Origin of the sequence: Niallia sp. MER 6 (assembly GCF_023714395.1) — a bacterium.
Lineage (GTDB): Bacteria > Bacillota > Bacilli > Bacillales > Cytobacillaceae > Niallia.
Map to the genome: position 1 here is coordinate 1 of NZ_JAMAUK010000028.1, position 57,671 is coordinate 57,671.

Below are 57,671 nucleotides of genomic sequence, written 5' to 3' on the forward strand. Positions count from 1 at the left end.
GGAAAGTTACCGGTTGAAAAATGCACTTTCTTCAATCAAAACACAAGATGGAATTTAATGTAAACACTAGCTGCAAGCCTATGTAAATTTCGCTGCATTTTTCTGCACTTTTTGCTTGCAAAAAACATACACGGACCATATAAGTTTATGTAGGGGAAACAGGGCGTAGTGAGGGGTTAAATGGGTAAAGTAGGCTATCTTACAAAGAAATATACAAAAGGGAAATTTTATATTTATGTTAGGCAATCCTATAGAGAGAGTAACTCAGTGAAGCATAGATACTTATTCAGTTTTGGCGTTATGCCAGAAGCTCTTAATAAAATGTATAGGATATTAGAGCAAGAAGAGCCATTTCCAGAAACTTTATCAGAATCTCATTTTACCTTAGAGGATGTTTATAATTGGATTTTAACGATTGAAACAGGCGTTACCTCTAAGGGGAGAAGTTTTTTAATATAGAGCTAAATAAGTACATTTAAAACCATAGAAAGAAAGGAAAACATATGAATATACATAAGCCGAAATTAAAGATACTTTCCATAGATCATGAATTCCAAAATGATCATGAAGATAGTGCCAACCAGTGCCATAACTTATGGATAAAGGTAAGTGTTATTAATAACAAATTCTTAGAATATATCTTGTTGAAACCAAAATTTAATGGTGGAGACTTCAGCGTAAAACTGAAAGAGCGAGAGAAAAACATTAAATTAAAGATGTACCCATATAATAGTCAATTTGAAAAGATGATTTATACCACACGTACCTTTAATGAATTGTTAGAAGGGACAGTAATAACTTTTAAAAGTGTTTACCATACAAAATTGTTTTTAGAACAAACAGAAACTGTTCTAACTAAATATCTGACTAGATCTTATGTTCAATTCCAGAAAAATAAGATTCCCAATACTACTATAGGGGAACAGGATAAACTTGGTTTGATAGATGATATCGTTGAGCAATCTTTATTACATCGGATACGTTAACCAGCAACATTTCATTTATCTTAGAAAAAACACTAGCCTAATTAGGAGTACCGTTTTATGAATAAGAAATATATTAGAAATAAACTTCTTGTATTTATTGTCGCATGTATCTGTCTATTTGTTATAAGATCTTACTTCTTTTCCTTAGGTAAGGTAGATGGGGAGTCCATGTATCCAACTTTAAATGACCATGATTATGTTCTGTTGGATAAGGTTAGTTATAAAATAGGAGAACCAAAACGTTTTGATATCATCATGTTTACCCTTCCAGATAATTCCGTTTTAATCAAACGTGTTATAGGATTACCCGGTGAGATATTAGAATATAAAAATAACACTCTATACATTAATGGGAGTATAGTTAAGGAGTCTTTTTTAAAGGAAGGAACTGAGGATTTTGAAACTATGACTATCCCAGATGATGGAATTTTTGTAATGGGTGATAATAGGGACCACAGTACGGATAGTAGAGTTTTTGGAACAGTTCCCGTCTCTCATATTTTAGGGGAATCCTCTATCAAAATATGGCCATTAATAGATTGAAAGATAAATAATTTATTCTTATACCCTAGAGAAGGAAAAAGAGACAGTCTAAATAACCTGTCTCTTTTTTATTCCGGATTAAAAATGATAAAGAAATATCAAACAGTTTACGTTATAAGTCACTGACTTCTACTAATACACCTTCTGTATTAAAATATAGAATCATTGTTTAGCCATAAGACCATATAGTATATAATTCATTCCGCTAATTTCCGAAGGGTCTCCAATTTCATAAAACCTCCTCTGGTGATATATTACCATGTTTTATAACTTTATATATTGTTTTCTAAGGGTATGTGCTATTAGATGTGATTTAGTGGTAATAATAAAGTAAAAAGAGAAACGGGGAGTTTATATGTGCGGAAGATTTTCTTTAACTGAAGAGTTGGGATTACTGCAAGAGGAATTTGGATTTGATTTTCCGGAAGAAAATATTACACCTAGATATAATATTGCTCCAGGAAAAGAGATATTAGCGGTAGGTTTTAATAAATCCAACGAGAGAGTAGGGAATTTTTTGAAATGGGGATTAGTTCCAAGTTGGGCTAAAGAACCGAAAATTGGTTATAAGCTTATTAACGCCCGTATGGAGACAGTGGATGAGAAACCTTCTTTTAAACAAGCCTTTCAAAAAAGAAGGTGCCTTATTTTAAGTGATGGCTTTTATGAGTGGAAGAAAACAGAAGAGGGTAAACAACCATTCCGATTTGTGATGCAGGATAAAAGGCCATTTGCTTTTGCTGGTTTATATGAAGTGTGGAATAAGGGTCAAGAGCAATCTCTAGCAACTTGTACTATTATTACGACTACTCCAAATGATATTACGAGAGATGTTCATGATAGAATGCCTGTGATTTTAAAGCAAGAGGACTATGATGATTGGCTAAATCCTAATAATCAGGACTTAGATCAGTTGAAAGGATTACTAAAACCCTATGACGCGGTCAAAATGATGAAGTATGAGGTTTCTACTTTGGTGAATTCGCCAAAAAATGATGGGGAAGCATTGTTTGCTCCAATGAATAGCAAATAACAGTATATCTGGTTACCTACATATTTTCTCCTTCCTCAGAATATCTTCCTCAGAATATTTAAATGACAGGTGTTTATTACATAACTTACTTATCCTAAAGTGATGAACTTGAATGCTCCAGATGACGGTCTGGGGCTTAAAGTGCTGCCATAACGTATTTACTACTTATTAGAAGTATTTGTATAATACTAGTATATGATGAACGTTTTTAGAAGAGGAGATTATAATGTCTGATGATTTAATTAAATATGAAAGCTTAGCAGCTAAGAATAATTTGGATCTAGAAAGTAAGAAAACTTATTTTAGAGCTTTGGATGAAGCTTTAAAGTTAACTGAAAATAAGAATATTGCCATAACAGGAGGATATGGCGCAGGGAAAAGTACGATAATAGAATCATATTTTGAAGAAAATGCTGATAAAGCAAACAGGATGATGCGAGTATCAATAGCCACATTTCAATTGGAACAGGATACAAATCCTGCTTTGCATGAAAATCTTTTAGAACAACAAATCTTACAACAAATGTTCTATCAGGTAAATCCAAATCAAGTTCCTAATTCTAGATTTGTTAAAATTAGTGACTTAACCTTTTGGTATATTTTTAGGATTCTAGCCTTTTTATTATCGACTATTGCATTTACATATTTATTAATAAGTAATGACTGGATGAAAAGTCTTAATGAAGTTTTTATTGATTGGGTAAGTAAAGGTCTCTGGTCAAATTTATTGTTATTTTTAAGCTATGTTATTTTAGCATTAGTTCTTTATGTTCCTGCCATATATGTAACCTTAATGATTTTTAGAAAATTAGGTGTTAGTAAATTTGGAATAGCTAATGCAAACATTGAATTTAATCCTCAAGATGGTACTACAGTATTCAATAGTTACATGGATGAAATAATTTATTTATTCCGTGAGTCGAAATATAAATATATCGTTTTTGAAGACTTAGACAGATTTGAAAACGTAAAGATCTTTGAACGTTTAAGAAGTCTTAATACTACCTTAAATAATTCTGCTCAATTAAAGGATCTAGATATTAAATTTATATATGCATTAAAAGATGATGTTTTTACAAATGAAGATGAAACGGAGTTAACTTATAATCGTACAAAGTTCTTTGATTTTATTATCCCAACAATTAAAGTTATGCACAGCTCAAATGCTGAATCACTACTACTAAAAAAATTAAAGGGACATATAGAGAGCGGTAATAATTCATACAGTATAGAGGATAACCAGCAAAAATTGAGTGAACAGCTAATTGAAGACCTTGCTTTATTTATTAACGATATGCGTACTCTTACCAATATTTGCAATGAATTCGAAGTGTATCGTAATAGATTAGAACAATCAAGCGTGACTTATAATCATCTTTTTGCGTTTATAGTATACAAGAATATATATCCTAATGATTATTCTCAACTAATAGAGAATAAGGGTCTGGTTTATAAAATTTTTAATAATAAACAAGAAATCATCTCAAATCTAAAGAGGGAAATTCAATCATTACAAGAAAAAACTCAAATTGGTGTTGGTAGTATAATTACAGACAAAGAAGATATTGCAATGCTATTTGCGAAGAAACGAAACTTGTTAAATGTGAAAATATATTCAGACAGCAGTTTTATAATGAATACAAATATCTACAGTAATGCTTCTAATTATAATTATATTGGTAACCAGGTGTTTGGTAATATTGATTTACTTAATTCTGAAGGGCAAGTAAGAATCTATAATAGTGCAGATAACTTACGAGAAGAATTTCCTAATGTGGAATCTTTTACGAAAGTTAATAATATTGACTATTATAATCTCTATAAAGAGTTTGATCAGGATATAATTAAAAGAGACCAAGTAGTTAAGGACGAGATAAAAAAGATTGAAGAAAAAATTAAAGTGATTCACAGTAAGTCAATTTCAAGATTGATTAAAGAAGAAGGAATAGAAATTCACGTTGATTTATCTGAAAAAAGGTTACTATATTTTCTGATTCTAAATAATTGGTTAAATGAGTCGTACGAAGATTATCTATCTGTTTTTCATGAAGGAGCTTTAAGTGCAATTGATAATAAGTTTATTCAACTAGTTAAAATTGGTTCAAATAATGAAATGTTAACTGAACCACTGAAAAATGTTAGAAAGATATCCCAAAAAATTCGAGTTGATGATATTACTAGTATAGCGGCACTCAATATATCCTTTGTTGTACATCTACTTCACACAGAACCTAATAGTGAGAAACTTACTAAAATAATAAGGCTTTTGTATAGTGATATTGAACTGTATTTTGATAATTTAATTGATTTATTGGCTGGTTTACAAAAGAGTGAAATCAATGTTTTATTTAAAAAAGCTATATCTAGTGATATAGATGTTTGGGGAAAAGTGAGTAATACAGAAGATATTCCTATTGAACTTTTTGACGATTATGTAATTTCCTTATTAGAGAATGCTGATATTGATGATTTATACAAATTAGAGAGTGGATTGTCAACATTAAATCAAACAGCTTTTTTAAGGGACGATCGTTTGTAGTCAATGGGGCTTACATAACCTAGTGTTCCATGGATTCGAAGCTTGTTATACCAGTTAACATAGTCACTGAATTCAAGCGTTAACTGTTCTAAACTATCAAATTTCATTTGACTAATAAACTCTGTTTTAATGATTTTAAATGTAGCTTCCGCTACAGCGTTATCATATGGACAGCCTTTCATGCTTAAAGAGCGGCCAATCTGGAATGCCGCTAACGTTTGGTCAATGAGCTGGTTTTTAAACTCGCTACCACGGTCGGTGTGGAACAGCTGGATATCCCGCAGATCACCTTGAATAGAAGAAAAAGCTCGTGCGACAAGGCTCGCATCTTTGTTGGGTCCTGTACTGAAACCAATGATTTCGCGATTAAAGAGATCGACAAAGATACATACGTAATGCCATTTATTTTTGACTTTAACGTATGTTAAATCACTGACGACTACTTTTTTTACTTCTGTCTGCTGAAACTTACGTTTCAATTCGTTAGTCTGAGCCGATTCATTACAGGGAGTTTTCTGTGGCTTGAACTGTGCTACTGTATAGGAGGAAACTAGCCCTTGCTCCTTCATGATACGGCCAATTCGTCTTCTAGAAACCGTAAATCCACGCTTGTAAAGCTCCACTTTAATCTTACGCGTGCCATAGGTGTTTCGATTTTGTTTAAAAATTTCTATGACAGTGCCTGTTACGTCGTCTTCTGACTGACGTTCTTTGGCCTCATAATAATACGTACTACGTGTGATTTGTAGGACGCTGCACATTGCTGATATCGAGTATTTGTCTTTATTTTGCTTAATGACATTTACTTTCGTCCCATTATCAGCGCGGCTTGCTTTAAAATATCGTTCTCCATTCTTAGCTGTTTTAGTTCCTTGCGGAGTTCTAAAAGCTCCTGTTGTTCAGAAGAACGATTGTCTTTTTCTTTAAAAGAACCGGAGGTTTCATCCTGGTTAATCCACCGGTCAAGAGAGGACGGAGTCAGATCATATTCATCAATAATGGCTCGTTTCGTTTTTCCATTCTGGTATAGCTGCACCATTTGCTTTTTAAACTCAGGCGTGAAAGTACGGCGTTCTCGTTTTTTCATAGTGGGTTCTCCTCATCTGTTTTAGATCAAGTGTACGTGACCTTAATTTTTCTGTCCAGATAAGTGTAGACGCTCCATTCTTTGTTGAAAAAGAAAAGGGTTACTCTCATTTTGATAGTGGGTCATTTTTCAATTACACCTATAATGATGAGGGGAGAATAGAATATAATATAGAAGTAATTGAAGAATTTCTTGAAAAAAGTAATTTGTTTGCTGACTTTCTATATATAGTTCTATTCGACGCGTTAATTGCAAATGGAGATCGGCATCAAGACAATTGGGGAATCACTCGTCATGAGAAAGAAGATACGGTAGCAATTTCACCAATGTACGATAATAGTGCTTCGTTAGGTAGGGATTTATCTAGAGGTAATATTGAAAAGTTTATTAGTTCTGATAGTGAGCTTCTAAGGCACTTGTTTAAAGGTAGAGCCAAAATTGGTATGAAAGATAAACGAGGAGCAAATCATTTTGCGTTAATAAGATTCCTGAAAAGTAAATATCCAGAGAAATTTAAGGGATTATTTACTTCTCTATCTAACTTAGAAGACCATTTGGTTGAAGAAATCGTCGATATGGTACCAGAAGAAATATTAGATGTTGAATATAAAAGAGTAGTTACTAAATTTATTCAATTTAGAAGAGATATATTGTTGAATATAGGTGATGACATGGATAAAAATATAAATGAATTACTATTGGTTTGGAAAGAACCTGAGTCTCGTCAGAGATATGTGGTTGGTAAGTTAATCTATAATGGAGATGAGAACAAGTATATATTCTCTTATTTATCGGAGAACTTACAAGAGGCCGTAAGTGTTGGGTTTAAAAACTATCCAAGCTTTCCAGATTTAGGGGAAACTTACGAAAGTAAGGGACAACTATTCCCAGGGCTAATGAATCGATTGCCCAATAAAAAGCGACCAAATTATCCAGAGATACTTTTAAAGTATAATTTGGATACAACTAGTACTGTTATGGAGATACTTGGAGCAACTCGTGGTCGTTTAGGAACGGATAATTTTGAATTTGTACAGTTTATTGAGTTTATACAGAATCAACCTTTCCAAATCACATTTGATCTAGCTGCGGCGAGAAGATATGACTTTCCTAGTGTGAAAGGCGAAATTAAAGAGAACGAAGTTGTAACATTAATACGAGATATTGATAATCAGGTAGACGTAAATGCAGTTAGAGTTATATATAGAGACAACTTATGCTTAGGATATGTCCCAAGATATTACTCTGAAGATCTTGCAGCCATGTTAGAGGCTGGTGTGCAATATAAAGCAATCATAAAGAAACTTGATATCTTAAATGATAATCCTGATGAGTGGGCTAAAATAAAAGTCGAAGTAATATATGAATAATCGAAAACCCAAAGTAACTTCCTTTGGGTTTTTTTAGTTCTCTGAAATAAAACTCGTGAAAAATTGAGTCATTGGATAAATTGAATTAGACATAACCGTAAAAAACAAAGTAATATTAAGAATATACTGTTTTATGGAGAGGATAGAATGTCAGAAGAGAAAAGAGATATAACTGCCAAGGGATTTGAAGGATTATATGAGGTAACTAGATCAGGTATGATTATGAACAAAAAAACAAGCAATATAAAGGTGTTTGATGGAAATCCATATAATTTTAAAAATGTTCACTTGTATAAAGAAGGTAAAAGAACCCTATTTAGAACCTATGATTTATGGAAGGATGCTTTTGGTGAGGATGCTGCCGAATCTGAATATAAGGGTTTAAAATAAAACGTAATTAGGAGATAGTTAAAAATGTATGAAGGAAAATACTTTAAACTATTAGAATATCTAAAACATAAACAAGACGAGATACGGTTGACTATCACATTTAGTGAAATTGAGGAAATCTTGAATTTCGAGTTACCTTCATCTGCTAAAAAGTATAATGCGTGGTGGGCAAATGATAAAACACATTCCCAGGCTAAATCTTGGCTTGTTGCTGGTTGGCACACAAGCGAAATAAGACTTGGAGAAAGTATAATCTTTACCCGTATAGATAATTAGTGGACCAGCAACTTTTTCTAAGTACTACATAAAATAATGAGGATGGATATATACTAATTTTACAGCTTAGAACTACTTAGCCCTACTCATTAGAGTAGGGCAATTTGTGTTCAAAATTAATAAATCGAATAATAAAGTCTTTTTCAAAGATCTTTAGTCAAGAAACTTGTTCATTTAATAGGGAATTGTATTTGCTCCGTTGTTATATAACTATAAGGGCAGCATTCCTGTAATAAGTGAAAATGCGATTTGAAAGAAAAAAGACCTCTTGATAAGATAAATGTGTCCTCAGCTGGCCAGCTAAAAGGGACAAAATATCTACTAGGAGGTCTCACTATGAATTATAACCAAAATCATAAAATAGCTCAAATCACACCTAAAACTTTAGTAATAGGTATTGATATTGCCAAACATCATCATGTAGCTAGAGCGCAGGATTATCGTGGAATAGAGCTAGGTACTACTTGCTTTTTTGATAATACCCAAGAAGGATTTAAGACATTTATTGATTGGGTTAATCAAATAAAAGAGTCATGCGAAATGGAGTCTGTCATTACTGGAATGGAGCCTACAGGTCATTATTGGTTTAATTTAGCTCATATTCTAAAGGAGGAACAGATTAAGTTCGTCACAGTCAATCCTTTACACGTCAAGCACAGTAAAGAGCTAGACGATAACTCTCCAACTAAAAACGATGTAAAAGACGCAAAAGTCATTGCACAATTAGTCAAAGATGGTAGATACGCCGAACCAACGATACCACAAGGAGTTTTCGCGGAACTGCGTGTGGCTAAAAAATTACGCTATATTGTTGATTTTTTCTGCAACAGCGGCATTAGGTCAACAATCACCGCCAAAAGAAACAGCTATTACAAATGAAACTATTTCCAAAATGACTTCACTCTTTTTTAGAGGAGATGTTGTACCTGATATACAGGTGCAAATAAGCATTCATTTAAACAGTATCATACTGTTAATATTTGCTTTACTTTTTTTGGTTTTATTAGTACTTTCCTTTATAAATAAAAGGCATGTGATTTTATCGTTCTGTATGTGTCTCCTGTCCGTTATTAGTTTGTATATTTCATTAATGCTTAGCATGGAATAAAAACTTAATTGGAAGAAAAGTTCCTATTTCCTTCGATCAATTCAATTAATGAATTGATCTTTTTTATCTTATGGATTATTTCCCTTTTTTAATTTAGATTTTACATATTATAGAATTTTTTTGACTTTTAATAAAGACGAGTATATAATAATTATATGAATATATGTTCATATATTGTAATAAGAAGAATATATAACATCTTTTAGTTTCAAGAGTGTGCGCTAAAATACATTCATTTATTTTATTGGGGTAGTATATAATCAGATGTTTTATTAAGGAGGTATTATTATAATGGGGCATGATCATAGTCATAGTCATAATCATACAGGTGGATCAAACAAAAAGGTGCTTTTCATTTCTTTTATTATTATTACGAGTTACATGGTAATTGAAGCAATAGGAGGAGTTGTTACAAATAGTCTTGCGCTTCTATCCGATGCAGGACATATGTTAAGTGATTCCATTTCATTGTTGATTGCACTCATAGCATTTAAATTAGGGGAGCGAGCAGCTAGTCATAGTAAAACCTTTGGGTATAAACGTTTTGAAATAATAGCAGCTGTTATAAATGGAGTTACTCTAATACTTATTTCTCTTTATATCTTTTATGAGGCAATTAACCGTTTTGCCAATCCACCAGAGGTAGCAACAACAGGTATGCTTTATATTAGTATTATTGGTTTACTTGTTAACATATTGGTAGCTTGGATTATGATGCGAAATGGAGATACAGAAAACAATTTAAATATGCGTGGTGCCTTTTTACATGTTATTAGTGATATGCTTGGTTCAGTTGGTGCCATAATAGCTGCATTGCTTATCATGTTTTTTGGATGGGGTTGGGCAGATCCATTGGCAAGTGTATTAGTAGCTGCTCTTATTTTAAGAAGTGGTTACTATGTAACCAAAGATGCTATTCACGTTCTTATGGAAGGAACTCCTTCAAATGTAGACGTAGAGGACATTATTACCACAGTTAGTAAAACACCAGGAATACACTCTATTCACGACCTACACATATGGTCCATCACAAGTGGTTTGAATGCAATGTCTTGCCATGCTGTCGTTGATAAGCAATTAACTATCGCCGAAGGTGAAAATATTCTTCGGAAAATAGAACATGCACTTGAACACAAGGGGATTACTCATGTAACCATCCAAATGGAAACTTTAGCACATAACCATGAAAATTCAATCCTTTGTGAAGCAAAAGGTGAACCAGCCCATGATCATCATCATCATTAATTAGAAAAGAAGGGAAAACGTTATGTTTTCCCTTGTTATATATTAAGGGGGATAAATACAATGTTGGACACACTAGTTATTGGAGCGGGCCAGGCTGGTATTTCCATGGGTTATTATTTAAAAGAAACGGGTATGAATTTTCTTATTTTAGATAAAGGAAAAGAAATAGGGGAGAGTTGGAAGTCCAGATATGATTCCTTGATTTTATTTACTCCTAGAATATATAGTTCTCTACCTGGTTTTGCAATGGAAGGAGATAAGCATGGGTTCCCTACAAAAGATGAGGTAGCTTCTTATTTGAAACAATATGTTAAAAAGTTTGAACTACCTATTAAATTTCAAACAGTAGTAACAAGTATAACAAAACAAGAAGAGGAATTTGTAGTATGTACAAATAGAGATACGTACACGACACGTAATCTAGTTATTGCCACAGGTCCCTTTCAAACACCTATGATACCGTCATTCTCCAGTGATTTATCTAATGAGATTTATCAAGTGCATTCTTCTCAGTATAAAAATCCACAGCAGTTAAAGGATGGGAATGTCTTAGTTGTAGGCGGTGGAAATAGCGGTGCTCAAATAGCAGTTGAACTATCCGAAGAAAAAGAAACATACTTGGCACATAGTAATAAATTAGTATTCTTGCCATTAATTTTTAAACAAAAAAGCATTTTCTGGTGGTTTGATAAATTGGGAATTTTAAGTGCAAGTAAGAATTCTTTATTGGGAGGGTTCATCCAAAAAAAGGGTGATCCTATATTTGGATTCGAACTGAGAGATGCCATTAAACGAAATAAGGTGAAATTAAAAGAAAGAGTAATGGTTATAAATCGCGATAAAGTAATATTTAAAGATTTATCATCACTAGAAGTTAACAATATTATTTGGGCTACTGGTTTTACAAATTCATTACCTTGGCTGAACATAGATGATTTATACAATAAGGATGGAAAACTAATTCATCAACGAGGCGTTACCAATATTAAAGGTCTATATTTTATAGGTTTACCGTGGCAGCATAGACGTGGTTCTGCTTTACTTCAAGGAGTTGGATACGATGCAGAATATATAGTTGCAAAAATAAAATAGAAAAGTTGTTTAAGGGAAGAGGATGGACTTTACTTGTATAAGATAAAGTGGGTAGAGTCCTTAATAAAAAATAAATTAATTGACAAAGAAAATGTTTTTCAGATATCCTTTATATATGCATATCTGTTCATGTAAGAATATATTTATGTATAGGAAAAGAAGGTGGGGGAAGTGATGAGGAAAGAAGTTCTCTCTTTGTTATCGGATGAGAATATAAAAGGAGTTTCTCAACTATGCAAGGTGTTAACCAATCCAACAAGAATAAAAATCTTATCTTTAATTTACAAAAAGGACTTAACGGTTAACCAAATTTCCGATCGACTTAAAATGTCTAACTCAATGGTTTCTAACCAGATAAACTACTTGAAAAATATAAATTATATCGAGTGCAAAAAAGGTACAGAGAACTTTTATAGGCATGACGATGAGAAATTAATTGTTACCATTAATCGACTTTTAGAGCAATCTTGTTAAAAAGGTTGCTATTAAAATAAATAAAAAATATAAAGAAACCTGATAATCCCAGTGGACTATCAGGTTTCTTTATTAATTACTCATCGTTCTCAAATTTTTTATAAATGTATTGAGAAGGATCGATAGGGGTAAAGTTCTTAGGTGTATAAAATCTTAATAAATCACCATTAACCACTTGGTCTGAAAGGGATAGGATGTTAGCAACCTTTTTTTGAGTTTCAATGGCTTCTTCAATTTTATCAGCTTCTAATAACTCTCCTGTCTCCGAGTTATAAAAATTGTCATCAACTGAGGAAATGGTTGGGCTAACAAATTCACCGTTTCTAAAAGGTACAAGTTGATTATGTTCTTCTGACAGTAAGTCTGAACCAAATTGAATATACTCTTTTGTATCCATACCAAGAAGGTGTAGAAGAGTAGGCAATAAATCTATCTGACCCCCGTACTCTTCTTTAATTCCACCTTCTTGTCCAGGTACACGGATAAATAGTGGTACACGCTGCAAGCCAGCTGATTCAAATGGAGTTATTTTTTTCCCTATAACCTTTTCCATTGCTGAGTTATGGTTTTGGGAGATACCGTAATGATCCCCGTACATAATTATAATGGAATTATGGTATAGACCAGAATCCTTTAGGTAATCAAAGAAATTTTCAAGTGCTTCATCTGCATAGCGGGCAGTTTGAAAATAATCATCTACTGACTTATCACCTGTATTATTTGCTTGGATAGTAGTTTCTTCTTGATTTATGGAATAAGGATAGTGATTAGAAACAGATATAAATTTTGCGTAGAAAGGTTGTTTCAAAGAATTAAGCAATGGAATGGATTTATTAAAAAAGGGCTTGTCCATAATTCCATAATCAGTCATCTGTTCCTCGTTAATGCCACTATAATAGCTTTCATCAAAAAAGTTGTTATAACCTAATGATTTATACATCTCATTCCTGTTCCAAAAACTGCCTGCATTTCCGTGGAATACTGCTGAAGTATAGCCTTTCTGCCCTAGAATACCCGGTGCTGCTTGGTAGGTGTTCCCACTTTTCATGGTAAAGGCTGAACCACTAGGTAAGCCATATAGAGAATTTTCTACCATGAATTCTGCATCAGATGTTTTTCCTTGTGCAGTTTGATGGAAAAAATTTTTAAAATATAAAGTATTTTTTTCCTTCGTTAATGAGTTTAAAAATGGAGTAACTTCTTCTCCATTTAATTTGTAGTTAATAACAAAGTTTTGAATCGATTCTAAATGAAAGTAAATTACATTCATGCCTTTGCCAATACCATAATATTCTGGATTAGGTTTTGCATAATTTGATTTAGTATAATTTATTACTTCCGTCATTTCATCACTTGATGCCATGACCCTTTGGGCAGATGCTTTTGAACTCTGTATGCCATCATAAATAGTGTAGTTATATAACCCCAGATATTTTACAATGTAATTTCGATCGAATCCCCTTGTTAACAATTGTGGTCTGTCAACTTCAGCTAAAACGAGGTTTAAAATAGAAAAAATCATAGTAACTGTAAAAATACCTAGTTTAGTTCTTCTTCTAGGTTCTTTCATATCTATTTTAACTAACCGAAAGACTAGGAAAAGAATAAGAATTAATAAATCTAGAAAAAACAGAACATCATAAGGTTTTAATAATGATAATATACTACCACTTACATCTCCAAAATTTTGAGTTTGGGTTAATGTGGGCAAAGTAATAAAATCGTTGAAAAATCGGTAATAGAGAACATTTACAAAGAGTAACAAAGATAAAAATAGATACATGGAAATTAAGATTAAGTACTTCTTTTTAGCTTTAAATAACATTGAAATACCTAAAAAGAATAATGCTGAACCGAGTGGATTTAATAGTAATAAAAATTGCTGCATTAAGTTGGAAATTCCTAAGTCAAACTGAGTGAACTGGACCAGATACGTTTTTATCCAAAGAAAGAAAACTGATAAGAGATAGAAAAATAAAAAACTTATCTCTACTCTTGTTTCTTTTATAGAGGAGACCCTCATTTTTACACCACCTAATTTAAGAAATATTAATATTAAAAAATGTTTCAAGTAATTATAAGCTTTATCTAAACATGCTTACATGAACATATATAATTATAGAGTATAGAAACAAAAAATTATAGTAATAACCAAACTGTTATGGAATAAATTTCCTTCAATATTTTGTCACATTCCTATGATTTTTATTGTGTTAACATTATGAGAGTAGTGTAATCTAACTTAAAAGGTATAGTTAACACTAAAATGAATAATTGCGCATATGTTTTTATTTAAATATGCTTAAATGTTCATGTATGCATTATTCAGAAAGGAGAAATCAACTTTAATTTTACAAGGAAAGGAAAATAAATATGAAATTAAAAAAAATCTTATATTTTGCAACCTTACTTAGTCTTGTTGTTTTAACGGCATGTGAGCCCTTAATGGTTTTAGATCCAAAGGGACCGCAAGGTCGAATAACTGCAGATGTCATTAAAATTTCCATTTGGACAATGGCAATCGTAGTTATAGTAGTTTTGTCTTTATATTTTTATATGCTTTGGAAATATAAAGCTTCTAAACAATCCAAGGACTATGAACCACCTCATATCGAGGGAAGTATTAAATTAGAAATTATATGGACTGCTATTCCCATTCTGATAGTGGCATTCCTATCTTTTATAACCATTAAGTCAACCTATGAGGTAGAAAATGTACCTAAAGGATACAAGGAAGAGCCGTTAGTAATTTACGCTTCATCTTCCAACTGGAAGTGGCATTTTAGTTATCCAGAAGAAAATATAGAAACCGTTAATTATTTGTTCATTCCTACAGATCGCCCGATTCAGTTTAAGTTATATTCTTATGGCCCGATATCAAGCTTTTGGATACCGCAGCTAGGTGGGCAAAAGTACGCAATGGCAGATATGCTAAACACATTAAATTTAGCAGCCGATGTTCCTGGAGAATATATGGGACGTAACGCAAATTTTACTGGTGAAGGATTTGCTCAACAAACCTTTAATGTTCAAGCAATGTCAAAGGAAGAATATGAAAAGTGGATAACAGAAGTAAAGGATACTGCTGACACGCTAACAGAAGATAAATTTGAGGAGCTTTTAAATCCTGGACACTTAGGTCAGTTGACTTTCAATGGTACTCATTTAGGCTTTTCACCACCACCTCATGATATGAAAAAATCTACTAGCGAAGAGAAAAACGAAGACACAGAAAATACAAAAGATATGGACATGGAGGATATGGATATGGAAGGAATGGACCATTAATTATATATTCTTCAAATAAAATTATTTTTTCTTGAAAGGAGTACTATTACATGGATTTTTTTGATAGGTTTGCTGTTCCCAATCCTGGGCCAACAATCTATGCTTCAATGGTTGCTATAGTCCTTACCATGATAGGCATCCTAGTATTTATTACGTATACAAAGAAATGGGGATATCTATGGAGAGAGTGGCTTACAACTGTAGACCATAAAAGAATAGGGATTATGTATTTAATCTCCGCATTACTAATGCTCTTCCGTGGTGGAGCAGATGCCATTATGATGCGGGCACAAACAGCTGTTCCTGATAATAATTTATTGAATGCTCAGGAATATAATGAAGTATTTACTACACACGGTGTAGTTATGATTATATTTATGGCGATGGCTTTTATAATGGCACTTATGAACTTTGTTGTACCATTACAAATTGGCGCAAGAGATGTAGCCTTTCCTAGGCTCAATGCCGTTAGTTTCTGGTTATATTTCTTTGGAGCTATGTTATTTAACATATCTTTCGTTGTAGGGGGGTCTCCAGATGCAGGATGGTCTTCTTATTTTCCACTAGCGGGTACAGATTTTAGTAAGTCAGTAGGTACCAATTATTACATGATTGCTTTACAAATTTCTGGGATTGGTACATTGATAACAGGTATTAACTTTGTTACTACTATACTAAAAATGAGAGCTCCAGGAATGACTCTTATGAAAATGCCGATGTTTACTTGGTCAGCATTGATTACAAACTTAATTATTGTTTTTGCCTTTCCCATTTTAACAATAGCGTTAATTATGGGGACAATGGATAGACTTTTTGGTACTAACTTCTTCACAACCACTGATGGTGGGATGGATATGCTTTGGGCAAACCTATTCTGGGTTTGGGGACATCCTGAAGTATATATCCTCATATTACCAGCGTTCGGAATATACAGTGAAATAATACCAACATTCGCAAGAAGAAATCTATATGGTTATAAGTCAATGGTAATTTCCATAGTGGCTATATCTGTTCTGTCCTTTTTAGTTTGGGTTCATCACTTCTTCACTATGGGACAAGGCGCTTTGGTTAATAGTATTTTCTCTATCACAACTATGGCTATTGCTGTACCAACCGGTATCAAAATATTTAACTGGCTGTTTACGCTTAGAAAAGGGAAAATTGAATTTACAGTTCCTATGCTTTATTCTTTAGGATTTATTCCTATTTTCACAATTGGTGGGGTAACAGGAGTAATGCTTGGAATGGCCAGTGCTGACTATCAATACCACAATACCATGTTTTTAGTAGCTCACTTTCACTTAGTTATAATTCCTGGGGTTGTATTCGCAATGCTTGCTGGTCTTACTTATTGGTGGCCAAAGATGTTTGGATACATGCTAAACGAGAGAATTGGAAAATGGGCGTTCTGGTTTATTTCGATAAGTGTTTGTGTAGCCTTTTTCCCAATGTTCATATCAGGTTTAGATGGACAAGCTAGAAGAATGTACACTTACTCTGAGTCAACTGGTTTCGGTATCTGGAATATGATTTCCTTTATAGGAGCTCTAGGTCTTTTAGTAGGATTTGTTTTAATAGTTTACAATATTTTATACAGTTACAAAAATTCACCAAGAAATATTTCGTCAGATCCATGGGACGCTCGCTCGTTAGAGTGGGCAACTAAATCACCTGTACCAGAGTATAATTTTGCAATCACTCCGACAGTTGATTCAACCGAGGCCTTCTGGGATTCCAAGAAAAAGGGATACAAACTATTTAGAGGTAATATTGAAAAGATTCACATGCCAAATAATAGTGGCATGCCATTTATTTTTGGATTCCTCTTTTTTATTTGGGGCTTTGCATTTGTATTCGCACTTTGGATACTTTTAATCCTAGCAACAGTAGCTATATTTATTTGTTTAGCATTGCGTTCCACTGAAAAAGACAATGGAAGGTATATCTCTAAGGAAACAGTAGAAAAAATTGAAGACTCGTTGGGAGGTCCAAAATAATGAAGATTGATAATTCATTGCCTCTTGAATATAGTACCCAACAAAATCGCTTAAACATTCTTGGTTTTTGGATATTCCTTGGTGCAGAAATAGCACTATTTGGAACGCTTTTTGCCTCGTATTTTACACTTGTAGATCGGACAGGAAGCGGGCCAACTGGTGCAGAAATATTTGAAATTACACCTGTTGTTATTGAGACAATATTGTTATTAGGAAGTAGTTTTACAATAGGATTAGCTATAAATGCGATGAGACTGAAGAAACAAAAAGCTATGCTTGCATTTTTTGCGGCAACTCTTGTACTTGGTTTAGCATTTTTAGGAGTGGAAATTTACGATTTTGTTGTCTACATTCATGAGGGAGCAACTTTACAAACTAGTGGCTTTACTGCAATCCTATTCACTCTTTTAGGAACGCATGGAGCTCACGTAGCGTTCGGTATTTTATGGGGTACATTAATCATACTACAAATAAAAAGAGATGGGATAAATGAAAGGACAGCCAATAAAGCATTTATTTTCTCTCTTTACTGGCACTTTATAGATGTTGTCTGGATATTCCTTTATAGTTTTGTATTCTTGAAAGGGATGATGTAAATATGAGTGAATTATTTCCTAAAAAACATGTTATGGGCTTTCTCTCTTCTTTAATACTTACCGCCATAGCATTGACTGTTTATTTTTTTGACCTTTCATTTGCTATGGGTTCTACCATACTGTTAATAACAGCTTTTATTCAGGCTTTGGTACAACTAGTAATTTTCATGCATGCAGGTGAATCAAAAGACAAAAAAGTCATATACACTAGTATATATTATGGTCTATTTATTGCGATTGTAACTGTTTTCGGAACACTGCTCGCTTTAATATGGGGATATTATTAAAAAAGAGTACTACTTTACTCTAACCCGTTCCATTTTATAAAATTTAACAACTTTTAGATCAATAATGATAAAAATACAAAAGGCATGGTTAATACCATGCCTTTTGTGTTTTAATTAAAAAATAATTATCTTTTACTTTATTGAACAAATATAATTATTGTTCATGTGTCCAAGTAACTGATTGACCAGTTTTAGGACATGATGGAAACTTGTCTCCTTGCTGTAGCACCACATGTTCGCCATCCGCATCTATATAATGTCCAGACTCCATAACAGTATCTCCTGTTTGATGAGTGTGACTAGCATGTGTCCAAGTTGTTTCCTTTCCTGTATTGGGGCAATTCGGAAAAGTATCTCCTTGAATTAGTTCCTGTTTTGCTCCGCCTGCATCTATATACTGGCCAGATTCTTTTACAGTTTCCCCTGAGTGATGATGATCAGTAAAGTGACTCATAATTCATACCTCCATTTTTAAAATTCACTACAGACGTTATTTTTTTCTGTTAGGTATTTAAAATATACATTCAAAGATTTCATTTACCATGTAACTCTAGAGTTTGTGAGTTATAGTTTGAAAAATTTGGTACAATTTTTTTAATTTTTAATTTTTAATTTTGCTGTTAATTATATACTCCGCCTTTTTAATGTGAATATAATTTAGTTTTAATGTAATTATAATTGTTACTAAAGGGAGTTAATCTATACTATAGTTGGTTAATAACATTTAGAGCATCTAAAGAAGGGTGTTTGAAAAAATATGCTATAATAGTAAGAAATTATTACCAAGGAGTAAGAATTTATGGAACATTTAGGTGAAGATAAAGATTATAATGGTTCTACAACGGATTACTATAATAATAAATTAGATGAAGAAACTCTTTTTATCGTTTCTCAAACTTTCAAGGCTCTTTCTGAACCAACAAGGATTAAGATATTACATCTACTTTCAGATAAACCACACTCAGTAAACGAAATTGCTGAAAAGTTACAAATGCTGCAATCTACAGTTTCACATCAATTAAGTTTTTTGAAAAATCTTCGCCTTGTAAAATATAGAAGAGAAGGAACGACCATTATTTATTCATGTGATGATGAACATGTTATGAGTGTTTTAAATCAAATGATAGATCATGCCCAACATTAACAATTCCATAAAGGAATGTGTTATTCAATTTGAAGGATGGGGATTTTTCCTTCCCCATCTTCATCTAAGGATAAAATATAAATTGATATTGACACAAATGCAATTGTGTACATATAATTTATATATGATTATATGTATATCTGTTCATATATTTACAATTCGGAAATTGGGGTATATCTATATAGGAGGGGTACATCTATGGGAGAAGGAAAACATCAATTAAAAAGGGAATTTACCTTAGAAGGTTTAGATTGTGCAAATTGTGCCATGAAGATTGAGAGAGGTGTTTCTTCTATAAACGGGGTTAAAGAATGTAATGTTAATTTTGCAACCCAGACTATATCTTTGCAATACGATAAAGAGCAAGAGGTAGAGATATTAACGAAAGCAGAAAAAACAATTACTCGTCTAGAACCCCATGTTAAACTTTTAGAGAAACAAAAAAGGCAGAAGAAAAAAGCTCAATCACACTCAGGTGAACATACCCATGAACATGTCCATGATCATAATCATAATCATGATCACGACCACGGGCACTCACATGCTCATGGGCATACCCATGAACATGGAAGTAATGATCTAAAGAAAATGATTAGCAGGTTAATTATAGGAGGCATTATTTTTGGATTGGGTATCTTTGCTCCATTAAGCGGGACTTTAGAATTGGTAACATTCTTAATTGCTTATCTAATAGTGGGTGGAGATATTGTTCTTCGAGCTATAAAGAATATAACTAGAGGACAGGTGTTTGATGAACACTTTTTAATGGCTTTAGCAACTATTGGAGCTTTTGCGATTCAAGAGTATCCAGAAGGTGTAGCAGTAATGTTATTTTATCAAGTTGGTGAGTTATTCCAAAGTATCGCTGTTAATCGTTCTAGGAAATCAATTAGCAGTTTAATGGAGATTCGTCCTGACTATGCAAATATTAAAATAGGTTCAGAAATAAAAAAAGTCGACCCTGAGGAAGTTTCTATTGGGGACATTATTGTAATAAAACCTGGCGAAAGAGTGCCCTTAGATGGCGTGGTCTTAGAGGGTACATCTAGTGTCGATACGTCAGCGTTAACAGGGGAGTCAGTCCCTAGAGATATTGAAAGTGGTAATGATGTACTAAGCGGATTCATTAATAAAAATGGATTTTTAACTGTAAAAGTTACAAAAGAGTTTAGTGAATCCACCGTTTCTAAAATCTTAGAGTTAGTACAAAATGCAAGCAGTCGTAAAGCTCCAACAGAGAACTTTATTACGAAATTCGCTAGGTACTATACTCCGGTGGTTGTAATAATAGCTGTTTTATTAGCTGTAGTACCTCCGATATTAATGCCTAGTGCTACATTTTCCGAGTGGTTATATAGAGCGTTAATCTTTTTAGTTATTTCTTGTCCTTGTGCTTTAGTTGTCTCTATACCTTTAGGTTTCTTTGGCGGAATAGGCGCAGCTTCAAAAAAGGGTATCTTAGTAAAAGGAAGTAACTATTTAGAGGCTTTAAATGATGTGAAGTATGTGGTATTTGATAAGACTGGTACTTTAACTAAAGGTGTATTTGAGGTTGTTTCTATTCATCCGGCTAACGGGTTTACAGAAGCTGAAATAATAAAATATGCTGCTTACGCAGAAGCATATTCTAATCATCCAATAGCAGAATCCATTAAAAAGGCTTATGGGAAAGAAATACAGGATGACAGTATTAAAAGTTATAATGAAATACCAGGCCATGGAATTTCAGTCATAATGGACGGTAAAGAAATATTAGCTGGAAACCATAAACTAATGATGAAAGAGAATATAAAGTATCACAACTATAGTGAAATTGGTACGATTGTCTATGTAGCTTATGATAAGAATTTTATCGGATCTATTGTCATTTCGGATAAGATTAAAGAAGATTCTCCTGAGGCAATTCAATCATTAAAACAACAAGGGATTAAAAAGACAGTAATGCTAACTGGAGATGCAAAATCAGTTGGCGAGCAAGTTGGAAATATCCTTGGAATCGATGAGGTACATTCAGAACTTCTTCCTCAAAATAAAGTGGAAGAGATTGAAAAATTAGATGCTGCCAAGAATTCTAAAGATAAGATTTTGTTTGTTGGTGATGGGATAAACGATACACCTGTATTAGCTAGAGCAGATGTTGGTATGGCAATGGGTGGATTAGGATCAGATGCAGCAATTGAAGCTGCAGACATTGTAATAATGACTGATGAACCATCTAAAATAGCAACAGCAATAAAACTTGCTAAGCGGACTAGAAGTATTGTTTGGCAAAATATCATATTCGCACTAGGAGTAAAAGCGATCTTCTTATTACTTGGAGCTTTTGGAATTGCTACGATGTGGGAAGCAGTATTTTCAGATGTAGGTGTTACCTTACTTGCTGTTCTGAATGCAATGAGAATATTAAGAGTAAAAAACATTTAATCATTTGGCCTTTAGCCATGGATTATACAGAAGCGGATGTTGTAGTAAAGATTCTACTAAGGATGCAGCGAAAGTAGTAAGTGATTGTTGTCTCCGAAGTCTGAAGAAAAGGCTAGCTCATAAGTGATACAGGGCCAGCTTTAACCGTTATTTTAAATGCATTATGTTACTACGAATGAAAAGTAAAACTGTAAAACGAGATGTCTAATAACGACATCTCGTTTTTTGTTTTAATACTCTGACGTAATAATAGGGGTACCAATCGTTACTTTTACCTGATCCGCCGATTCATTAGTCAATCTGTATGCGATATGAAGGTTCATATATTGATTATCACCAAGAGGAAGTTTAGTTTCCAAACGTTTTGTATATGCAGATAGCGAAATAAAATTATCTTCATTAAGACTTTGTAATTCTTCTCCCGAAAAACTAACCAATAATTCGGATGCTTCTGTATACAAAGGTTGTTCTATATCTGTAGTTCCTTGAACCGTATAAAATGTAGAATAGTTCTCTATTTTTTGTTTATACATATTGAAAATTCTTGGCCATTTGCTTTCATTCCAATCACCTTTTACATCATAAGTAATACTTAAATTATATTTACCTTTTTGAGAATAAATAATGATTAAGATTTTCTCTTCCATTTCTAAATTGGAAGACTTTTTATTCCCTTCAATTTTATAATGATCTTTCTCAGCTTGTTTTTTAGACCAAGTATAATCTTTTTCCGTTCTCATGAAAGTGGAAATTGCTTGATCAAGATCTCTCATTTTAGTAAATTGTCCAATTGGTTCTTTTATATACATACTCCATGTAGTTACCTTTATATTGTTTTTATTAGCTATTTTTGTAATCTGACTTAACTCATTATCTGCATAAAAAGCTTTAGTTTCCTTGGTTGTAATAGTTACTAGTAGTAAAAGACATAATAAAATTAATATGGATTTTTTCATTTTTTTCAACTCCCCTTATAAAAAAGAATAGCCAACTAAAAGACAATTTATACTAGATTACTATTTTTAAAATTGAATAGTTAGGATTATTATCCATTTATAAATATTTTGATTAGTTGGCTTCTCATTTTGTTTGTTCTTTATTCAAATATTGACTTGAATAAAAAGATGAGTAAGGGGTATACTATATTCAAATGTATATTTGAATGAACGAGTATAGGGGGAAAGAAATGATTAAAAAGGATATATGTGAAATTTATTGTTATGACGAAGAAAAAGTCAATCGAATACAAGGAGATTTGAACAAGGTTGATTTCTCTAGTTTGTCCCAATTGTTAAAATCCATTGCTGATGAAAATAGAGCAAAGATTACCTATGCCTTGTGCCAAGATGAAGAATTATGCGTTTGTGATGTGGCTAATATTATTGGTGCAAGCGTTGCTAATGCTTCTCATCATTTAAGAACTCTTCATAAGCAAGGTATTGTTAACTATAGGAAGGAAGGGAAATTAGCGTTTTACTCCTTAGGTAATGAACATATTCGGCAAATAATGATGATTGCTCTAACTAATATTAATGAGGTGAAAGTAAATGTCTGATCAGCAAGGAAAACTATCCGAACAAGAAATGAAAGCATATCGTGTTCAAGGATTCACTTGTACGAACTGTGCAGCCAAATTTGAAAACAATGTTAAAAATCTTTCTGGAGTACAGGATGCAAAAGTAAATTTTGGAGCATCTAAGGTTTATGTTCAAGGAAACACAACCATTGAAGAATTAGAAAAAGCCGGAGCTTTTGAGAATCTAAAAATTCGTGATGAAAAAGAACAACAAGTGGAACGAGAACCCTTTTGGAAACAAAAAGAAAACATTAAAGTGTATATTTCCGCCATATTACTAGTTATAAGTTGGTTTATAGGAGAGCAATTTGGAGAAGAACATATTCTTACGAATATTGGCTATGCAGCATCTATTGTTATTGGAGGATATTCTTTATTCTTAAAAGGGCTAAAAAATCTTGTTCGGCTAAATTTTGATATGAATACACTGATGACCATTGCGATAATAGGTGCTGCTATTATTGGTGAATGGGGTGAAGGCGCAACAGTTGTTATTTTATTTGCAATTAGTGAAGCATTAGAGCGCTATTCAATGGATAAAGCACGTCAATCTATTGAATCACTAATGGATATCGCTCCAAAAGAAGCGTTAATTCGTCGTGGAAATGAAGAGATGATAATTCATGTAAATGATATACAAGTTGGAGACATCATGATTGTTAAGCCTGGACAAAAACTAGCGATGGATGGGACAGTTGTCAAAGGAACATCTACACTGAATCAGGCAGCCATTACAGGTGAAAGTGTTCCTGTGACAAAAACTATTGACGATGAGGTTTTTGCAGGAACATTAAATGAAGAAGGACTACTTGAAGTAAGAGTAACGAAACGAGTAGAAGACACGACATTATCTAAAATTATTCACCTTGTTGAAGAAGCACAAGCTGAACGAGCACCTTCTCAAGCGTTTGTTGATAAATTTGCCAAATACTATACACCTGCAATTGTTATTCTGGCAGTTTTAATAGCAGTAATTCCTCCGTTGTTTGGTGGTGATTGGAGTGAATGGATTTATCAAGGTTTGGCTGTACTAGTTGTCGGTTGTCCTTGTGCATTAGTTGTTTCTACTCCTGTTTCCATCGTAACTGCTATAGGGAATGCTGCAAAAAATGGCGTTCTAATAAAAGGTGGAATTCATTTAGAAGAAACAGGACACTTAAAAGCAATTGCATTTGATAAAACAGGAACTTTAACTAAAGGTGTTCCAGCTGTTACGGATTTAGTTACTTTTAACGGAAATAAAGAACAATTATTAAAAGTTACAGCAGCTATTGAAAAAGGTTCACAGCATCCCCTTGCTTCCGCCATTTTAAGAAAAGCAGAAGAAACAGGATTGAATATAAATGAAGTGATTGTAGAAGATTTTCAATCCATTACAGGAAAGGGTGTAAAAGCAAGAGTTAGTAATGAAATGTACTATGTTGGAAGCCCTAACCTATTCCAAGAATTACATGGCAAGATTGAAAGTTCCACTGAAGAACATATTACCCGTATGCAAACTGAGGGTAAAACTGTTATGGTTCTAGGAACAAATCAAGAGATCCTTTCATTAATTGCTGTAGCTGATGAAATTAGAGAATCTTCCAGAGAAGTAATAGACAAGTTAAACAAATACGGAATTGAAACAGTTATGCTAACTGGTGATAATGAAAGGACTGCGTTAGCCATTGGAAAACAAGTTGGTGTTTCGGATATTAAAGCTGATTTGCTTCCAGAGGATAAACTAAATTATATTAAAGAACTTCGTGGCGAACATCAAAGTGTTGCAATGGTTGGAGACGGTGTAAACGATGCGCCAGCACTAGCAGCTTCAACAGTAGGTGTGGCTATGGGAGGTGCTGGAACTGATACAGCACTAGAAACAGCAGATATTGCTCTAATGTCTGATGATTTAAGTAAATTACCGTATACGATTAAATTAAGCCGCAAAGCTTTAACCATTATCAAGCAAAACATTACTTTCTCTTTGGCTATAAAATTATTAGCTTTAGTCTTAGTAATTCCTGGCTGGTTAACATTATGGATAGCCATATTTGCTGATATGGGAGCAACCCTTTTGGTAACATTAAATAGTTTAAGGTTATTAAAGGTAAAGAATTAATAACTTTATTAGGTGGCATTCCTGTTTTTAGCAGGAATGCCTTTTTTTAACAAGGAACAAATCAAAAATATAAGCAAGGGTAGATACAGAGAAGCCCTTTATCATCTTCAATAGAATAAAAAACAAATATCCTAGGTCAGTTTTCTAAAAATGATGTATATGTTAGAAAACAAAGGAATTTCATAAAATATTTTATGAAGTCCAAACGGGGTTGCATTCCAATAATAAATAATAAAGTACCTAGTGAATAAGTTTGTGAAAAATAACACTTAAACAATAGGGGGCGTTTGTTCCATAAGAGAACTTCCTAAATGGTATATATTATTTTACATCTTACACTACCTTTTGTTGAGGCTACAAGTCAATTAGCTTTATAATTGCGAATTAAAAAAGTTTGTGGAATACTAAAAGAGTTCTACTTAAGGACTGATTTTAGGAGGTACATATTTATGAACAAAACAGATCTTATTAACGCGGTAGCCGAAAGCTCTGAACTATCGAAAAAAGATTCAATTAGAGTAGTTGACTCCGTAATGGAAACAATCACAACAGCATTGAAAAATGGTGATAAAGTGGAGATTATTGGATTTGGAGCTTTCTCAGTTAGTGAACGTGCGGCAAGAAAAGGCCGTAATCCTCAAACTGGCGAGGAAATTGAAATTGCAGCAAGCAAAGTACCTTCATTTAAAGCAGGAAAAAACCTGAAGGATGCTGTGAAAGAATAAGAACTTTAGTATGGTAGGGGATTAATCCTCTACCTCTTTTAATATTCCTTCTTATTAATAAAGCTTAGAACTAAAAGATAGGTGATTAAATGAACAGTAAAATATGCAAGTTGCTATTGGTTTGGAAAGATCCTCAGTCTCTCCAGAGGTTTGTGGTTGGGAAATTAACCTATAGAAGAGAGGATAAAAAATATCAATTCTCTTATTCATCAGATAACTTACAAAAGGCAGTAGAGGTTGGCTTCACAAATTATCCGATTTTTCCAGATTTAGAAGAGCATTATGAAATCCAAGGTCAACTATTCCCTGGGTTGATGAATCGTTTGCCCAATAAAAACAGGCCCAATTATCCTGAAATTCTTATAAAGTATAATTTGGATATCACTAGTACTGATATGGAGATCCTTGGAGCCACTCGTGGTCGTTTAGGAACAGATTGTTTTGAATTTGTACCGACTGGAATAGTGAATAAAGTAATTATGAAAGTGTCTTTTAAATAACAGATATCCTCGTTGTTTAAACGCTCACTTATCTTATATATGATAACAAAATTAATGTAATGGAAGAAAAATCAGATAAGAAACAAAATGAAATTGAAGGTATGAAAAATGATACCGCAGTTGGAGCTGGAAGCGCAGCAGCAATCCTAGGTGGAGGTTACGGTATTATAAGATTAGTAAAACGAAGGAAAAACGGAAAATAGAACAGCAAAAGCCACTCATTCGATTAGGCTTTTTTACTTCTTTGCATATTGATAATAAAGCTTTAAATGCTTTTCTGGAAGCCATTCTCTCTTTCTTGAGTCAGAGTAGTATTCTAGGAATGCTAATTTCTCCTTCTCATCAAAGGACTTAGCTTGATTATAATGATCTTCGCAATACCAATGTATTTTTTCAGGATTATCCCACGGCTTAAAGGAAAACAGTGTACATCAGCCTGTTATCATACAAGCTAACCCTTTGCATTTATCTTCAAATTTCATCAAATTGTCTCGCTTCTTTAAATAAAGTATGCTTATTAATATAATGCGCTTATCTTAGTTTTATTAAAAGGAACTTTTTTAAAAGCTAGTATTAATCCAATACATGTTGTAATATTTTACTATTACATATATAGGTGTGGTGAACAATGACAAATATCCCTAATTTTATTGATGATTATCATTTGCCTCCTGGCGAACATGAATGTACATTTGAAGATATAGAGACACGCTTCTTGTCTACAGAAATTCGAACAAAACGTTGGGATTCTTTTATTGCTTTATTAAAAAGATTGAATGAACTTAAATTAATTCCTGAAGCAGTTTTAGTAAACGGTAGTTTTGTCACCGGGAGAAATGAACCAGGAGATGTTGATTTTTGTGCTTTGATACTACCTGATACAATTAGAGCTGCTCTACAAACAGATGATGACCATGATATTGGTGGGGTTCAGCTTTTTTTAAATCCAGATAATCAGGGTGCAATTAGAAATTTATTTGGTGCGCATTTATTATATGCAGATGGACAGCACATGTTTAATGGCTGGTCCCGCTTCTTTAGATTTGGCCAAAATGGACAATTAAGAGAACCAGATCCAAAAAAAGATCCTTCATGGGTATCCCGGCCACAAGAAAAAGGAATACTAAAAGTAAATAAAAGTGATATACTACGTTATATAGGGGGTGTCTAAAATGGTATCCGAAAGAGAACATGACATTAAAGATGCAATAAATAGTTTAAAAGAAGCAAAGCAAAACTTAAAAAGAATTGAAAAAGAATATGCAGAAGAACCTATATTATTAAAAATTTATAGTTACTCAGCAAAAGAAATGATCAGTAATCTTGAGAACCATTTAGAGTACCTACTAAAATTAGAAACTGAAACTGAACTTTCAATTAAAAGTGAAATAGACCCTCTTGATTTATGGATAAGAATAGAAGGTAAAAGTTTCCACAATGGTACAGGTCCAATTAACGTTGTTGGTTCGTACTTAAAGAAATTAAACACTGCTGTTAGACATAGTGCAAGATTAGTAAAAAAGAAATTTGAAGTTGCCAATGAACTAAATAATTTTTTCCCAACCTTCGAACTAGCTGCTACAGCTAAAGGTAGTTTAAAATTAGGTCTTCAAAATAATGTATCAAATAACTTAGATCAAATCATAGAGCCGACTTTATTCAACGTTGAAAATAAAGATAACACTTTAGAACAATTAAAACAGATTCAAACAATTAATGATATAACTGATAAAAGTATTACTGTTCTTTTTAAAGCTTTAGCATCAGCAAACGATGATACGTTTATCCGTGAGCTAACTAAAGAATACGATGAAGATGACGTAATTAAGCTAATTCATTACGCACAAGAATTGGCTCCAAGTTCTCGATCGTCAATTGATTTTATATCCTTTGAAGGTAATCAGATAAGAGATTTTAAAGAATTGAAAACCGATAAAAATACACGTAGTTATTTAAAGCAAAGGGCACAAAGACTGAGACAAAATAAAGTATTTATTGAAGGAACAGCATTTATTAAACAGTACACTGTTGACAGTGATAAAACTTACTACTCTTTAATTGCAAGATCCTTTAAATACGACAACAATAGTTTAGATGAAATAGAACTTAGATTAAATAAAGAAGAATTCTCAATTGAGCAAAAAGATGTTTATAATCAATTGATTTTCGTGAGTGGTTTTCTACATTATAATGCTAATAACCAACCTTATTTAATTGAAGCTGACTCAATCAACTTTGAGTTAGAAGAAATTTACGGTGATGGTGAATAAATTAAATAAGAACGAAAAATCCACGCGAAACAAGTGTTGATTTTTCGTTCTTATATTGTATTAAAATAATCTTTCAAAAGTCCAGTGCCCGACAACACCATCTACAATAAGACCATTTGTCTTCTGAAAAGCCTTCACAGCTGCTACTGTGTCTTTTCATAATGCCTTTAGGATTAAACCCGTGGTAGTACAGCATCCCTTGAATAAGTCTTGTCCACTTGCTCCAAGTAGTAGCCTTCTTAACAATTGATCTATCAGTAAATAGAAAGAATAAGAAAATGTTTAGTCACATACAGAAAGGTTAAAAAGACCAGCTTGCTTTTTCTAAGGTATTTACATAAAATAAAGTGGATGGATATAAACCTTTACAGCTAAGAACTTCTAGCCCTATTACTTTGTAGTAGGGCAATTTTATCTACGTATATTAATAATAATTTCTAACAAAAATTGATTTAGCCATGAAAATATAAATTAGCTTAAATAAATTTTATGAAAGATAATAATCAATATGATATTAAGCTAAGAGGTCGAACTTGTAGATATCGAGATTTTGCAGGATTTTACTCAAATCATTCTCGATTGAATTAAGATAGGTTATTTTATTGTGGGTTTAAATGACGGCTATAAATAGAAATTTCCTAAGACGAAAGAGGGAGTTATAATAAAGTTTATCAATCTACAAGTCTGCGTTAAATTAACATAAACGCTTATATTTTCTTAAAAATAAAAATGTCTAAACCCTTGGTATATATGGGATTAGACGTTTTTTTTATTATATCATATTTTTAATCTAAGAAGGATTAACGCTTGTTTTAGGAGTTAACGCTCATTTTCTTCGTATATTTAAGAAATATGCGTTTGTTTATAGAGAGTTTTAGTTAAAAACAAAAATTAGAAAATAAAAAGACTCCGAATAATATGGAAGAAATCGCTTGTTTTTTAGTATTCACTTTTATTAAAATATTTTTCCATTTTGGCAGAAAACCAATTCAATAAAAGTCTAAATTTTCTTCATAATCAGATACAAGTGCATCTAGATCTGTAATAAATCTGTTTCCGTTAACAATCTTTGTGTGATATATATCGCAGCAAAAATAAAAAGGTTATCTATTGTCTTTATATCTTCTCGGAACAGTAGGGGGTTAAAGGGTAATTTTTTATTGTATAATTGTCCATAAAAAGCACAAACAATTCTGACATTTGATAATGTTTGTAACCAGCTATCTAAGTAAAGGTATGGGACATTAAAATAAATCTTTGCTAAATGGTTTATTAGATCTTCATTTAGATTTCTATAAAATTTTGACAGAAAACCAAATGAGGTCATTTCCAAAGCTACCCAAATAGGAAGGTTATCATCATATTTCCTAAAATGATGCTCAATAAATAATTCGACTTTTCAACTTTTTATAGTTAGTGAATTTAGTTCATCTAAAGAATCTTGATAGAACTTTTCATTAATGAAATTATCCTTATGTTTGTATCTAAGAAAGCAAAATTTGTGACCAATCTCATAAGAGATATGCGTTCTAAATGCAATCTCAATGGATTCCAAAACTCCCATACTTTCTATCAAATTCATAAAATGAGTACATTTTACTAGTTGTTGATTCCTTTAGATATTGTTCCTTATTATGTGGATCTTTAGAGGTGTGTCCGTAAGCAGTTAATCTATAATAATTTATTCTTTGTAGTATATTTTCGGTATTTTAAGAATCGTCTATGTGCAAATTTCTCTTTTTAAACAATTCAATTTGTTCTTTATATGTAGTAGGTTACTTAATTTGAGGTCTATTAATTTCAGTATTCAAATTAAATTTCTCCTTTAAATAAAATGACCCACCTTGGTTCGCGTTAACATACGTTAAGAGGCGTGGTGGGTTCTGTTAGAATAATCATATCTGCTATTTATATATAATGTCAAGACACACGAATTTATTTTCCTGTTCAATTAAAAGGATATATTGAGAAATTATTAATCAAACTTCCATATATAACCCATTCCCCAAACAGTAATTAAATACTTATCTACAGGGAAACCAGCATCTCTAATTTTATCTCTAATATTACGAATATAAGATCGGAGCGTTTGAGCACTTATTTTGTTATCTTCCCAAATATTATCTATTAAAAAATCAGTGGACAAAACTTTGTTATCATTTTTTATCAGCATTTCTAAAATCTTTATCTCTATTTGACTTAGTGGAATTATTTTCTCTCTGTAATGTACTTTCCGTTTTTTTATATTTAATTCTAAGTTATTGTAAGTAAATATATCATTTGTTAATTTATTCTTATGCCTCAATAATGAGTTGATTCTGGCAATTAGCTCGTCCTCATATATTGGTTCAAATAAACAAACGTCTGCCCCACTTTTTAAAATATTAACAAGTGAATAATTTATATTGCTACTTATTACCATGATAAAAGCAGGAGAAATTTTATTAATACTTATACAAATTGATTCCACTGTTATGGATAAATGTTCATCATATATTAAAACAATATCAATTAATGGAGAATAAATGTAATTTGGAATTTCTTCAATATTTATCGGTCCGATACAATTATATCCATTTCTTGTTAATAGAGTATTCCACTTTTCTTCAATACTTGCTCCAATTAACAAAATGTTATTCATTAAAACTCTCCTATTCTAACTTGAATTAGGTTTTAAATAGGATTATATAAGTGAAGTATGTAGAAATTTTGCAGATTAAGCATAAAAAGTTTGCACTTTTTATGCAGTTTATTTATTAAATCCATGGGAATAATATTCTTGTATAAATTAATAGGAGGGAAAAGAATGAATATGAACTACGAAGAATGTATTAAAGCGTGTTTGGAATGTATGAAAGCATGTAATTCTTGTTTTGATGCTTGTTTAAATGAAGAAGATATTAAAATGATGGCTCGTTGTATTAGATTAGATCGAGAGTGTGCGGATATCTGTAGTTTAGCCGCAAAAGCAATGCAGTCTAATAGCCCATTAGTAAAGGAAATATGTTTGTTATGTGCGGATATCTGTGAAAAGTGTGGGGAAGAATGTAAAAAGCACAGTCATCATGAACATTGTCTCCAATGCGCAGAATCTTGCTTTAAATGTGCAGAATTCTGTAGAAAAATGGTTTCTTAATAAAATGTAAAAAATCCTATAAGTTATACATACAAGTATAACTTATAGGATTATGATTTAGTTTGATATCTTATCGAATACAGAAATATTAACTCCAAACTTACACATAGCTTCACAGTCTTCTCTTAAATCCGAGAATAGAATATAAGAAATTTTACACATACTGTCATGTTGGAAGGATGGTCTTAATAATTGTGCTTTAATTTCTTTTTTTCTTTTATTTGGAGCAATTAAATAAAATCTGGACTTATCATTGTTAAAGGACATAGACAAATCCTGTAGGCGTAAAATTCCAGAGTATATAGACGTGGACTTTTCTACTTCAAATGCACCTATAACTTTATTTTCACCATTAAGCCATAGAACATCGATAAAAGAAATCGTTTCACTAACAGCACTTGAAATTGTTTCTAAGTTTAAATGGGGAATAGAAAAGTTGCCTAATTTATATCCTTTCCATTCTCTTTTATGGTCATTTTTTGCTATCCACACATTATAACCAAGAGTCGTCCCTATTTTAGCTAAATAATATTGCATTTCAGTATGTTCATTCTCTTCGGCTAATTCCTTTTGAATTTCTTCATGTCTTTTTTTTAGCTTTTTATTAACTTTATCTATATCCTGTAATAGTAGAGTGTGGTTTTCTTGAATAACTTGTCTGCCAGAACCTATCTCATATAGTAATCCTGCTAGTGCACCTAAATCTTTTGATAGGACTAGGTTATGGTTATTATTATACTCCATCATAATTTCCCGCATCGTTAAATAATCTTCCCATGATCCTAATTTAATTTTTTGTTTGAATATCATATTAAAACCTTTAACAATGCTAGTGTTGAAAGGCGGGAAAATAGTAGGGTGAAGAAAATATAAAATATTACCTACTGCAGGACCTAGTCCTTTTATATTTTTTTCTTGAAGTTTCATAATATTATAGATTAGTTGTTTTTCTTGATTATAGAGCAATGTTTCCTTTAAAAATTGACCAAAGGCTTTTTTATTATCTTCATTTTCATAAATATCAGGTATTCTTAACTTTGGCTTCCAATAAAAAGCATGAGCTGCGCCCTCAAAGATTTGCTTTTGTTCCGCAATTGCTGAAATAGCTACTTCAAGGGATGAACCCTTAAAATCACAAGGAAATGTGTTATTCTCTATTTCCTTAATAACTACTTTTATAGCATTTTTTATCGTACGAAATGCCTTTAGTCTATCGTTGTTATTTATAAACCAGGTTTGGTAAACAGATTCTGGGTCATTTTTATATTCATCAATTGCTTTAAGTAAAGTAAAAGTCATAATATAACTCCTTTATAAATAAAAATTTAGACTCTTTGATTGAATCCTCTAATGGTTAACAAATTTGTTTTCGGTAATTCTTAGCATTAAAGGCTAATAAAAGCTTTTCATGAAACTGTACCTATTTTAAATTCCATAGTGTAAATGGGACATTAATAAACATATAATATATGTAACATTATTTGGTGAAAAAGTTTTTTAAACATTTCCAAAAAACCTAATTAATTAAGAGGTGTGGTTCAAATATGTGCTTAACAAACAATTTTGTTGAAGAACAGGCTTATAAAGTAAGTAAAACGATAAAGGAAAGTTCCATATATAAATTTGACCGAGTAATCTACTCAAATAACAACATAGATGTCTTCCTAGATTCTAATTGGGATGAAAAGTCCCTTATTACGAATGTTGTCTTGAAAGATAACTACGATCAAGAATACGTAATAAAGCCAAATCAAAATGGAATGAAATTTGCAAAAGGAGAAATTTCCTTTAAGAAATATACAAAGCTACAAAGGAAAGAAGATACACAAGGAATTTGGGCTTTTATTTTTTCAGTCGTTCCATTATTGCTCTTATTTAGTATTATAAGAATGTTCCTGATTTAAGATATATTAAATTTCTGCATATTTTTTGCATTTTTTCTTTGTAAAATAGGGGAAAATAAAATAGGAAGGAGCAGAAACAGTCAATATACCAATAAATATTTTTCATCTTTTTATGAGGAACATCTAATTGTTGAACAAGAAAAAAAGGAGAATTCAAATGAAGAAAAAAACTTTCATGAAAAGCAGTCTAATCTTAACACTATTGGTCTTATTATTAGCTGCTTGTTCAAACAATAACAACGAAAATAGCTCAAACAAAAGTGAAGAGGGAATGGATATGTCTTCTCATGATATGGAAGGCATGGATATGTCGGGTTCAGGAGAAGTTCCTGAGGGTCTAAAAGTCGCTGAAAAGCCTAAATATGAGGTTGGAAGTAATGCAATAATCAATGCAGACCATATGAAAGGTATGGATGGAGCAGAAGCGACAATCGTAGGTGCTTACGATACAATTGTTTACACAATTTCATATACTCCAACAACAGGTGGAGAAAAAGTAACAAATCATAAATGGGTAATTCAAGAGGAAATTGAAGACGCTGGAGATGAAGCAATTGAGCCAGGTACAGAAGTTATAGTCAACGCAGACCATATGGAAGGCATGAAGGGGGCAAAGGCTACAATCGATTCAGCAGAAAAAACAACGGTTTATATGGTAGATTATACCCCAACCACAGGTGGAGAAAAAGTAACGAACCACCAATGGATTACGGAAAGTGAATTATCTCCAGTAGAATAATAAAAAAGGCTATCTTTTGGTAGCCTTTTTTACATTTATAATAATGTGGGAGTTGGAAAATATGAGCGTTGAAAAGATAAAAATTGCAGTCAACGGTGGTATCCAGTTTGGAGCTAAATTAAATGCAAAACAATTAGCGCTTTTGGCTAAATATTTAGATGAGGATCAAGAGGTAGAATTAACTACCTTTCAACAAATATACTTGGAGATTCCCCAAAGTAATGCTACTGAAATTATGCAGGAATTTAGACTGAGTGGATTAAGTTGTTATCCTGTAGGTAATTATGTAAAAAGCTTACGTACATGTAATTTTTGTAAAGGGTCTGAGGAAGAAGGGATGCCTATAGCACAGGAATTGAACAGAATAATTGCAGGGAGAGAGGTACCATTTACCTTAAAAGCTGCATATACTGGTTGTCCTGTTGGTTGTGGTGAACCATTAGTTAACGATATAGGAATAATGAAAATAAAAGATACTTACTCCCTCTATATAGGAGGTAAAGCAACTGGAAAAGATGCAGAAATAGGAACATTATTAATGAAGGAACTTTCACCAGAGGAACTATATAGAAAGGTTGAGGAAATATTAGAATTATATATTAATGAAGGAAAGAAAAGAGAAAAGTTTTATAAATTTGTTAACCGAATTGGAATAGATCAGATCAAGGAACGTCTTTGATAGAAAAGGTAATAGAGCGACTCTATTACCTTTTTTATATTTTTCTAGTTTACTTAATTTTATAGATTAAAAGATATTAAGGTATAAAAGTAATTAATATAGGACACTATGAAACTAAAGGGGGATATTTTATGAAGAAAACAATTATCTATATAACTGCTTCTGTCCTTTTAATTTCTTTATTTTTTTATTTTAATTATAAGGTTTCTGGAAAAGAGGATAAATTATTAAAAACCATAGTTAATCTTCAATCAATTAATGCTGATATTTCTCAATGGTCTATCTACACGAAAAAAGAAAAGAAGAGTAATACTTCATTAAATATATATTATCAAAGAGAATCTGAATTAAAGAAAAAATATCAACAGTTTAATTGGGAAGTTGAGAAAGATAAAAATCATCATATTAAGTTAACTGGTACATTAAAAGACCAAAATATCCAGCAGTTAATTACCTTAACTGCATATAATGAAAATGATAAATATAACATTTTAGAAACTTATAGTTATAAAAGCACAGATTGGAATAAAGAGGAATACCAAAATGTTTTGAAATCACTAGATGAGAAAGAAAACTACTTTTTTACTGTTAAGGCTTTAGTAAGAAAGAAAGAAAATATTAAACAAATTTCAACGCTACTTTTGAAAAAATTTACAGCAAACTCTATTGAAAAATTAGTTGAAGATGATTTTGTTTCAATTACTGCTTATAACAAGTCGTGGAAGGATTATTTATCTAGTAATAAAAAAAACAAATTTAACATTCAATTTGGTATAAGGACAAATAAAGAGCTTCAAGACACTTATAATTTAACAATTGGAAGCCCTATTATAACAGAAGAATATTGAAACTTTTAAAAATGGCTACCATAATGAGTAGCCATTTTTTATATAATCTTTAAAATACCTGTCTCTTTGAATGTGCAGAAAACATGCAGACTACTGATGAAACTATTACATATAAATATGTAGATACCACTATCAAATAGGGAGGTAAAATTATGATACGAATATTAAATGGTTATCTACTAGCTATTATTATTGTCATGTATTTTAGTATTTTCCTAATAAATTATCTGAAATCAGATATAAAACTTTCATCAGACATTGTTTCTGTTTCTACTAAGCAACTAGATGCAGATATTCTTTCTTCTTTATTTGAAATTGGACAGTTTCAACTATCAGATGTTAACGAAGAAATTAAAAAACCATCTATTTTAAACGGCGTAGTTTGGCTTACTTCAAATATTTGGCCTGAAGATATAAGGACTTTTTTAGGAAGAGAATTAGTAGGATTTTCGCAATTTAATACTGAGATAGCTATTGCAGGGAAAGGGACTAATCTAGCAACGCTACCAATAGAGTCTCCGCCTCCTAATGAGGATATTCTTACAAATGAAAATAATAGCAGTTCCAATGAAGACAAAATAGAATCTCCAAAGAACGAAGCTTCTAATAAAAATGTTGTATATATATACCATTCTCATAGTTGGGAAGCATTTTTACCACAACTTTCAGGTATTACAGATCCAAATCAGGCGTCTAGTTTGGACGAAAAGAAAAATGTAATCCAAGTGGGTACCCAATTGCAAAATGAATTATTAGAGAGGGGGATAGGAGCTGAACATAGTACTACCAATGTAACAGCAGAACTTAAAAAAAAGGGTTGGAGTTACGCTCAATCCTATAGTTTAACAAGAGAAATCGTCCAAGAAGCTACTACTAAGGAAAAGTCTTTAGTTTATCTTATTGATATACATAGGGATTCACAGGCAAGAAAGATTACTACGTTAGAGTTTAATGGTATTGAATATGCAAGATTATTCTTTGTAGTTGGAAAGGAAAATAAAAACTATGAACGAAATCTCAAATTGGCAAAAGATCTAAATGAAAGATTAGAAAATGATATTCCTGGAATTAGTAGGGGAGTCTTTGTGAAAAGTAAAGATGAAGGGAATGGGGTATATAATCAAGATTTATCAAGTAATTCTATCCTCTTAGAATTTGGAGGGGTGGATAATAAGCAGCAGGAACTTTTCAACACGGTTGATGAATTTGCCGAGGTGTTTAGTGAGTATTATAGAGAAGTAGAGGAAGTAAATAATTAATTAGCTTTTAGTAGCTAGTTGGTTACTGTAAAACACTTTATTTTGTGTTAGATAAAAAATCCACACTTTCTTCAATGTTTTAATCTATATTAAGCAAGTAAAATAATCGAATGGAGTAAAGAGAATGAAAGTTAAACGGGTAATAATAACAACACTTCTTTCATTTATCATCATTATCTTAGCAGGATGTATGTCCACTCTAAGTGAAAAAACAAATACAGCAGTTAATAGTGAAGAAAAATTAAAGGAAGTAGTTCTTATAAGTGACAATAAAAAGACAAGTAAAAATTGGAATCTGGTTGATATTCCAGATAAAATAGAGATACCCAATAATAACAAGGATGTACAGATTTATGAAGAGGAAGTAGGACATTCAGTATATAATGGAATTTTTGTCAATTTCATGGATGCAAAAGATTTAAACGGTTTTAGTAATATATTAATCGGATACCATCACAAGGAAATTTGTTTGACATCAGAATTAAATGCACATACTAATGTTTAACAATAAAATTTAATGAAAGGGTACGCTTTAAACGGTTTTCAGAGCGTACTTTTTTATATATTATCCACTTAAATGCTTTGTATATTGCATATGTATTTGAATTTTTTTAGCAAAAATACATGATTGTTAAACATAATAATTAGTAAACAGAGAAGAAAAAAGGAAAAATTTAAATTTAGGCTTTACATAGGATACGGGGGTATACTATAATGTGCTTGTGGAGGTGAAATAGTTAATGGCATCCGTTTTAGATAATGATGAATCTTTAGAGGAAACTCATTGTTCCACTTCAAGTGAGCGAAAAAGCCATCACTCCAATAAGGTTAAACAAAATCTTATCACCAGGTTAAATCGGATTGAAGGTCAAATACGAGGTATAAAAGGATTAATAGAGAAAGATACTTATTGTGATGATGTTATAACTCAAATTTCTGCGACACAAGCAGCTATGAATAGTGTTGCAAAAATTTTACTTGAGGGCCATTTGAAAGAGTGTGTTGTTGAGCGTATTCAAGAAGGTGACCTAGAAGTAGTAGATGAAGTATTAATTACAATACAAAAATTAATGAAAAAGTAAAAGGAGAAGATAAATATGGAAAAAGTAACTTTAAATGTTCAAGGTATGTCTTGTAATCATTGCGTTAACTCAATTGAAGGCAATTTAGGTAAGCTCAATGGTGTATCAAATGTAAAAGTTGACCTTGGAACCGGAACTGTTCTTGTAGAGTTTGATAAAGAAGTATTAACATTAGATAAAATTAAGGAAACAATCGATGATCAAGGTTATGATGTACAATAATGCAACAAGGGCGAACGTTTTAAAATAACGGTTGCCCTCTCTTTATAAAACATTTATACCCCCGTAGGGTATAAATGTTTTATGACAAATTAAATAAGAATATAAACTCTAGTTTGTGTAACATTAAGAAAATGTTTGATAACGGTAAATCGAAAGTTATAGGAGGGTATAAAATGGAAACAGATAATCGCTCATTAGCACAGCCTAAACCTAATACTAATGATAATGAAAGTGTTTCACTAAATATTACTGGAATGACATGTGCTGCATGTGCTACTAGAATCGAAAAAAACATATCAAAAGTGCAAGGTGTTCAAAAAGCAAATGTAAATCTTGCTACTGAAAAGGCAGCAGTGACCTATAATCCTTCGCAAGTATCAATTGAAGAGATAATTGAAAAAGTTAACAAAACAGGGTATGGGGTTGAACAAGAAAAAGTAAATTTAAATATTATAGGTATGACATGCGCTGCATGTGCTACTCGTATTGAGAAAGTATTGAATAAGGTAGACGGAGTAAAAAATGCTAATGTTAACCTCGCTACAGAGAAAGCTAGTGTTGAATATATCCCTGGAAGTACCAATGTAGATCAATTAGTTAATATGGTAAGGAAAGCTGGCTACGATGCAAAATTAGTTAGTGAAAATGAAGGAGATTATGAACAGAGTACTCGAGAAAAAGCTTATAGAAAGCAAAAAATAAAATTTATTGTTGGTGCCATTTTATCCATACCTTTTTTAGTCATGATGATATCAGATTTTATGATGGAGTACGGAAATGGAGGGTTCTTTCACTTAAATCCTTGGATTCAATTTTTACTAGCCACTGTAGTTCAATTTTATGTTGGGGGTCATTATTACCGCGATGCTTATAACTCAGTTCGGGGAGGTAGTGCTAATATGGCTGTCCTAGTAGTACTAGGAACGTCTGCAGCCTATTTATACAGTTTAGTTGTTACTATAATGGGAACTGGGCAATATCTTTATTTTGAAGCAGCAGCTATAGTTATGACTCTAATTGTATTAGGAAAGCTACTTGAAATAAGGGCTAAAGGTCAAACCTCAGAAGCCATAAAAAAATTAATGGGTTTACAGGCAAAAACGGCTAGAGTTATTCGAAATGGTGTAGAAATAGATATACCACTAGAAGATGTTCAAACAGGAGAACTTATTATTGTTCGGGTAGGCGAAAAAATACCAGTTGACGGAATAATTATAGAAGGAAATACAACAGTTGATGAATCCATGTTAACAGGGGAAAGTATGCCTGTAGGTAAAAAAGCTGGGGATAATGTTATTGGTGCCACTATGAATAAACATGGTTCATTTAAATTCCAGGCAACGAAAGTTGGGAAAGATACTGCCCTTTCTCAAATTGTTAAGCTAGTAGAAGAAGCTCAAGGATCCAAAGCGCCAATTCAGCAAGTTGCAGATAAAATTTCAGCAGTATTTGTTCCTATTGTCATTGTGATAGCTCTAGCTACTTTTGGTATTACATTCGCACTTGTTGGATTTACCCCGGCTTTAGTTAGTACTATTGCTGTACTTGTTATTGCATGTCCGTGTGCATTGGGATTAGCAACGCCAACTGCTGTTATGGTAGGTACTGGTAAAGGTGCTGAAAATGGACTACTTATAAAAGGTGCTGAACACCTTCAAAACTCACAGCGAGTAACAACTGTAGTGTTAGATAAAACCGGTACTATTACTAAGGGTGAACCTGATGTAACAGATATTGTTCCTTACGGTAACCTTTCTAAAGATGAAATATTACAAATTGCTGCAACTGCTGAAAAAGGTTCGGAACATCCACTTGGAGAGGCAATTGTTAACAGTGCAACAGAAAAAGGAATAGATTTATTAAAAGCTAACAATTTTAATGCTATTCCAGGGCATGGGATTGAAGTTAGTATCAATAATCAAAACATATTAATCGGTAATAAAAAGCTTATGGCCCAAAATAATGTAAATATTAATGCTTCTATTGATACTATGGAAAAATTCGAAGGTGAAGGAAAAACTGCTATGCTTATGGCTATTGATGACAGTCTAGCAGCCATAATTGCTGTAGCAGATACTGTTAAAGAAACATCCTCGGATGCCATTAAGGCTTTAAAGAAATTAGGAATTGAAGTCATAATGATTACGGGGGACAATCGACTTACAGCAGAAGCAATTGCCAACCAGGTTGGTGTAGACCGAGTGCTTGCAGAAGTTCTGCCAGAAGATAAATCTGCCGAGGTAGAAAAACTAAAGAAAGAAGGAAAAGTTGTTGCGATGGTTGGAGATGGAATTAATGATGCTCCGGCACTTGCTGCTGCTGATGTAGGAATTGCAATTGGAACTGGTACAGACGTTGCAATGGAGGCAGCGGACATTACGCTAATGCGCGGGGATTTAATGGGGATAGTCGATATAATTCTTCTGTCCAAATCAACGATGAGAAAAATACGCCAGAATTTGTTTTGGGCATTTGCATATAATATCATCCTCATACCGGTTGCAGCCATTGGATTATTAAATCCAATACTCGCCGGTGGTGCTATGGCTTTTAGCTCCGTGTCCGTTGTAGGAAATACATTATTTCTTCGCAAATGGAGACCTATTAGATAAATAAATGGATAAAAACAACCTGCAAATAATCTGCAGGTTGTTTGTTTTATTTAGGGGCAACTACTGTTGCATTTTTGTTGCTGTTTTATATTTCTACCTTTACATTCTAGTTATTGTTAGACTATAACTTCTAAAATTTATGAACTTTTGTTCATATAAAATGCATAAAATCTTCAATTATTTTTAATATCATAATTCATGAAAGTGAGGAGAGAGTATGAAATTAAAAATACTAGCATTAATTGGATTCCTATTATTAATCCTTTCAGCATGCTCAAATAAACAAAACGAGAGTATAAATCGAGCAGATGTTGAAAATCAGGCTGAGAAGATTTCTTCAGAAGAAACAACTGAGACAGAAATCTTAAAAGGGAATGAGTTTACCATTGTCGCAAAAGAGGCAACTCATCAATTAACAAAAGATATTAGTGTAGATGCTTGGACTTTTAATGGTTCGGTACCAGGTTCTCAAATTCGTGTAAAGCAAGGGGAAAAAGTAAAAATCAACTTGATAAATGAACTTCCCGACCCTGTAACTATACATTGGCACGGTATTGTTCTACCAAATAATATGGATGGTATACCTGGAGTTACTCAAAATGCTGTACAACCAGGTGAGACATTTACTTATGAGTTTACACCTCAAACTCCTGGTACTTATATGTATCACACTCATCAAGACGGTGTTAATCAACTTGATAAAGGTCTATATGGTGCCTTAATTGTTGAACCCAAAGAAAAAACATACGATCGTGATTATACGTTAATGCTCGACGAATGGATGAGTAATCCAGAGGAAGGTATGGATATGAGCGATATGGAAGGTATGGACATGGGTGAAAGTGATGAAATGGAAGGTATGGATATGGATTCGAGTAATGATGGCGCAAGCATGACGATGGATGATATGAGCGCATATGACATCTTTACAATCAATGGGAAAAGTGGTGAGAGTATTGAGCCTTTAAAATTGAAGGAGGGTGAGACGGTAAGACTCCGTTTAGCTAATATCGGGTATATGACACACAAAATGCATTTGCATGGTCAGAAATTTAAGGTAGTTGCGGTTGATGGGCAAGAAATAGAAAACCCTGAAGTAATAGAAAATCAGTTAATCTCTATATCGCCAGGTGAACGGTATGATATTGAGTTTGTAGCAGATAACCCAGGAGAATGGTATCTGGAGTGTCATGGAAATATGGAAGGAACAGCTGGAATGAAAGTGAAATTACAATATGAAGGTAGTTCCTTATCTACTGACAAACCGAATCAGGATATAGAACTTCCAGAGTTCACATACACAAATTATGGTTCTTCAAAAGACGGTAAGTTCACTCTAAATCAGAAGTATGATGTTGAATATACAATGAACCTAAATACAGAAGTATTAGATAATAATATGGCTTACACAATTAATGGAAAAGCTTTCCCTAATACAGAAAATATTATGGTTAAAGAAGGTGACCTTGTAAAAGTAAAGATTGTCAATAACTCTAATGGTGAAGACCATCCTATGCATTTACATGGTACATCTTTTCAAATTTTAAGTAAAAACGGTAAAAAACTTGAGGGTGCATCAATTGTTAAAGATACTGTAAATCTAGAACCCGGTGATGAGTATGAGATAGCTTTCAAAGCTGATAACCCTGGGAATTGGCTATTCCATTGCCATGATTTACATCATGCTTCTGCAGGTATGGTAACAATGGTTAAATATAAAGGATTTCAGCCTAATTTTACTCCAGATGAAAATGCTAATAATCAGCCAGAATAAATGATATAAAACAGGGTAAAATGCGGCCTTTAAAAGGCCGCATTTTACTGCTAATTAATGATAATAACCTATTGGAAAGGAAGTGAATCATTTGAATTTTACTTTAATACTTACAAATAGAAAGGTATTGTTTATTCTGTTAGCTGTTAATATTATAGGCACGTTATATGGATTTATATGGTATGGAGGCCAACTATCAGTTACACCTAATAAATATCTAATTTTTGTTCCTGATAGCCCAACAGCTAGTTTGTTTTTTGTTTTTGTATTAATTGCTTTATTTTTGAAAACTAATTTACCTCTGTTTGAGGCACTAGCTATAGTAACACTAATGAAATATGGAATATGGGCAGTTGTAATGAATTTATTAGTTCTGATAGAAATAGGTTATTTAGATTGGTCTAGTTACATGCTGATTTTTTCCCATGGAGCAATGGCAATCCAAGGTTTACTATATAAAAATTCCTATAAAATAAAAGGTTGGCATTTAGTAGTTGCTGCAATTTGGACTCTTCATAATGATGTGATTGATTATCTATTTAAAATGATGCCAAGATACAGCGTATTAGACAATTATATTCCGCAAATAGGCTATTTTACTTTCTGGTTAAGTGTGTTCGCAATCAGCATGACGTATTTTCTTTGTATAAGAAGGAAGAAGATACCTGAAAGTTAAAAAAATTTATTAACTAAAAATAAAAACGAGGTGAATCTTTGTGGAGAATATTCAACCGCTTAATAGAGTGGCTTTTGAGTTTGGAACTTTCACTGTCTATTGGTATGGCATAATTATTGGAGCTGGTTTACTTCTTGGTTGGATTCTTGCTACCCAAGAATCTAAAAGACAAGGACTACCTAAAGACACTTTTTCGGATCTTTTATTATGGGCTATACCTATTTCCATTCTTAGTGCGCGAATTTATTATGTTTTATTTAAGTGGGAATATTACTCAGAAAACCCAGGGGATATCATTGCAATATGGGAAGGTGGTATTGCCATACATGGAGCTATTATTGGAGGGTCATTAACTGCTTGGTTTTTTGCAAAAAAGAAAGGTTTATCCTTTTGGCAATTGGCTGATATTGCAGCGCCTAGTCTAATACTAGGTCAGGCAATAGGGCGTTGGGGGAACTTTATGAACCAGGAAGCTCACGGAGGCAAGGTTACTAGAGATTTTCTGGAGAATTTAAATTTGCCGGATATTATTATTAATCAAATGTATATTGACGGTTCATACTATCAACCCACTTTTTTGTATGAATCCTTATGGAATATTCTTGGATTTATTTTATTAATTGTTATTAGAAGAATTATTACCCTTAAAAAAGGAGAACTATTTTTAGGTTATATAATGTGGTATTCTTTTGGTAGGTTTTTTATTGAGGGGTTAAGAACGGATAGCTTAATGCTTACAGCTAACTTACGTGTTGCACAAGTAATTTCTTTGATATTCTTTATTGCCGCTGTCCTATTATTCTGGTATAGAAGAAGGAAGGAATTTAAAAAAGTGAGATAATGTAAGATGAAAAATAGGCTCCTGGTTTTCGGAAGCCTATTTTTGTTGTTTTTTATATGATAAGTGTCTTTATCTCCATTTTTAACTTATTGCTTTAATTTCCTTTTGTTTCTAAAATACTTTAAAATATATAGTAATAACAGGATTAGCGAGGTGTATATTATTGTCTCTTTCCATCCAGATGAATTGATACTGAATACCTTATTAATGGAATAAACTTCAATTAGAAGCGATGGAATTTTTCCTATTGTACTAGCTATAGTAAAAGGGATAATTCTAATGCTACTTAATGCTGCGGTTAATGTCACTGCACCCGAAGGAATAAAAGGAAGAATTCTTAACAGGATTATAAGTATTACGGCTTTAAATTCAGTTGTGCTTTGTAACTTTTTTAAGAAGTGACTTTTTTTCTTAGACTTAGTGGTAAAGCGATTTAACCCTTTACGATATAAGATAAAACTTACTATAGCACCTAATGATTCACCAATTATTGAAATAATAATTGCTAATTTTATATCAAAATAAATAATATTTATAGTAGTAAGAAAAGCACTAGGAAGAACTCCAGAAATTGCTATTATAATATTTGCAATTATAGTGACAGCGGCTATTATTATAGGATTTCCTGGTAAATACTCTATAAAGAGGTTCTTCAATCAGATTCTTTTCCAATCCACTTGTATCCTACGCCCCATACTGTTAATAAATATTCCTCTGATGGAAAACCAGCCTTCCTAAGTTTATCACGCAAGTTTCTTATATGAGAATCTATAGTTCTATCTTCTGTTTCTACCCCATGCCCCCATATGGAGTGTATAAGATGATCTCTTGTGAACACCTTATTATGGTTTTGGAGAAAAAGCTTCATGAGTGCAAATTCCTTAGGAGTAAGAGATATATTCTTCATATGATAGTGTAATTCAAAGGACTCTTGATCTAAGGTTAGACCGTCAAACTGTATTAGTTCCGACCTATTACCTTTTCTTCTTAATACTGCTTCTATTCTAGCAACAAGTTCCTCCCCATCAAAAGGTTTGGATATATAATCATCGGCCCCTGTATTTAAGCCTTTTACAACATCCTTTTTATCTGTTCTTGCAGTAAGCATTATAATTGGAGTGTCCCAGTATTTTTTTATTTCTATACATGCTTCCCAGCCATCCATTTCAGGCATCATTAAATCTAATAAAATAAGATCAACGGTATTCGATTCTAAATAAAGTAAAGCATCCATCGCAGAACTTATTTTTTTGCAATTATAGCCTAGTGGTGATAAATATAGAGCAATTAAATCAAGCATTTGCTGTTCATCATCTACAATTAAGATGCTTTTCATTTGATTTCCCCTCCAAGATTTTTAAAAGATAGAATAAATGTAGTTCCGATATTAAGCTTACTCTCCACTCTTATTGTTCCTTCTTGTGCTTGAACCAATTCTTGGACAATCGATAATCCTAGGCCATATCCACCTAGTGACCTTGTTCTTGATTTATCAACACGGTAAAAACGATTAAAAATATAAGGGAGATCTTCCTCCGGTATTCCTTTTCCATTATCCTTTATCGTTATTTCCGTTTCTTTTTTTCTGAATCTAACTATAACTTCTACTTTGCTCCTCACTGGAGAATACTTCATAGCATTATCCAATAAGTTGAATATAATTTGTTCCATTCTTGCTGGGTCTCCATAAAAAGAAGTGGTTTTAGGACAAAAAATTGTTAAATCAATTTCTTTTTCTTTAAAGGCGGGCAACATTTTTATTTGTAGTTTTACTAATAGTTCATTTAAATTTATTTGTTGTTTCTGAATGAGAAATGTATTTTTATCAATCTTGGCTAACTCAAATAAGTCCTCTATTAAAGAAGAAAGTCTATTTGATTCTTCTACAATAATTTGTAAGTACTTTTCTTTTTCTTCTTCTTCAATATTTTTTCTTAGAGAAATATCTGCGTAACCCTTTATATAAGTCAATGGTGTTCTAAGTTCATGGGAAATGCTTGCTAAAAAATCATTTCTTTCTTTCTTTAAGAAATTTAAGTCTCTAGCTAATTCTTTTATGGAAACTGCTAGTTCACCTAACTCATCATTACTTGTCCTTGGGAGATCCACTAAAAAATTACCTTTACTTATTTGATAAGTCGCTTCCTTCATCTTTACGAGTGGTTTAGTCAATGCTCTAGTAAGAAGTACAATCACAACAAAAGTTAAAAGAAGGGCAATTATACCAGCAAGAACAAAATGTTCATTTAACCTTCCAATTAAAGCATGAATGGATGCTGTCTCTTGGTACATATAGACATATCCTATAGTTTCATTTTTTTGCATTATCGGACTTAAAGTAATAATGTAAGGTTTATTTTTCCAGTCATCTTCAACAACTTTCCCTTCACTCTTTAGTTCCTTTTTTTGCTGAATTAAATATTTTTTGTAATTATTATTGTCAAAAGATGTTCCCAAAATATCACCTTTTTGATTAACAATTACTACATCAGTAAAAGCTTCTGATTCCATTAAAATAACGTGACTAATGGAATCTTCTTCAAAATGTTTCTCTAGAATATCTCTATGAGAATTACCCCTTGCTTGTAAAGCGGATAGCTCTTCCTCAATTCTCACATTAACTAAAGAGCTATGAAGATAAGAAAACATAAATGCTTCTAAGCCAAAAATGATTATGAAAAATAGAATCCCTAGTTTTATGGAAAGTTTTTTCATTAGGTCACCTGAATTTATTTTATATTTTTTATAATACTCCAATTATATGAAGAAATTATGCAGGGAGTTAAATGTGTGATTCACCAAACGTTTATGTTAGTGAATAAAGTTTTATTATGAACTTCTTAGTGGTAAATTACTCCTTGAATTTTATCAGAATATTACAGTGAAATATAATTGTAATATTTTTCATCTCCAAATTCGACAAAAAGTGATGTTATAATTTTGCTTGTTATTAGAGATTGATAAAGAAAGGACATTCGAATGAGTAAATTATTGATTAAGACATCTGTTATAACGTTCGGAATTGCAGCCTCATTAGCATTAACTAATACAACTTCTATTGCATTAGCATCTTCTGAGGAAGATTTACAAAATAAAAAACTCAATATACTAGAAAATCGTAGTAAAGTCCAAGATGGTTTAGAACAAGCAGAGGAAGAGCTTGATAACATAAAAACAGAACAAGATAAAATAAATGATGAGATTAAACGTTTAGATATGTTAATAACAGAAACGAATAGTAAAATACGCGAAAATGATGAAAATATAAAAAATGCAAATATAAAAATTCAAAAATTAAATGAAGAAATAAAAACTCTTAAGGAACGAATAAAACAACGCGAAGAGTTGTTAAAAGAAAGGGCTCGATCTTATCAAGAGATTGGGACTATTAACTATTTGGATGTTTTAATAGGCTCACAGAGTTTTAGTGATTTTTTAGATAGAGCGGGTGCGGTAACAACAATAATTACTGCAGATCAGGATTTAATCCAACAACATATGGATGATAAAAAAGTGTTAGAAGATAAGGAAAATGAAGCAAAAGATCTGTTAGTGAAACTTGAAAATTATGGAGAGTCTCAAAAGAAACTAAAAAGCGAATTAGATATACAAAAGAAAAATAAAGATGATATTATGCAATCTCTAAAGGACAAAGAAGAAGATTTAGAAAATGAAAAACTAAGTTTAGAAGAACAAAATTCATTACTTGATTCTCAAGAGGAAGCTATCGAAAAAGCTATAAAAATAGAATCTGAGAAGAAAACTCAAGTAGCTACTAAAAAAGAAAATGAAGCAAATAGTACTTCTAGTAGTATTAAAGCGAACACAAATGTTTCTAAAAAGACCAAAGGGGTATGGACAACTCCAGCTCAAGGACGATTAACATCCACTCTTGGTGAAAGATGGAACAAGTTTCATGCTGGTATAGATATTGCTAACAGTGCTGATGTGCCAATTGTTGCTGCTGCTAATGGGGTTGTTAGTAGATCTTATTATTCCACAAGTTACGGTAATGTAGTCTTTATCTCTCACTCAATTAATGGTCAGGTCTATACAACTGTTTATGCGCACATGGATAGTAGAGTAGTTAAGACAGGGGAACCTGTTTCCAAAGGGCAACAAGTAGGAATTATGGGGAACACTGGACAATCTTTTGGTCAGCATTTGCATTTTGAACTTCATAAAGGTCAGTGGAATACATCCAAATCGAATGCTATTAACCCACTCGATTATATTTCAATATAAATCATCAATCCAATCATACAATTAAATTATTTTAAACATTAACTTGATTAAAGAAGTGTTAATTAGGTTAATGTTTTTTTTAGAATTACTTACTTTAAAGATTGAATCTTGGAGGAGAAACCATGTTTAAAAGTAAAATTTTTATCTTGTTTGTTGTATCGGTTATTTTTTTGGCTGCTTGTAATAACAACCAAAACACAAATGAAAAAACTGCTGATGAAAGTTTAAAAATAATGACCAGCTTTTACCCTTTATATGATTTTACAACTAAGATAGCAGGGGACCGAGCTAAAGTTATAAATCTTGTGCAACCGGGTATTGAGCCACATGATTATGAACCATCACCAAAAGATTTGGCAAATCTAAATGAAGTTGATTTATTTATATACAATGGTGCTGGGTATGAAAGTTGGGTAACAGATACGATAAAAAGTATTGATACGAAAGATAAAAAGATTATTAATTCTAGTGAATATGTTGATTTATTGACTTTAAGAGAAACTGGTGAGAGTACGGAACCAAATGATAAAGAAGGCCAGGAAGATAAAACATACGATCCCCATTTTTGGCTAGATCCTATACGAGCTAAGCAAATAGCTGAAGTTATTAAGGAAGAGCTAATTAAACTGGACCCAGATGGAAAAGTTGTTTATGAAGAGAACTTTAACAAAATTGCTGTTAACTTTGATGAATTAAATTCAGAATATACTGAAGCATTATCTAATCCTATTCGAAAAGAAGTAATAGTTTCGCACAATGCATTTGGTTATTTGACTAATAGATATGGATTGGAACAAATAGCGATTACAGGAATTTCTCCATCCGATGAGCCATCTCCTAAAAAGCTTAAAGAATTAATAAGTTTTGCTAATGAACGGCAAATAAATTATATATTATTTGAAACTTTAGTAAGTCCAAAAGTAGCAGAAACAGTTAAAGATACTATTGGTGCAAAATCTTTAACATTAAATCCCATTGAAGGTCTAACAAATAAAGAAATAAAAAAAGGAGATGATTACTTTTCGGTAATGCGAGAAAATTTAGCAACATTAAAATTAGCTACTCAATAAAAATGAAAGTTAAAAATATGTTCATAATTTCTCGATAAAAAATCCTTGTTTTAACATTATTCTAATAAAAAGTAAAGGAGTGATAAAAATGGAATGGTTATCTATTTTGCTAGTACTTGTATGTCCAATTATGATGTTATTTATGATGAAAAGTCATGGAGGACATAGTCATAATAGGAATAATAATAAATTAGATAAAAGAGTCATTAAATTAGAAAATGAAAATAGGGAATTGCATAGGAAACTAAATGAACTTTCGCCTAAATGATGATATATGTAATATAAAAAAGAACACCTTAGTTTTGATTTCACTTAAGGTGTTCTTTTTTGTTTTCTCAATGATTAAGAAAAAATTGAAGGATAAAAATTTATTGTATTATAATTCAATCTTTATAAAAATTCCATTTTTATCATCTGTAATACCCATAATAAGTGGTGTATCACTTGTTATTCCCAGTATATTTCTTATTTCCTTGGGTATAGAAATACGATTTCCACTTAAATAACATTGATTTAAATCTTTATTATCATGGTTTGCTTTTATTATGATGGATTTGTCTAGTATATATATAAATAAAAGGTCTCCAGCATTAAAGTTCAACTGTTTCTGTAATTTTTTAGGAACAGCAATTTGTCCATTATTATAAATTCTCCTTTTATACACAGTCATTTCCACACCTTTTTAATTTCTCTTGAATAATATTTTTTTCTATTATAGAAGTCATTATTGAAGAAATTGTGCAGATTTAAGATAACATTCTTTCTCCATACTTTTTTGATGATTTGATTATAAACTTAAATTACTAAGTTATTAATTTATAAATTTATTAGGAGAATAGCGATGAAACTTCAGTTTATTATCTTAATTATGATAAGTTTGTTGATTACAAGTGTTTTAATAATATTACTTGTAAAAAGAACTAATATAGTTATAATTTCTCTTACTACTTTATATTTAATTATACTATTTTCTTTATTTAGTATTGATAATGGCAAACTAAAGAGGATATTACGTAAAGAAGTAATTGTAGATATACCACTACCGGAATTTATGATGAAAAAGGGAGAAGAAGAGCCTAAAGAAGTTGAGGACATCATTAAGGAAGTAAATCAACCATCTAAAAAAGTTGATACAATTAAGAAGGAAATTTTACTAGATGCACCTATAATAAAACAGTTTCCTGAGTTACCTAGGGGCTGTGAAGTGACTAGTTTAGCAATGTTCTTACAATATTATCAAGTTAAAACAGATAAAATGGAACTTGCTAAAAAAATAAAAAAAGATAAGACCCCATTATCAACCAAAAATGGAATGATACATTGGGGAGATCCAAATGATGGATACATTGGAGATATGTATTCTTATAGTAAACCAGGCTATGGAGTTTATCACAAACCTATAATAAAGTTGGCGGAAGAGTATTTACCAAACAAAATAGTTAATCTAACAGGGAAACAGTTTGAGGAACTAAAATTATATCTTTCAAACGACAAGCCTGTGTGGATAATAACCAATACAACCTATAAAAAATTGCCTAACTCTTCCTTTCAAGAATGGGAGACGCCAAATGGAAAAGTTAAAATAACATATAAAGAACATTCTGTGTTAATTACAGGATATGATCAATCTTTTGTATATTTTAATGATCCCATTAGTGGTGAAAAAAACAAAAAAGAACCATTAGGTCCTTTTATAGATGCGTGGAAACAAATGGGGAGTCAAGCTCTTTCCTTAAAGTATGATTGAGGTAAAAGGTTCTTGATTTATTATAAGTGTAATTGTGCAAGTGGAAACATGTGCCACATTTAAAAAACCTTTATACTATCGACTAAAAGTGAATTTGAAAATATTGGAGGTAGTAAATAGATAGTTTCGTTGATAATATGATTCCTGTGGACATTAATATTAAGAGGTTTGTATGAAATCGAGTAAATTTTTATTTTCTGTGTTTCTAGTAATATTATTGTCATCCTTTTTTGGAGTAAATACAGAAGCAGCGTCTCTTTACACAGTAAAATCAGGAGATACTCTGTGGAAAATAAGTCAGCAAAGTGGAGTTCCTATAGAATCTATTCAAATAGCAAATAATTTAAAAGATAATAAATTAAATGTAGGACAACGATTAAGTTTACCAGAACCAATTACTGCAAGCGAAAGAACTTTATTAGCTCAATTGGTTTTTGCCGAAGCACAGGGAGAACCTTATGCTGGAAAAGTTGCAGTAGCGACTGTAGTTTTAAATCGTGTAGATAGTGACCTTTTCCCAAAAACAATAAGAGAAGTAATTTATGAACGTTCAAATGGCTATTATGCTTTTTCTCCAGTTCAAAATGGCAAAATAAATAATAATCCAACCACTATAGATTATAGAGCAGTAGATGAGGCAGTAGCATATAGAGGGAAAGGGAGTGGATCCCTGTATTTTTACAATCCTCAAACAGCAAAAAGTGAGTGGATTCTAACAAAAGAAGTTACCGTAAGAATTGGTAATCACAGGTTTGCAAAGTAATTTTTAAAAAAAGTGTGCTTGAAACACAAAGGGAAACCCTTTGTGTTTTTTTTATTTAATTATAGGTATTTTAGCTATGGATAGATAAGCATGACCAAGTATTATCCACTCAATTCCTTATCTATCTCAAACTATCAAGTTATGACTCGGGTTGCATACCAAAGAATTAGTAAACTACTTAACTACTTCTGGGAGTTCACTTAGAAATTTTAAAGTCCTGATTTTTTTAGTTATTCCACTTCTGTGAGTTCGGTATTCCTGATGATATTTCCTAATTTGGTCTTATCCCTATAAATATTGGAATTAGAAACTAATTTTTTCCTATTTTCCTTTTCTAAACTAGCCAATTGGATTTATCCATGGATTCTGCATTATTTATTGATAAATTTACTTGAAATTAAATACTCACTGGTGAAACACGTAGTTTTTAACATCTAATAGTTATTTTGAATTCAAAATAAGAAAATTAATTTAATAGAGGGAATTGGAGTAGATAGTATGCAGAGTGAAAATTTAAAGTTAGTTAATTCAAACGTTCTTAAGCTCATAGCTATACTTTCTATGGTTGTGGACCATATCGCAGTTGGCTTTGTACCCTCAGGCACTACCTTGGAACTTATTTTACGTACTATTGGCAGACTAGCAGCTCCAATAATATTTTACTTAATAGCCGAAGGGTATTTCTATACTTCAAACGTAAAAAAATATTTAAAACGACTATTTATTTTTGCCGTAATTTCACACTTTCCATTTGTTATGTATTTTGGGATTTCATGGTTTCAAGGAACAAGTGTAATTTGGACTCTATTCTTAGGGCTAGTAGCTCTGACTATTGTACAAAAGCCTAGTATATCAGTGTTTGATAAAGTTATGTTTGTTGCTTTATGCTGTCTCCTTGCCTGGATGGCTGATTGGAATTATATAGGTGTTCTATGGATAATGTTTTTTGGTGTATTTAGGGGAAGGTTTCAGCTACAGATTCTTAATTTTGTATTAATTGGAATTTTTCTATATGCTATTCCTGGCATTTATACGTCAGGGCTCAATTCTGTTTTTCGCCTTGGTTTCTTATTAGTAATTCCGTTATTGGCTTTATATAATGGTAAGCAAGGCAGAAAATCAAAGGTTTTCAAATGGGGATTCTACTTTTTTTATCCACTTCATTTGTTATTATTATATATTTTAAAATATTATATTTCTATTTAATAAAACGAGGAGGAGAGTGATCATGAAAAGATATAGAAAATTAAATAAAATGCCTATATTTCTGTTATCAATGATAATTGTATTATTGACAGCATGTGTTAATAATAGTGAAAATATTACTAATAATGAGGCACCTCCAACCAATGAAAAAGATAATGCTAATGATTCAAACTCTAAAAAGAGCAATTACACTAAAAACATAATAGGTATTACGTATAAAGGAGAGCTTGAACTACCTGTTGATGGTTCCACAGGATATACATCTATTAGTTTAGAATTAAAAGCTTCTCCCATTGTAGATTCTAATACTATTAATTTATTAGAGGCAGGTACTGCTTTTGAGATCTTAAGAGAAGAAGGGGAGTGGTGGTTAATTAGACGAGGAGATATAACGGGATGGTTGCCAAATAAATATTGTTTTATTAATCTTCCAGATGTCATCCCGTCTATTATTTATGATAATACCAATACTTATTCTTCAAAATTTACTTCCTCTGAAAAATCTATTCCTAATATTACGGGAAGAGCCTTGTATTGGGGCAAAACATATAATAAAAGGCTAAAAAAAGACGAGTTTATCATGCCAGTTTTATATTCAATGTCAAAAAAAATATATAAAGCCCAACAAAATGCAATGTCTGAAGGGAAGTCACTAAAATTTCATGAGGGATTTAGGCCATATTCTACCCAAAAAGCTGTAGTCAAAGGATTATCTAAATTAGCCAAAAATGATTCATCAGTTATGAAAGGAATTAATGATCCGCCATGGGGAATATCTTGGTTTATTACGGATGGTGTTTCAAATCATCAAGTGGGATATGGAGCAGATATTAGTTTAGTAAAGGTGATTACAAAAAAAGAAATATTAATAGGTGAATACAAAGTAAATAATATTACGGAATTTACCGAGTATGATATGCCTTCACAAATTCATGAGTTGAGCGGAAAGTCGGCTATATTTACTACTCCAGTCACCTCGAGTAATGCTACAGCATGGAAGCATGCAACATATACAGTTTCAATGAATGATGCAGCTAAGTTGTTACAAAAATATGCTACGGAAGCAGGTCTTACACCCTTAGCTTCGGAATGGTGGCATTTTAATGATTTGGATGCTAGAGACCAAACTGCAGATAATAGAAGTAATGGAGATTTCATTCTAATGGAAGTTTATAGTTCGAGTCCAAGTTAGTAAAAGCTTAAACCTTTTAGGGAGAGTCTGCGTTTCACAAATAATGGAATACAACCTGATTATTTTGCTTTTTGAAATTTTTTAAATCACCAAACATTAGGCAATAACCTATCCTTTCTTGTGAATAATACATAGAATGTTTAGGAAATACATCTAGAGGAGGGGATTAAATGGAAAGACAGAATATTGACAGTGCGATGGTTTACGGAGGTTATCATGGGGGTTATCCAGGTTACGGAATGGGACACGGGGGTTATCATGGGGGCTATCCAGGTTATGGAATGGGACACGGGGGTTATCATGGGGGCTATCCAGGTTATGGAATGGGACACGGAGGTTATCATGGGGGCTATCCAGGTTATGGAATGGGACACGGAGGTTATCATGGGGGCTATCCAGGTTATGGAATGGGACACGGAGGTTATCATGGGGGCTACCCAGGTTATGGAATGGGACACGGGGGTTATCATAGAGGATAACCAGGTTATGGAATGTCACATCAGGGTTATCACCATAGTTAATTAAAATTAAATATTAGCCAATGGGAGATAAGATTTCCGCTCATGTAAGTAGTGGAAATAGATCCCAAAAGCACTTTCTTTAAATAAAGGGTTATATATTTTTTAATGCTTAATTGAGATGAGCATTAAAATCACATAATCATAATTAAATAGTCTTATTGTTTATTCTTTTGGATGTACTACTATCGTGCATCCTTTTTACATACTAACCTCTTAAAGGTGATAATATTATGACAGTATTCCTTTCTAAAAGAAAAAGCTTGCTCTTATAATAATAAGTGCAGTTTTGTTGAATAAAGAGGTTTATTAAGTCACAGTTTGTCAAGAGTGGTTAGGATAAGGGAAGTTAAATATATAACACTTATATAGGATTTTTCACAATAATATATTATTGAAAGAATAACGATTATCAACTACAAAAATACCCATTCTTAAATAGACAACCTTCATATAAGAGTTTAGGGGAATGGAATCGACTCGAGTATATCCCGTGATGTCTCATTACCAAAGCAAGAACATTGTACTAAGAGATGCATGAATATATAGTTTAAGGGTAACTTAAAAAGGCAGTTGTTAATCAGCAGTTTCATTATAATGTTAAGGTTATGTCATAGAAATAGAATCATAGACCAAGTGTGCGCTAAATTCTCATTAACGCTTAATATTCTTGCTTAAAAATACGTCTAATCCCTTGGTATGTAAGAGGTTAGACGTATTTTTATTATATTCAATATCAATCTAAGAAGGATTAACGCTTGTTTTAGGAGTTAACGCTCCTTTACTGCGTAAAACTGCGTTTTATAAGCATTCCGTTTATGATATATGACCTTATCCTAATGTTACTAACAAAGTAAGATTATATAAGTACAATTATACAAAATAGCGACTAAAAATGAGGTAGGTATTAAGATTTATTTGAACCTTAAGCAATCCTTAATAAGTCTCCTTTTTTATGAACTGTCATACGATGTCGTTATTTGACGAAATAATAGGATTGCCCAATTATTTCCTATCTTTGATAATTGAAGGGAGGGAATCTTTATAATTAAAAAGTTAGAGGTTTGATTGTAGGAAAAAGCAAATGAACTCCTTGATTCTAATAGTATGGTATTTGGATATAAATTTTTGGAATTAAGTTTATAATGGGACAGTTAGATTAATTAAAGATTTTGACTCTATTTAGAAGGTGATGGATATTGAAAGCATTTTTAACCGTTGAAAAAGCATCCGAGGAAATTGAAAAGTCAGAACAATATATAGCTGATTTGAAGAAGTTTATTAGCTTAGTTGAGAATTATAATGCTGATACCCCGGAAAAGTTGGTTATTAAGTATTATGCTTTAATAGGAAGAGCGGACAAAGTTGCAATTAAGATAAATGAAGAAGGATATAGAATTGATGGCAGAAAATATATATCAAATGATGTAACTGCAATAATTCAAAGTGAAATTACAATAGATGAACTACATGAAATGGTGAAATTAATACAAAAGAAAAATAAAGCTATAGTTAATAAAAAATGGAATTAATGGGGCATTATAGATGTTTATAAAACAATGAGGATACTGGCAAGAGTTATGAATAGATATAAAGGAAAGTGAAGTAAAAAAAAGGGGAAAGCAAATGTTAAAAGCAGAGTTTGGTAAAGATACAGGAATTAATATTCGAACCTTGAAGCCTATTGGAGTGATATTAGATACAAATATATTAATTGACTTAATGAAGCCAGCTGTATACAAACATGCTGATTACTCGAATTTCTTATCTTTAGTTAAGCTAGGATTTATCAAAATATTATTGCCAAAACAAGTGAAAGAAGAATGGGAGAAGCATAGAGAAGAAAAATATCTATCCTATCTTGATGAAATAAATAAAAAAATAAAAAAATATCATGAATTTGCATCTTATTTAAAAGGTGACGAAAGGGATACATTTCTCGCACAAACAGAGAAAATAAGGAAGTTTGAAAAAAGAAACTACAAGTATAACTATGGTCTTAGAATGAGGAATATTGATAGAATTATTAAAGAAGACTATCGAACAATTACATTTGATAGAAACAATTTGGTAGATAGTAAGATAATTGATTTATCACTAAATAAGT

General features: G+C 32.1%; 59 protein-coding genes and 2 pseudogenes (1 of these 61 running past the window's edge). 48 read left to right on the forward strand and 13 right to left on the reverse strand.

Going from position 1 to position 57,671, the window contains the following annotated elements; translation table 11 throughout:
* Positions 1–180 precede the first annotated feature (180 nt).
* The 5 genes from M3600_RS22675 to M3600_RS22695 all read left to right on the forward strand — a co-directional run bounded on the left by M3600_RS22675 (position 181) and on the right by M3600_RS22695 (position 5,101).
* The gene (locus tag M3600_RS22675) at positions 181–459 is read left to right on the forward strand and encodes a hypothetical protein (RefSeq protein ID WP_251647706.1); all 279 of its coding nucleotides are present in this window, start codon (positions 181–183) and stop codon (positions 457–459) included.
* Positions 460–503: 44 nt separating this feature from the next.
* A complete protein-coding gene (locus tag M3600_RS22680) occupies positions 504–986 on the forward strand; it encodes a hypothetical protein (RefSeq protein ID WP_251647707.1) in 483 nt (160 codons plus the stop codon).
* A 57-nt stretch (positions 987–1,043) separates the two neighbouring features.
* Complete coding sequence (gene lepB / locus M3600_RS22685) at positions 1,044–1,529, forward strand: signal peptidase I (RefSeq protein ID WP_251647708.1); 486 nt, start codon at positions 1,044–1,046, stop codon at positions 1,527–1,529.
* A 355-nt stretch (positions 1,530–1,884) separates the two neighbouring features.
* Positions 1,885–2,562 carry an SOS response-associated peptidase gene (locus M3600_RS22690; RefSeq protein WP_251647709.1) on the forward strand — a complete coding sequence of 226 codons (678 nt, stop codon included), beginning with the start codon at positions 1,885–1,887 and terminating at the stop codon, positions 2,560–2,562.
* Between the two features lie 226 nt (positions 2,563–2,788).
* A complete protein-coding gene (locus M3600_RS22695; protein ID WP_251647710.1) occupies positions 2,789–5,101 on the forward strand; it encodes a YobI family P-loop NTPase in 2,313 nt (770 codons plus the stop codon).
* Here M3600_RS22695 and M3600_RS22700 read toward each other — a convergent pair.
* Positions 5,068–6,188, reverse strand: a protein-coding gene (locus M3600_RS22700) for an IS3 family transposase (RefSeq protein ID WP_251647711.1) whose coding sequence is annotated in 2 segments (ribosomal slippage) — positions 5,068–5,939 and positions 5,939–6,188 — 1,122 coding nt in all. Because the reading frame shifts where the segments join, the coding sequence is not laid out codon by codon here. The genes M3600_RS22695 and M3600_RS22700 overlap by 34 nt on opposite strands.
* Positions 6,189–6,394: 206 nt before the next feature.
* Between M3600_RS22700 and M3600_RS22705 the strand changes: the two genes are divergently transcribed.
* The 7 genes and pseudogenes from M3600_RS22705 to M3600_RS22735 all read left to right on the forward strand — a co-directional run bounded on the left by M3600_RS22705 (position 6,395) and on the right by M3600_RS22735 (position 12,143).
* Positions 6,395–7,558, forward strand: coding sequence for an HIRAN domain-containing protein (locus M3600_RS22705; RefSeq protein WP_251647713.1), 1,164 nt, complete (start codon positions 6,395–6,397; stop codon positions 7,556–7,558).
* Between the two features lie 147 nt (positions 7,559–7,705).
* Positions 7,706–7,948 carry a 3-ketosteroid-delta-1-dehydrogenase gene (locus M3600_RS22710; protein WP_248562627.1) on the forward strand — a complete coding sequence of 81 codons (243 nt, stop codon included), beginning with the start codon at positions 7,706–7,708 and terminating at the stop codon, positions 7,946–7,948.
* Positions 7,949–7,972: 24 nt separating this feature from the next.
* A complete protein-coding gene (locus tag M3600_RS22715; protein ID WP_248562628.1) occupies positions 7,973–8,224 on the forward strand; it encodes a DUF7662 domain-containing protein in 252 nt (83 codons plus the stop codon).
* A gap of 336 nt (positions 8,225–8,560) precedes the next feature.
* Positions 8,561–9,028 (forward strand): annotated as a pseudogene (locus M3600_RS22720) (IS110 family transposase); the annotation flags it as partial.
* Between the two features lie 595 nt (positions 9,029–9,623).
* Complete coding sequence (locus M3600_RS22725; RefSeq protein WP_016205123.1) at positions 9,624–10,577, forward strand: cation diffusion facilitator family transporter; 954 nt, start codon at positions 9,624–9,626, stop codon at positions 10,575–10,577.
* A gap of 60 nt (positions 10,578–10,637) precedes the next feature.
* Complete coding sequence (locus tag M3600_RS22730; RefSeq protein ID WP_016205121.1) at positions 10,638–11,669, forward strand: flavin-containing monooxygenase; 1,032 nt, start codon at positions 10,638–10,640, stop codon at positions 11,667–11,669.
* A 174-nt stretch (positions 11,670–11,843) separates the two neighbouring features.
* Positions 11,844–12,143: an ArsR/SmtB family transcription factor gene (locus tag M3600_RS22735; RefSeq protein WP_016205120.1), complete on the forward strand. Its 300-nt coding sequence runs from the start codon at positions 11,844–11,846 to the stop codon at positions 12,141–12,143.
* A 76-nt stretch (positions 12,144–12,219) separates the two neighbouring features.
* On the opposite strand, the gene ltaS is transcribed toward M3600_RS22735, so the two are convergent.
* Entirely contained in the window at positions 12,220–14,166 is a 1,947-nt protein-coding gene (ltaS, locus tag M3600_RS22740; protein WP_016205119.1) for a lipoteichoic acid synthase, read from the reverse strand.
* A gap of 350 nt (positions 14,167–14,516) precedes the next feature.
* On the opposite strand from ltaS, the gene qoxA reads away from it, so the two are divergent.
* From qoxA to qoxD, 4 genes are read left to right on the forward strand one after another with little or no spacing between them, the layout of a single operon-like run.
* Positions 14,517–15,431 carry a cytochrome aa3 quinol oxidase subunit II gene (qoxA, locus tag M3600_RS22745; RefSeq protein WP_251647715.1) on the forward strand — a complete coding sequence of 305 codons (915 nt, stop codon included), beginning with the start codon at positions 14,517–14,519 and terminating at the stop codon, positions 15,429–15,431.
* A 50-nt stretch (positions 15,432–15,481) separates the two neighbouring features.
* Positions 15,482–17,428 carry a cytochrome aa3 quinol oxidase subunit I gene (gene qoxB / locus M3600_RS22750; RefSeq protein ID WP_016205117.1) on the forward strand — a complete coding sequence of 649 codons (1,947 nt, stop codon included), beginning with the start codon at positions 15,482–15,484 and terminating at the stop codon, positions 17,426–17,428.
* A complete protein-coding gene (gene qoxC, locus M3600_RS22755) occupies positions 17,428–18,024 on the forward strand; it encodes a cytochrome aa3 quinol oxidase subunit III (protein ID WP_016205116.1) in 597 nt (198 codons plus the stop codon). Before qoxB ends, qoxC begins: the two co-directional genes overlap by 1 nt.
* Positions 18,025–18,026: 2 nt before the next feature.
* Complete coding sequence (qoxD, locus tag M3600_RS22760) at positions 18,027–18,311, forward strand: cytochrome aa3 quinol oxidase subunit IV (RefSeq protein ID WP_016205115.1); 285 nt, start codon at positions 18,027–18,029, stop codon at positions 18,309–18,311.
* A 154-nt stretch (positions 18,312–18,465) separates the two neighbouring features.
* On the opposite strand, the gene M3600_RS22765 is transcribed toward qoxD, so the two are convergent.
* On the reverse strand, positions 18,466–18,765 hold the full coding sequence (locus tag M3600_RS22765) for a hypothetical protein (protein ID WP_016205114.1): 300 nt from the start codon (positions 18,763–18,765) through the stop codon (positions 18,466–18,468).
* A 345-nt stretch (positions 18,766–19,110) separates the two neighbouring features.
* Here M3600_RS22765 and M3600_RS22770 point away from each other — a divergent pair, with 345 nt between their 5' ends.
* Positions 19,111–19,455: an ArsR/SmtB family transcription factor gene (locus tag M3600_RS22770; protein ID WP_016205113.1), complete on the forward strand. Its 345-nt coding sequence runs from the start codon at positions 19,111–19,113 to the stop codon at positions 19,453–19,455.
* A 198-nt stretch (positions 19,456–19,653) separates the two neighbouring features.
* The gene (locus M3600_RS22775; protein WP_016205112.1) at positions 19,654–21,879 is read left to right on the forward strand and encodes a heavy metal translocating P-type ATPase; all 2,226 of its coding nucleotides are present in this window, start codon (positions 19,654–19,656) and stop codon (positions 21,877–21,879) included.
* A gap of 230 nt (positions 21,880–22,109) precedes the next feature.
* Here the strand turns inward: M3600_RS22775 and M3600_RS22780 are convergent, their stop codons facing one another.
* Positions 22,110–22,835: a YwmB family TATA-box binding protein gene (locus M3600_RS22780; protein WP_016205111.1), complete on the reverse strand. Its 726-nt coding sequence runs from the start codon at positions 22,833–22,835 to the stop codon at positions 22,110–22,112.
* A 230-nt stretch (positions 22,836–23,065) separates the two neighbouring features.
* On the opposite strand from M3600_RS22780, the gene M3600_RS22785 reads away from it, so the two are divergent.
* From M3600_RS22785 to M3600_RS22815, 7 genes are all read left to right on the forward strand, one after another.
* Positions 23,066–23,434 (forward strand): ArsR/SmtB family transcription factor, encoded by a 369-nt coding sequence (locus M3600_RS22785; RefSeq protein ID WP_016205110.1) that lies wholly within the window; start codon positions 23,066–23,068, stop codon positions 23,432–23,434.
* Complete coding sequence (locus M3600_RS22790) at positions 23,427–25,556, forward strand: heavy metal translocating P-type ATPase (protein WP_251647717.1); 2,130 nt, start codon at positions 23,427–23,429, stop codon at positions 25,554–25,556. The genes M3600_RS22785 and M3600_RS22790 overlap by 8 nt, the downstream gene beginning before the upstream one ends.
* 449 nt (positions 25,557–26,005) lie before the next feature.
* On the forward strand, positions 26,006–26,281 hold the full coding sequence (locus M3600_RS22795; protein ID WP_182104108.1) for an HU family DNA-binding protein: 276 nt from the start codon (positions 26,006–26,008) through the stop codon (positions 26,279–26,281).
* An 89-nt stretch (positions 26,282–26,370) separates the two neighbouring features.
* Entirely contained in the window at positions 26,371–26,781 is a 411-nt protein-coding gene (locus M3600_RS22800; RefSeq protein WP_251647719.1) for a hypothetical protein, read from the forward strand.
* 59 nt (positions 26,782–26,840) lie between these two features.
* Entirely contained in the window at positions 26,841–26,984 is a 144-nt protein-coding gene (locus M3600_RS22805; RefSeq protein WP_182104107.1) for a hypothetical protein, read from the forward strand.
* Positions 26,985–27,409: 425 nt separating this feature from the next.
* Positions 27,410–27,952 carry a DUF6932 family protein gene (locus tag M3600_RS22810; RefSeq protein ID WP_182104106.1) on the forward strand — a complete coding sequence of 181 codons (543 nt, stop codon included), beginning with the start codon at positions 27,410–27,412 and terminating at the stop codon, positions 27,950–27,952.
* Between the two features lies 1 nt (position 27,953).
* A complete protein-coding gene (locus tag M3600_RS22815) occupies positions 27,954–29,051 on the forward strand; it encodes a hypothetical protein (RefSeq protein ID WP_182104105.1) in 1,098 nt (365 codons plus the stop codon).
* 60 nt (positions 29,052–29,111) lie between these two features.
* On the opposite strand, the pseudogene M3600_RS29425 reads toward M3600_RS22815, so the two are convergent.
* The 4 genes and pseudogenes from M3600_RS29425 to M3600_RS22820 all read right to left on the reverse strand — a co-directional run.
* Positions 29,112–29,192, reverse strand: a pseudogene (locus M3600_RS29425) (peptidoglycan-binding domain-containing protein); the annotation flags it as partial.
* A gap of 892 nt (positions 29,193–30,084) precedes the next feature.
* Positions 30,085–30,435 carry an Abi family protein gene (locus tag M3600_RS29430; RefSeq protein ID WP_396953839.1) on the reverse strand — a complete coding sequence of 117 codons (351 nt, stop codon included), beginning with the start codon at positions 30,433–30,435 and terminating at the stop codon, positions 30,085–30,087.
* A gap of 157 nt (positions 30,436–30,592) precedes the next feature.
* Positions 30,593–30,748 carry an Abi family protein gene (locus M3600_RS29435; RefSeq protein ID WP_396953840.1) on the reverse strand — a complete coding sequence of 52 codons (156 nt, stop codon included), beginning with the start codon at positions 30,746–30,748 and terminating at the stop codon, positions 30,593–30,595.
* A 278-nt stretch (positions 30,749–31,026) separates the two neighbouring features.
* Complete coding sequence (locus M3600_RS22820) at positions 31,027–31,692, reverse strand: winged helix-turn-helix transcriptional regulator (RefSeq protein ID WP_251647721.1); 666 nt, start codon at positions 31,690–31,692, stop codon at positions 31,027–31,029.
* Between the two features lie 165 nt (positions 31,693–31,857).
* Between M3600_RS22820 and M3600_RS22825 the strand changes: the two genes are divergently transcribed.
* The gene (locus tag M3600_RS22825) at positions 31,858–32,187 is read left to right on the forward strand and encodes a four-helix bundle copper-binding protein (protein WP_016204449.1); all 330 of its coding nucleotides are present in this window, start codon (positions 31,858–31,860) and stop codon (positions 32,185–32,187) included.
* 57 nt (positions 32,188–32,244) lie between these two features.
* On the opposite strand, the gene M3600_RS22830 is transcribed toward M3600_RS22825, so the two are convergent.
* Entirely contained in the window at positions 32,245–33,486 is a 1,242-nt protein-coding gene (locus M3600_RS22830) for a hypothetical protein (protein WP_182104102.1), read from the reverse strand.
* A gap of 245 nt (positions 33,487–33,731) precedes the next feature.
* Between M3600_RS22830 and M3600_RS22835 the strand changes: the two genes are divergently transcribed.
* From M3600_RS22835 to lgt, 12 genes are all read left to right on the forward strand, one after another.
* Entirely contained in the window at positions 33,732–34,091 is a 360-nt protein-coding gene (locus tag M3600_RS22835; protein ID WP_016204447.1) for a hypothetical protein, read from the forward strand.
* A 157-nt stretch (positions 34,092–34,248) separates the two neighbouring features.
* Complete coding sequence (locus tag M3600_RS22840) at positions 34,249–34,830, forward strand: YdhK family protein (RefSeq protein ID WP_031539950.1); 582 nt, start codon at positions 34,249–34,251, stop codon at positions 34,828–34,830.
* Between the two features lie 61 nt (positions 34,831–34,891).
* Positions 34,892–35,509, forward strand: coding sequence for an NAD(P)/FAD-dependent oxidoreductase (locus tag M3600_RS22845; protein WP_251647723.1), 618 nt, complete (start codon positions 34,892–34,894; stop codon positions 35,507–35,509).
* A 131-nt stretch (positions 35,510–35,640) separates the two neighbouring features.
* On the forward strand, positions 35,641–36,357 hold the full coding sequence (locus M3600_RS22850) for a YwmB family TATA-box binding protein (protein ID WP_016204444.1): 717 nt from the start codon (positions 35,641–35,643) through the stop codon (positions 36,355–36,357).
* A gap of 152 nt (positions 36,358–36,509) precedes the next feature.
* On the forward strand, positions 36,510–37,616 hold the full coding sequence (gene spoIIP / locus M3600_RS22855; RefSeq protein ID WP_182103157.1) for a stage II sporulation protein P: 1,107 nt from the start codon (positions 36,510–36,512) through the stop codon (positions 37,614–37,616).
* A 124-nt stretch (positions 37,617–37,740) separates the two neighbouring features.
* Positions 37,741–38,121 (forward strand): hypothetical protein, encoded by a 381-nt coding sequence (locus M3600_RS22860; RefSeq protein ID WP_182103156.1) that lies wholly within the window; start codon positions 37,741–37,743, stop codon positions 38,119–38,121.
* A gap of 235 nt (positions 38,122–38,356) precedes the next feature.
* Positions 38,357–38,698, forward strand: coding sequence for a metal-sensitive transcriptional regulator (locus M3600_RS22865; RefSeq protein ID WP_016204441.1), 342 nt, complete (start codon positions 38,357–38,359; stop codon positions 38,696–38,698).
* A gap of 15 nt (positions 38,699–38,713) precedes the next feature.
* Positions 38,714–38,920 (forward strand): copper chaperone CopZ, encoded by a 207-nt coding sequence (copZ, locus tag M3600_RS22870; RefSeq protein ID WP_182103155.1) that lies wholly within the window; start codon positions 38,714–38,716, stop codon positions 38,918–38,920.
* A 173-nt stretch (positions 38,921–39,093) separates the two neighbouring features.
* The gene (locus tag M3600_RS22875) at positions 39,094–41,532 is read left to right on the forward strand and encodes a heavy metal translocating P-type ATPase (RefSeq protein ID WP_182103154.1); all 2,439 of its coding nucleotides are present in this window, start codon (positions 39,094–39,096) and stop codon (positions 41,530–41,532) included.
* Positions 41,533–41,749: 217 nt separating this feature from the next.
* The gene (locus tag M3600_RS22880; protein WP_182103153.1) at positions 41,750–43,306 is read left to right on the forward strand and encodes a multicopper oxidase family protein; all 1,557 of its coding nucleotides are present in this window, start codon (positions 41,750–41,752) and stop codon (positions 43,304–43,306) included.
* A 91-nt stretch (positions 43,307–43,397) separates the two neighbouring features.
* Positions 43,398–43,982, forward strand: coding sequence for a lipoprotein heptaprenylglyceryl N-acetyltransferase LhaT (gene lhaT, locus M3600_RS22885; protein ID WP_248562647.1), 585 nt, complete (start codon positions 43,398–43,400; stop codon positions 43,980–43,982).
* 40 nt (positions 43,983–44,022) lie between these two features.
* On the forward strand, positions 44,023–44,823 hold the full coding sequence (gene lgt / locus M3600_RS22890; protein WP_220459912.1) for a prolipoprotein diacylglyceryl transferase: 801 nt from the start codon (positions 44,023–44,025) through the stop codon (positions 44,821–44,823).
* A gap of 86 nt (positions 44,824–44,909) precedes the next feature.
* Here lgt and M3600_RS22895 read toward each other — a convergent pair whose 3' ends face one another.
* The 3 genes from M3600_RS22895 to M3600_RS22905 are packed head-to-tail and all read right to left on the reverse strand — an operon-like array spanning position 44,910 to position 47,538.
* Positions 44,910–45,479, reverse strand: coding sequence for a VTT domain-containing protein (locus M3600_RS22895; RefSeq protein WP_251647724.1), 570 nt, complete (start codon positions 45,477–45,479; stop codon positions 44,910–44,912).
* Complete coding sequence (locus M3600_RS22900; protein WP_248562649.1) at positions 45,476–46,159, reverse strand: response regulator transcription factor; 684 nt, start codon at positions 46,157–46,159, stop codon at positions 45,476–45,478. The genes M3600_RS22895 and M3600_RS22900 overlap by 4 nt, the downstream gene beginning before the upstream one ends.
* Positions 46,156–47,538 (reverse strand): sensor histidine kinase, encoded by a 1,383-nt coding sequence (locus tag M3600_RS22905; RefSeq protein WP_251647725.1) that lies wholly within the window; start codon positions 47,536–47,538, stop codon positions 46,156–46,158. The genes M3600_RS22900 and M3600_RS22905 overlap by 4 nt, the downstream gene beginning before the upstream one ends.
* Positions 47,539–47,802: 264 nt before the next feature.
* On the opposite strand from M3600_RS22905, the gene M3600_RS22910 reads away from it, so the two are divergent.
* The 3 genes from M3600_RS22910 to M3600_RS22920 all read left to right on the forward strand — a co-directional run bounded on the left by M3600_RS22910 (position 47,803) and on the right by M3600_RS22920 (position 50,406).
* Positions 47,803–49,068, forward strand: coding sequence for a murein hydrolase activator EnvC family protein (locus M3600_RS22910; RefSeq protein ID WP_251647726.1), 1,266 nt, complete (start codon positions 47,803–47,805; stop codon positions 49,066–49,068).
* A 122-nt stretch (positions 49,069–49,190) separates the two neighbouring features.
* A complete protein-coding gene (locus M3600_RS22915) occupies positions 49,191–50,138 on the forward strand; it encodes a metal ABC transporter solute-binding protein, Zn/Mn family (protein ID WP_248562652.1) in 948 nt (315 codons plus the stop codon).
* A gap of 88 nt (positions 50,139–50,226) precedes the next feature.
* Positions 50,227–50,406: a DUF2933 domain-containing protein gene (locus M3600_RS22920; protein ID WP_016204430.1), complete on the forward strand. Its 180-nt coding sequence runs from the start codon at positions 50,227–50,229 to the stop codon at positions 50,404–50,406.
* A gap of 108 nt (positions 50,407–50,514) precedes the next feature.
* Here M3600_RS22920 and M3600_RS22925 read toward each other — a convergent pair whose 3' ends face one another.
* Positions 50,515–50,808, reverse strand: coding sequence for an AbrB/MazE/SpoVT family DNA-binding domain-containing protein (locus tag M3600_RS22925; RefSeq protein WP_182103147.1), 294 nt, complete (start codon positions 50,806–50,808; stop codon positions 50,515–50,517).
* Positions 50,809–50,979: 171 nt separating this feature from the next.
* On the opposite strand from M3600_RS22925, the gene M3600_RS22930 reads away from it, so the two are divergent.
* The 7 genes from M3600_RS22930 to M3600_RS22960 form a co-directional block, all read left to right on the forward strand.
* Complete coding sequence (locus M3600_RS22930; RefSeq protein WP_182103146.1) at positions 50,980–51,885, forward strand: C39 family peptidase; 906 nt, start codon at positions 50,980–50,982, stop codon at positions 51,883–51,885.
* A gap of 172 nt (positions 51,886–52,057) precedes the next feature.
* Positions 52,058–52,648, forward strand: coding sequence for a cell wall hydrolase (locus tag M3600_RS22935; RefSeq protein WP_182103145.1), 591 nt, complete (start codon positions 52,058–52,060; stop codon positions 52,646–52,648).
* A gap of 498 nt (positions 52,649–53,146) precedes the next feature.
* Positions 53,147–53,854, forward strand: a complete 708-nt coding sequence (locus M3600_RS22940) for a TraX family protein (RefSeq protein ID WP_251647727.1) — start codon at positions 53,147–53,149, stop codon at positions 53,852–53,854.
* Positions 53,855–53,876: 22 nt separating this feature from the next.
* Positions 53,877–55,046 carry a M15 family metallopeptidase gene (locus M3600_RS22945; protein WP_182103143.1) on the forward strand — a complete coding sequence of 390 codons (1,170 nt, stop codon included), beginning with the start codon at positions 53,877–53,879 and terminating at the stop codon, positions 55,044–55,046.
* A gap of 170 nt (positions 55,047–55,216) precedes the next feature.
* Positions 55,217–55,525, forward strand: a complete 309-nt coding sequence (locus tag M3600_RS22950; protein ID WP_251647728.1) for a hypothetical protein — start codon at positions 55,217–55,219, stop codon at positions 55,523–55,525.
* Between the two features lie 1,238 nt (positions 55,526–56,763).
* Positions 56,764–57,096 (forward strand): hypothetical protein, encoded by a 333-nt coding sequence (locus M3600_RS22955; RefSeq protein ID WP_251647730.1) that lies wholly within the window; start codon positions 56,764–56,766, stop codon positions 57,094–57,096.
* A 94-nt stretch (positions 57,097–57,190) separates the two neighbouring features.
* Positions 57,191–57,671, forward strand: partial view of a PIN domain-containing protein gene (locus tag M3600_RS22960; RefSeq protein WP_251647731.1) — the start only. It continues 482 nt past the right edge of the window; the window shows 481 of its 963 coding nt (coding positions 1–481); its start codon is at positions 57,191–57,193; the stop codon falls past the right edge of the window.

Coding starts and splice junctions, on each gene's coding strand:
- M3600_RS22675 (WP_251647706.1), top strand. CDS start 181: ATGGGTAAAGTAGGCTATCTTACAAAGAAATATACAAAAGGGAAATTT.
- M3600_RS22680 (WP_251647707.1), top strand. CDS start 504: ATGAATATACATAAGCCGAAATTAAAGATACTTTCCATAGATCATGAA.
- lepB (WP_251647708.1), top strand. CDS start 1,044: ATGAATAAGAAATATATTAGAAATAAACTTCTTGTATTTATTGTCGCA.
- M3600_RS22690 (WP_251647709.1), top strand. CDS start 1,885: ATGTGCGGAAGATTTTCTTTAACTGAAGAGTTGGGATTACTGCAAGAG.
- M3600_RS22695 (WP_251647710.1), top strand. CDS start 2,789: ATGTCTGATGATTTAATTAAATATGAAAGCTTAGCAGCTAAGAATAAT.
- M3600_RS22710 (WP_248562627.1), top strand. CDS start 7,706: ATGTCAGAAGAGAAAAGAGATATAACTGCCAAGGGATTTGAAGGATTA.
- M3600_RS22715 (WP_248562628.1), top strand. CDS start 7,973: ATGTATGAAGGAAAATACTTTAAACTATTAGAATATCTAAAACATAAA.
- M3600_RS22725 (WP_016205123.1), top strand. CDS start 9,624: ATGGGGCATGATCATAGTCATAGTCATAATCATACAGGTGGATCAAAC.
- M3600_RS22730 (WP_016205121.1), top strand. CDS start 10,638: ATGTTGGACACACTAGTTATTGGAGCGGGCCAGGCTGGTATTTCCATG.
- M3600_RS22735 (WP_016205120.1), top strand. CDS start 11,844: ATGAGGAAAGAAGTTCTCTCTTTGTTATCGGATGAGAATATAAAAGGA.
- ltaS (WP_016205119.1), bottom strand. CDS start 14,166: ATGAGGGTCTCCTCTATAAAAGAAACAAGAGTAGAGATAAGTTTTTTA.
- qoxA (WP_251647715.1), top strand. CDS start 14,517: ATGAAATTAAAAAAAATCTTATATTTTGCAACCTTACTTAGTCTTGTT.
- qoxB (WP_016205117.1), top strand. CDS start 15,482: ATGGATTTTTTTGATAGGTTTGCTGTTCCCAATCCTGGGCCAACAATC.
- qoxC (WP_016205116.1), top strand. CDS start 17,428: ATGAAGATTGATAATTCATTGCCTCTTGAATATAGTACCCAACAAAAT.
- qoxD (WP_016205115.1), top strand. CDS start 18,027: ATGAGTGAATTATTTCCTAAAAAACATGTTATGGGCTTTCTCTCTTCT.
- M3600_RS22765 (WP_016205114.1), bottom strand. CDS start 18,765: ATGAGTCACTTTACTGATCATCATCACTCAGGGGAAACTGTAAAAGAA.
- M3600_RS22770 (WP_016205113.1), top strand. CDS start 19,111: ATGGAACATTTAGGTGAAGATAAAGATTATAATGGTTCTACAACGGAT.
- M3600_RS22775 (WP_016205112.1), top strand. CDS start 19,654: ATGGGAGAAGGAAAACATCAATTAAAAAGGGAATTTACCTTAGAAGGT.
- M3600_RS22780 (WP_016205111.1), bottom strand. CDS start 22,835: ATGAAAAAATCCATATTAATTTTATTATGTCTTTTACTACTAGTAACT.
- M3600_RS22785 (WP_016205110.1), top strand. CDS start 23,066: ATGATTAAAAAGGATATATGTGAAATTTATTGTTATGACGAAGAAAAA.
- M3600_RS22790 (WP_251647717.1), top strand. CDS start 23,427: ATGTCTGATCAGCAAGGAAAACTATCCGAACAAGAAATGAAAGCATAT.
- M3600_RS22795 (WP_182104108.1), top strand. CDS start 26,006: ATGAACAAAACAGATCTTATTAACGCGGTAGCCGAAAGCTCTGAACTA.
- M3600_RS22800 (WP_251647719.1), top strand. CDS start 26,371: ATGAACAGTAAAATATGCAAGTTGCTATTGGTTTGGAAAGATCCTCAG.
- M3600_RS22805 (WP_182104107.1), top strand. CDS start 26,841: ATGGAAGAAAAATCAGATAAGAAACAAAATGAAATTGAAGGTATGAAA.
- M3600_RS22810 (WP_182104106.1), top strand. CDS start 27,410: ATGACAAATATCCCTAATTTTATTGATGATTATCATTTGCCTCCTGGC.
- M3600_RS22815 (WP_182104105.1), top strand. CDS start 27,954: ATGGTATCCGAAAGAGAACATGACATTAAAGATGCAATAAATAGTTTA.
- M3600_RS22820 (WP_251647721.1), bottom strand. CDS start 31,692: ATGAATAACATTTTGTTAATTGGAGCAAGTATTGAAGAAAAGTGGAAT.
- M3600_RS22825 (WP_016204449.1), top strand. CDS start 31,858: ATGAATATGAACTACGAAGAATGTATTAAAGCGTGTTTGGAATGTATG.
- M3600_RS22830 (WP_182104102.1), bottom strand. CDS start 33,486: ATGACTTTTACTTTACTTAAAGCAATTGATGAATATAAAAATGACCCA.
- M3600_RS22835 (WP_016204447.1), top strand. CDS start 33,732: ATGTGCTTAACAAACAATTTTGTTGAAGAACAGGCTTATAAAGTAAGT.
- M3600_RS22840 (WP_031539950.1), top strand. CDS start 34,249: ATGAAGAAAAAAACTTTCATGAAAAGCAGTCTAATCTTAACACTATTG.
- M3600_RS22845 (WP_251647723.1), top strand. CDS start 34,892: ATGAGCGTTGAAAAGATAAAAATTGCAGTCAACGGTGGTATCCAGTTT.
- M3600_RS22850 (WP_016204444.1), top strand. CDS start 35,641: ATGAAGAAAACAATTATCTATATAACTGCTTCTGTCCTTTTAATTTCT.
- spoIIP (WP_182103157.1), top strand. CDS start 36,510: ATGATACGAATATTAAATGGTTATCTACTAGCTATTATTATTGTCATG.
- M3600_RS22860 (WP_182103156.1), top strand. CDS start 37,741: ATGAAAGTTAAACGGGTAATAATAACAACACTTCTTTCATTTATCATC.
- M3600_RS22865 (WP_016204441.1), top strand. CDS start 38,357: ATGGCATCCGTTTTAGATAATGATGAATCTTTAGAGGAAACTCATTGT.
- copZ (WP_182103155.1), top strand. CDS start 38,714: ATGGAAAAAGTAACTTTAAATGTTCAAGGTATGTCTTGTAATCATTGC.
- M3600_RS22875 (WP_182103154.1), top strand. CDS start 39,094: ATGGAAACAGATAATCGCTCATTAGCACAGCCTAAACCTAATACTAAT.
- M3600_RS22880 (WP_182103153.1), top strand. CDS start 41,750: ATGAAATTAAAAATACTAGCATTAATTGGATTCCTATTATTAATCCTT.
- M3600_RS22900 (WP_248562649.1), bottom strand. CDS start 46,159: ATGAAAAGCATCTTAATTGTAGATGATGAACAGCAAATGCTTGATTTA.
- M3600_RS22905 (WP_251647725.1), bottom strand. CDS start 47,538: ATGAAAAAACTTTCCATAAAACTAGGGATTCTATTTTTCATAATCATT.
- M3600_RS22910 (WP_251647726.1), top strand. CDS start 47,803: ATGAGTAAATTATTGATTAAGACATCTGTTATAACGTTCGGAATTGCA.
- M3600_RS22915 (WP_248562652.1), top strand. CDS start 49,191: ATGTTTAAAAGTAAAATTTTTATCTTGTTTGTTGTATCGGTTATTTTT.
- M3600_RS22920 (WP_016204430.1), top strand. CDS start 50,227: ATGGAATGGTTATCTATTTTGCTAGTACTTGTATGTCCAATTATGATG.
- M3600_RS22925 (WP_182103147.1), bottom strand. CDS start 50,808: ATGACTGTGTATAAAAGGAGAATTTATAATAATGGACAAATTGCTGTT.
- M3600_RS22930 (WP_182103146.1), top strand. CDS start 50,980: ATGAAACTTCAGTTTATTATCTTAATTATGATAAGTTTGTTGATTACA.
- M3600_RS22935 (WP_182103145.1), top strand. CDS start 52,058: ATGAAATCGAGTAAATTTTTATTTTCTGTGTTTCTAGTAATATTATTG.
- M3600_RS22940 (WP_251647727.1), top strand. CDS start 53,147: ATGCAGAGTGAAAATTTAAAGTTAGTTAATTCAAACGTTCTTAAGCTC.
- M3600_RS22945 (WP_182103143.1), top strand. CDS start 53,877: ATGAAAAGATATAGAAAATTAAATAAAATGCCTATATTTCTGTTATCA.
- M3600_RS22950 (WP_251647728.1), top strand. CDS start 55,217: ATGGAAAGACAGAATATTGACAGTGCGATGGTTTACGGAGGTTATCAT.